The organism is Actinosynnema sp. NPDC049800, from assembly GCF_040656635.1.
Lineage (GTDB): Bacteria > Actinomycetota > Actinomycetes > Mycobacteriales > Pseudonocardiaceae > Actinosynnema.
Genome location: NZ_JBFAMT010000007.1, coordinates 170,164 through 227,155 on the forward strand (window position 1 = coordinate 170,164; position 56,992 = coordinate 227,155).

Below are 56,992 nucleotides of genomic sequence, written 5' to 3' on the forward strand. Positions count from 1 at the left end.
CGGGTGGTCGAAGAACTGGCGCAGCTTGACCAGCTCGGGCGCGTCCTCGACCGCCGCCCGCGCGCGCAGGATGTCCTCGTCGTACTGCCGGCACGCCGAGTAGCCGCCGTAGGCGCTGGTCGGGAAGACGAGGGCGCGGCGGACGCCGGCGGCCTTCATCTCGGCCAGCGCGTCCTCGACCATCGGGTGCCAGTTGCGGTTGCCGAAGTAGATCGGCAGGTCGACCAGGCCGCGCACGGCCTCGATCGCGGCGCGGTTGAGCGCGTTGATCGGCGACACGCCGCCGAAGTGCTGGTAGTGCTGCTCCACCTCGTCCAACCGCTCGGGCGGCACGCCCCGGCCCCGGGTCACGTTCTCGAGGAAGGGGCGGACGTCGTCGGGTCCTTCCGGTCCGCCGAAGGACAGCCAGAGCAGCGCGTCGTAACTCACCCCGACATCCTCGCGCCGCCGCCCGGCGGCCGCACAACCGGGTCGGCGTGATCGAACCCACGCCGACCCGGTGGTGCGCTAGAGCCCCAGGAAGTGCACGCCGCCGTCGACGAACACCATCGAGCCGGTGGTGGCCGGGAACCAGTCCGACAGCAGCCCGCACACCGACTTGGCGACCGGCTCCGGGTCGTCCACGTTCCAGCCCAGCGGGGCCTTCTCGCCCCACATGGCCTCCAGGGCCGGGAAGCCGGGGATCGACTTGGCGGCCATGGTGCGCACGGGGCCCGCCGAGACCAGGTTGATCCGGATGCCCTTCGGGCCGAGCTCGCGGGCCAGGTAGCGGTTGATCGACTCGAACGCCGCCTTCGTCGGGCCCATCCAGTTGTAGGCGGGCCACACCTGGCGGGCGTCGAAGTCGAGGCCGACCACCGACGCGCCGCTGCCCAGCAGCGGCAGGGTGGCGGTCACCAGCGACTTGTAGGAGTACGCCGAGACGTGCATGGCCGTGGCCACGTCCTCCCAGGGCGCGTCCATGAAGGGCGCGCCCAGGCACGACGGCGGGGCGTAGCCGATCGCGTGCACCACGCCGTCCAGGCCGTCCACGTGCTCGCGCAGCCGGTCCGCCAACGTGTCCAGGTGCTCCTGGTTCTGCACGTCGAGCTCGACCACCGGCGCGGCCTGCGGCAGGCGCTTGGCGATCCGCTCCACGAGGCTCATCCGGCCGAAGCCGGTGAGCACGACCTGGGCGCCCTGCTCCTGGGCGACCTTGGCCACGTGGAAGGCGATCGACGCGTCCGTGATCACACCGGTGATCAGCAGCCGCTTGCCTTCGAGCAGTCCCGTCACTGAAACCCGTCCTCCGAGGTGTTGTGCTTGGTAGTGGTGCCCGCCCAGTGGTTCGGCGGCACAGTGGGTCGGCGGTTCAGTGGCCCATGCCGAGGCCGCCGTCGACCGGCAGCACCGCGCCGGTGATGTAGGCGGCGGCGTCGGAGGCCAGGAAGGTGACGGCGGCGGCGATCTCGTCGGTCGTGCCGTAGCGGCCCGACGGCACCTGGGCGAGGATCTGCTTCTTGCGGTCCTCCGGCAGCGCGTCGGTCATGTCCGTGGTGATGAAGCCGGGCGCGACGACGTTCGCGGTGATGTTGCGCGTGCCGAGCTCGCGGGCGATCGACCGGGCCACGCCCACCAGGCCCGCCTTGCTGGCCGCGTAGTTGACCTGGCCCGCGCCGCCCGCGAGGCCGACCACGGACGAGATGAACACGATGCGGCCGTAGCGCTTGCGCAGCATGCCCTTGGACGCGCGCTGCGCGACCCGGAACGCGCCGGTCAGGTTGGCGTCGAGGACGCGGGTGAACTGCTCGTCGGTCATCCGCAGCAGGAGGGTGTCGTCGGTGATGCCCGCGTTGGCCACGACCACCTCGACCGGCCCGTGCGCGGCCTCGACCTCGGCGAACGCCGCGTCCACCTCGGTGGAGCTGGTCACGTCGCACTTGACGCCGAGCAGGCCCTCGGGCGCGCCGGAGCCGCGGTGGGTCACCGCGACCTTGTCGCCCTGCGCCGCGAACGCCCGCGCGATCGCCAGACCGATGCCCCGGTTGCCCCCGGTGACCAGAACCGACCTCGACACGCTTGCTCCCATCGCTGCTGGTTGATGCGGGGCGAGGCTATCCCCTACCCCTAAGTACGCCACCATTGGCCGGGGGTGGATCACAATCGGGCGGTGACCGGTTTCGTCGAACACCTCCGGGTCGCGGTGGACGGCGACGTGCTCGCCGACCCCGGCGACCGCGCGCTGTACTCCGTCGACGCGTCCAACTACCGCCACGTGCCGCTGGTCGTCGTGCGACCCCGGTCGGTGGACGGGGTGGTGGCGGCGGTCGGGGTGGCGGTCGAGCACGGCGTGCCGATCACGAACCGTGGCGCCGGCACGTCGATCGCGGGCAACTCGGCGGGCGCCGGCCTGGTGATCGACTTCTCCCGGTACCTCGACCGGGTGATCTCGGTGGACCCGGTCGAGCGGGTCGCGGTGGTGCAGCCCGGCGTGGTGCTGGACCGGCTCAACGACGCCGCCCGGCCGCACGGGCTGGTGTTCGGGCCCGACCCGTCCACCCACTCGCGCTGCACGCTCGGCGGCATGATCGGCAACGACGCGTGCGGCGCGCACTCCGTGGCGTGGGGCAAGACCAGCGACAACGTGCGCGCCCTCGACGTGCTGCTGGCCGACGGCCGCCGGTTCGACACCCGCACTCCCCCGCCGCTCGACCTGCCCGAGGTGGACCCGGCGTGGTTCCCCGCGCTGGACCGCCGGGTGTCCGGCTACCGGCTGGACGCGTTGCCGGACCTGACCAGGGCGCTGGTCGGCTCGGAGGGCACGTGCGCGACCGTGCTCGGCGCGACGGTCCGGCTGGTGCAGGCCCCGCCGCGCCGGGTGCTGGCCGTGCTCGGCTTCGACGGTCCCTACGACGCCGCCGATTTGGCCCCGCAGCTGCGCGAGCTGGACGTGCTCACCATCGAGGGCCTCAACGCCGAGCTGGCGCGGGTGGCCGGCGAGTCCCGGCGGCTGCTGCCGCGCGGCGAGAGCTGGCTGTTCGTCGAGACGGCGGAGGACGCGGTCGCGCACCGGGCCGCCGCGCTCGCGCCGCACTCGGTGGTGGTGACCGATCCGGCACGGCAGCGCGCGCTGTGGCGGGTAAGGGAGGACGGCGCGGGGCTGGCGACGCGGATGGCCGACGGCGGCGAGGCGTGGTCAGGGTGGGAGGACGCGGCCGTGCCGCCCGAGCGGCTGGGCGCCTACCTGCGGGAGTTCGACGCGTTGCTGGCCGGGCACGGCAGGCGCGGCGTCACCTACGGGCACTACGGCGAGGGCTGCCTGCACGTGCGGATCGACTTCGACTTCCGGCGCGGGCACCGGTCGTTCCTGGAGGACGCGGCGGACCTGGTGGTGGCGCACGGCGGGTCGTTGTCCGGCGAGCACGGCGACGGGCAGGCCCGTTCGGAGCTGCTGCCCCGGATGTACCCGCCGGCCGCGATCGAGGCGTTCGGGCGGTTCAAGGCGGCGTTCGACCCGGACAACCGGATGAACCCGGGCCGGATCGTGGCGCCCGCGAAGCTGGACGAGGACCTGCGGGTGCTGGTCGCGCCACCGGTGATCCCGACCAGGGCGAAGCTCGCGCTGCCCGCCGACGGCGGTGACCTGGCGGCGGCGACGCGGCGGTGCGTCGGCGTGGGCAAGTGCCTGAACACCTCCGGCGGGGTGATGTGCCCGAGCTACCGGGTGACGAAGGAGGAGAAGCACTCCACGCGCGGGCGGGCGCGGCTGTTGTTCGAGATGCTCGGCGGCCAGGTGGTGCGCGGCGGGTGGCGGTCCGAGGAGGTCCGCGACGCGCTGGACCTGTGCCTGGGCTGCAAGGGGTGCAAGCGGGACTGCCCGGTGGACGTGGACATGGCCACCTACAAGGCGGAGTTCCTGCACCACCACTACCGGGGACGGGTGCGGCCCGCGGCGCACTACTCGATGGGCTGGTTGCCGCTGTGGCTGCGGTTGCGGCTGGTGAACGGGCTCACCGCGCGGCTGGGGAGGTTCGGCGGCGTGGCGCCGGAACGGCCGCTGCCGACGCCGGTGCGGTCGTTCCAGTCGAGGTTCGCCGGTGGTGGCGGTGGTGATCGGGTGCTGCTGTTCCCGGACACGTTCACCAACCACTTCGAGCCGGGGATCGGGTTCGACGCGGCGGCGGTGCTCGGGCACGCGGGTCAGGCGGTCGAGGTGCCGCGGGGCGCGGTGTGCTGCGGGTTGACGTGGTTCTCCACCGGCCAGGTGGGCGTGGCTCGGCGGGTGGTGCGGCGGACGGCCCGCGTGCTGCGGCCGTGGACGCGCGACGGCGTGCCGGTGGTGGGGCTGGAGCCGAGCTGCACGGCGTTCCTGCGGTCCGACGCGCTGGAGGTGGCGGGCGACGACCCGGACGTGGTGCGGCTGGCGGAGTCGGTGCGCACGTTCGCCGAGCACGTGTCGCCGCTGCTGGAGCCGGTGGCGGGCGACGGCGTGCGGGCGGTCGTGCAGCCGCACTGCCACCAGTACGCGGAGCTGGGCCTGGACGCGGACCGGGAGTTGCTGGCCAGGACCGGGGTGAGCGCGTCGGTGCTGGAGGGGTGCTGCGGGCTGGCAGGCAACTTCGGCTTCGAGCGCGGGCACTACGACGTGTCGATGGCGGTGGGCGAGCAGACCCTGTTCCCGGCCGTGCGGGCCGCCGACGCGGGCACCGCGGTCGTGGCGGACGGCTTCAGCTGCCGCACGCAGGTCCGGCACGGGTCGGACGCCGAACCCGTGCACACGGCCACCCTGCTCCGGCGGCGGCTGGGGATCTGACCCGCTCGGTGGTCACGGTCGCGGCCCGGGGTGGATGCCGGTCAGCGCCAGGGTGAGCAGGCGGTCGGCTTCGCCGGGCTCGCCCTCCGCGGCCAGCGCGACGGCGTTGGCCAGCTTGAGCAGGTCCACGATCGGCACGTCGGCGCGCACGTCGCCCGCACGGCGGGCCGCCGCCAGCAGTCCGTCACCGGCCGTGGTGATCATCGCGTGGCACGTGCGGCCGAGGGACGGGTCCGCGCCGCGCAGCAGTGACGCGGCCAGGCCCCGGTTCGCCGCCGCGTGCCCGCCGACCGCGCGCAGCCAGGCCACCAGGGCGGGTCCGGGGGCCAGGTCGGCGGCGAGGGCGCGGGCCTGGTCGCACAACGCCTCGACCCGGTCGGTGAACACCGCTTCCAGCAGCGCCTGACGGGTCGGGAAGTGCCGGTGCAGGGTGGCCGACCCGACCTCCGCCCGACGGGCGATCTCCTCCAGCGACGCGTCCGCGCCCTGCTCGGCGATCGCGACCCCGGCGACCTCGACGATCCGCTCCCGGTTCCGGCGCGCGTCGGCCCGCATCGGACGGCTCCTCCCGAAAGGCACTGGACCAAGTGGGGTGGTCCTCCATATCGTACCGGGCAGCAAACGGGGGCCCACCCCGGTTACGGAGGAGAACTGTGGACAGGACGATCGCGGTGGTCGGCGCGACCGGCACGCAGGGCCGTGCGGTGACGGCACGGCTGCTGGCGGACGGGTGGCGCGTCCGCGCGCTGACCCGCGACCCGGCGAGGGCCGGGCGGTCGCCGGCGCCGCTGGTGCGCGCCGACATGGAGGACGTGGACTCGCTGGTCGCCGCGATGGACGGCGCGCACGGGGTGTTCAGCGTGCAGCCGACGGTCGGCTCGCCCGGCACCCCGCCGGGGTTCGGCGCCGACGACGAGGTCCGCTGGGGCGTCAACGTCGCCGAAGCCGCCCGGAAAGCCGGTGTCGGGCACTTCGTGTTCAGCTCGGTGGCCGGCGCGGGCCGCCACGCCACCGAGGTGCTGCCGGTCAACGTCGTCAGCAAGCACCGGATCGAACGGCACGTCGCCGCCCTCGGCCTGCCCGCCACGGTCCTGCGCCCGGTGTCGTTCATGGAGAACTTCACCGGCGGTTACGCCCTGCGGGGCGGCACGGTGTCCACCGGCCTCGCGCCGCACGTGCCGCAGCAGCTCATCGCGGTGGACGACGTGGCCGCGTTCGTCGCGGCGGCGTTCGCCGAGCCGCACGAGTGGATCGGCCGCGCGCAGGACCTGGCCGGGGACGAGGTCACGCCGGTCGGGATCGCCGCCGCGATCTCGGCGGCCACCGGGCGCGAGCTGCCCTACGAGCAGGTCCCGATCGAGGCCGTCAGGCGGATCGGCGAGGACTTCGCGCACGCCAACGAGTGGCTGAACGAGCGCGGCTACCGAGCCGACGTCGCGGCCACCCGCAGGCTGCGCCCCGGGCTGCTCGACCTGCGCGCCTGGCTGGCCGCCACCGGCGCCGCGCTGATCACGGCGTTCCTGGACGGTCGGCCGCCGCGGTGAGCCGCGCCGGGCGGTCGTCAGCTCCGCGCCCGGGTGGCGACCCAGTACTCGACGAACAGGCCGTCCCGGACCCGCAGGATGTCGTTGCCGAGGAAGCTCGCCCGCCCGTCCGCGGTCCGGCCCCGGCCGGTCCAGCGGGCCGCGACGAGGTCGCCTTCGACGATGGGGCCGACGTCGAGGGTGAAGGACAGGTCGGTGAACATCGCGTGGGTCTCGCCGACGACGGCGGCGAGCTCGGCGGGTCCGGTCACGTCGCGGTCGGGCCAGTGCCCGACGAAGTCCGCGCCGACCAGCCGCTCGGCGGCGTCGGGGCCGCCGTTCCACAGCTCGTCGAGCCACCGCCGGTACAGGTCGTGGGCTGGGGTCGAGGCCATGCCCGAGGGGTGACCCGGGACCGACCCGCCAAACCGCCCGGACGTCACGTGAGGGCGGAGGCCGGGCGGGGTGGGCAGGCGGTCGGCTTCGGCCGGGGTGAGCGACGGCCCGGTGAGCGACGGCCCGGTGAGCGACGGCCCGGTGAGCGGGCGGCCGAGGGCGGACCTGATCACCGCGTTCGGTGCACGCGGTCGGTCACGGAGGTGAACCGAACCTAAAGAAATGCTCAAGTCCACTTTCTCCGGACTCACCGCATCCGGTCAACTACCCGCTCATGACCACAAGTCCACCCTTGCCACCGCCGCCTACCGTCCTCGCCGCCGAGGGCGGCACGCTGTCCACGGTCGAGGAGGTGATCAACAACGCCTTCACGCCGGTCTCGGAGGCCGTCTCGGGCTTCATCTTCGCCGAGGTCACGGTCTTCGGCGTGACGTTCCCGTGGATCGTCGGCTGGCTGGTGCTGGCCGCCGCGATCTTCACCACGTACTTCGGCGTCATCCAGCTGCGCGGTTTCGGCACCGCGCTGCGGATCGTGCGCGGCAAGCACAGCAAGCCGGACGACCCCGGCGAGATCAGCCACTTCCAGGCGCTCAGCTCGGCCGTGTCGGGCACCGTCGGCCTGGGCAACATCGCCGGTGTCGGCGTCGCGGTGACCATCGGCGGCGCGGGCGCGACGTTCTGGATGATCGTGTGCGGCCTGCTCGGCATGTGCACGAAGTTCGTCGAGTGCACGCTGGGCGTGAAGTACCGGGACGTGCACGCGGACGGCTCGGTGTCCGGCGGTCCCATGCACTACCTGCGCAAGGGCCTGGCGGAGCGCTTCCCCAACGCGGCCGGGCGCGGTGTCGGCCGGGTGCTCGCCGCCGGCGCCGCGATCATGATCCTGTTCTTCGGGATCGCGGGCGGCAACATGTTCCAGGCCAACCAGACGTTCGCGCAGCTCCGCTCGGTGACCGGCGGCGCGGACGGCTTCCTCGGCGGCGACGGCGCGGCGCTCGTCTTCGGCATCGTCCTGGCGCTGGTCGTCGGCGCGGTCATCATCGGAGGCATCAAGTCCATCGGCCGCGTCACCGGCAAGCTGGTGCCCGCGATGGCGATCCTCTACGTCTCGGGCTGCCTCGTCGTCATCCTGCTGAACGTCACCACGATCCCGGACGCGATCGGCCAGATCGTCTCGGGCGCGTTCAGCGCCGACAGCGTCGCGGGAGGCGCTGTCGGCGCGTTGATCGTCGGGTTCCAGCGGGCCGCGTTCTCCAACGAGGCCGGCCTCGGCTCGGCGTCCATCGCGCACTCCGCGGTGAAGACCCGCCGCCCGGTGACCGAGGGCTACGTGGCGTTGCTCGAGCCGTTCATCGACACCGTGGTCATCTGCACGATGACCGCGTTGACCATCGTCGTGGCGCAGACCCAGTTCTGGAAGGACGCCCAGGCCACGGTCGCGGCGGGCGGACCGCGCCCGGACGGCGTCACGGTCACCTCGGAGTCCTTCGGCACCGTGCTGCCGTGGTTCCCGTACGTGCTGACGGTGGCCGTCGTCCTGTTCGCCGTGTCCACGATCATCACGTGGAGCTACTACGGCGAGAAGGCGTGGGTCTACCTGTTCGGCAAGAGCAAGGGCAGCGAGACCGCCTACCGGGTGATCTTCTGCGCGTTCATCGTGGTCGGCTCGGTGCTCACGCTGGGCAGCGTGCTGGACTTCGCCGACGCGGTGCTGTTCACGCTGGCGCTGTTCAACATCATCGGCCTGTACCTGCTCGCGCCGGTGGTCAAGCGGGAGCTGAAGGCGTTCCGCACGTCGCTGGCCGCGGAACGCGCCGAAGAACGCGCTCGGGCGACGACCGAGACCAGGTGAACACCGGGTGGCGGTCCGCGGGGCGCGGGCCGCCACCCGTCACGTGGGCGGTCGGGTCTCCTCGGTGAGCCACGCCAGGTAGTCGGGGTTGCCGCCGAGCACGGGCAGGGCCAGCACCTCGGGCACGTCGTAGGTGTGCCGCGCCGTCACGAACTCGGTCAGCTCGTCCACCCGGTCGTAGGCGGTCTTGATCCAGAGCTGCCACTCGCGGTCGTCGTTGACCGCGCCCTCCCACCGGTAGACGCTGCGGACCGGGCCGCTGATCTGCACGCACGCCGCGAGCCGCGCCCCCACGATCGCCTTCGCCAACGCGCCGGCCGCGTCCTCGCTGTCGGTGGTGGTGATGACCACGACGTGGTTGTCGCTCATCCACCGGAGGGTAGCGGCGGCGGCACGTCGGCGACGCCCGACTTCCCGGGCGTCGCCGAGCCGATCGCGGACGGGCGGCCGTCAGCGGGTCGTGCTGGCCCGTTCGGTCAGCCTCGGGGGCAGTAACGTCAGCGGCGGGGTCGGTGTCCGGTCCAGCTTGGCCATCAGCAGCGCCACCGCGTGGTGGCCCAACTGCTCGGCGGGCACGGCCACCGAGGTCAGCGCCGGTGTCAGCCGTTCGGCCTGGTCGTCCGGGCAGATCGCGATCACGGCGATGTCGTCGGGCACCTTGCGGCCCAGCGACCGCAGCACCTCGACCACCGACGGCAACGCGGCCTCGTTGTGCACCACCAGGCCCGTCACCGCGGGGTGGCGCTCCAGCAGGCCGGTGATGGCCGCCCGCACCGACTCGTGGTCGGTCTCCGTGGGCAGCGTGGTCGAGGAGACGCCGCGCCGCATCGCCGCCGCGCTGAACCCGGCCATGGTCCGGTGCGCGAAACCGGTGTCGCGCTGGTAGACCGCGCGCGGCGCGCCGACCAGCGCCACGTAGGTGTGCCCGAGGTCGGCCAGGTGGTCCACGCACCGCGAACCCGCCTCGGCGAAGTCCAGGTCCACGCACGTCAACCCGGCCGCGTCGGCGGGGAAGCCGATCAGCACCGACGGCCGGTCCAGGTCCCGCAGCACGGGCACGCGCTCGTCGTGCATCTCCACGTCCATCACGAGCAGCCCGTCGACCTGGGCGCTGCCCGCCACCCGGCGCAGGCCCGCCGCGCCCTGGTCCGCGGTCACCAGCAGCACGTCGTGGTCGTGCCGGCGGGCCGCGTTGGCGACCGCGACGACGAACTGCATCAGCACCGGCATGTGCATGCCCTCGCGCATCGGCAGCACGAGCGCGAGCACGTTGGCGCGGTTGCTGGCCAGCGACCTGGCGCCCGCGTGCGGGTGGTAGCCCAGCGCCCGCACGCTCGCCTCGACCCTCGCCTTGGTGGCCGTGGAGATCGAGCGGCGGCCGGTGAGCACGTAGGACACGGTGCTGGGCGCGACCCCGGCGTGCCGCGCGACGTCGGCGATGGTGACCACGTCAGCGCACCTCCCGCACGCGCACGCCGGCCGTGTCGGCGGTGAGCACCAGCGACGTGCCGTCGACCGAGATCCGGGTGCCCGGTGGCGCGGACCGCGACCCGGGTGTCACGTCCTCGAAGGAGATCCACGCGCCCTCGCGGGTGAACACGACCTCGTCGTCCACGAGTCGCACGCCGTCGCAGTCGTCGAAGTCCAAGGCGGGCAACGCACCCGTGCGCGGCACGAGCACCTCCCCCGGCACGTCGACCAGCAGCCGGGCCCGGACGTCCCGCGAGGACGCCCCGGCCAGCAGCTCGTACCGACCGGCCTCGACCACCCGGCGGCCGGTGACGACGTCCCAGTGCCACAGCTGGTCCGACCGCAGCTCGACCACCGCCGTCCCGCCCGGCTCGAGGTGGACCCGGTGGAACGACTGGAGCCTGCGCACCGGCAGCCGCACCCGCGAGTCGAGCGCCGCGGCGTACAGCTGCACGACTTCCGCGCCCGCGACGTCACCGGTGTTCGTGACCGAGACCGTGGCGACGCCGTCGGCCCACGTGAGGTCGGAGTACTCGAACTCGGTGTAGGACAGGCCGTGGCCGAACGGGAACAGCGGCTCGCCGGTGAAGTACAGGTACGTGGCGCCGGCCCGGATGATGTCGTAGTCGAAGATGTCCGGCAGGTCGTCGTCGGACCGGTACCAGGTCTGGGTGAGCCTGCCCGACGGGGAGAACGCGCCGAACAACGCCTCCGCGACCGCCCGGCCCTGCTCCTGCCCGCCGTGCGCGGTCCACACGATGCCCGGCAGGTGCTCCTCCTCGCCGTCCAGCGCGTACGGGTAGCTGCTCACGAGCACCAGCACCGTGTTCCGGTTCGCCTCCCGCACCGCGCGCACCAGGTCGAGCGACGGCAGGCGCAGCGTGGTGCGGTCCTCGGTCTCGCGGCCGTTGATGTGCGGGTCGTTGCCCAGCACCAGCACGACGGTGTCGGCCCGCGCGGCGACCTCCGCGGCGGCGGCGATCCCGTCCACCACGCGTTCGATCTCGAAGGGGGTGCTGTCCAGTCGAGCACCGCTGCCGTCCAGCGTTGCCGGGTCGTCGTCTCCGCCGACGGTGTTGCGCAGCACCACACCGCCGTCGGTGAGCCTGGGCTCGAACAGCTCGCGCACGTCCCAGCCGCCCGGCGTCGCGGCCGTGGCGACCAGCGAGCCGTCCTCCGCCACGCCCAGGTAGCGGCGGGAACCCACGTCCCGCAACGTCCACACGCCGTCGCCCCAGTCGAAGCGGTCGAACAGCGCCCGCTCCCCCAGGCCCACGACGCCGCCGCGCACGCCGAGGTAGCGGCCGTCCGCCGCGCGCAGCGCGATCCGGTCGACCCCCTCGACGTAGGCGACGGAGGAGGCGAACTCCTCCAGTCCCCTTCGGACGGTCACCTGGTACGGCGGGGTGCCGCTGTACCAGTCCTCGAACACCGCGTCCGCGTGCGTGCCGATGACGGCCAGCTTCGTGCCGCGCGCCAACGGCAGCGCGGACTCGTTGCGCAGCAGCACGACCGCCTGCCGCGCGGCTTCCAGCGCCAGCCCGCCGTGCGTGCCGATCACGTCGGAGGTGATGGCCCGGTAGGGGTTGACGTCCGCCGGGTCGTCCCGGTCCCCGGGCGCGGGGTCGAACTCGCCGAGCCGGAACCGCAGCGCGAGCACCCGGCCCACGGCCCGCTCCACCACCGCCCGGTCCAGCAGGCCGTCCTTGATCGCCGTGGTGACGCTCTCGACCGTCAACGTCGGGTCGGCGTCCTGGTCGGTGAAGCTGTCCAGGCCCGCGTTCAGCAACGCCGCGTGCCCCTCGGCCTGCGTCGGCAGGTACGCCTGCAACCCGGCCACGTTCGAGGGCGCGTAGGCGTCGCTGACGACCGCGAGACCGTCCGGCGCCCACGTCCGCAACTCCTGCTCGATCAACGGGCTCAGGTGCGCGGGACGGCCGTTGACCAGGTTGTACGACGGCATCACCGCCACCGCCGCGCCCGCCTCGACCGGGCCCCGGAAGCACGGCAGCTCGTACTCGTGCAGCACCCTCGGCCGGAGGTCGGACGAGGTGACGCAGCGGTCGTCCTCGTTGTTGTAGCCCAGGAAGTGCTTCAACGTCGGCGCTGTCCGCAGGTAGCGCGGGTGGTCGCCGCGCAGACCGCTCGCGTACGCCGTGCCCATCGCGGCGGTCAGCGTCGGGTCCTCGGAGTAGCCCTCCTCGTTGCGGCCCCAGCGCGGGTCGCGCAACGGGTTCACCACCGGCGCCCACACGTTCAGCCCGTGCGCGACCGGGTCCCGGTGGTGGAAGCCCCGCGCCTCCACGCCGACGGCCTCGCCGACCCGCCGCACGAGCTCGGTGTCCCACGAGGAACCCAGCCCGACCGCTTGCGGGAACACGGTCGCCACGCCGTTCCACGCGACGCCGTGCAGCACCTCCATGCCCGTGTGGAACGCCGCCAACCCCAGTCTCGGCACGGCAGGCTGGTGCTGGTGCAGCAGCGCCACCTTCTCCTCGTCGGTCAGCCGGCCGAGCAGGTCGGTCACCCTGTCCTCGACCGGCAGACCCGGGTCGCGGAACGGCAGCGGGTCCACGGCACACCTCTCGCGCTCGTCGAATTGTTCGAAGGTGCAGCTCACTGAATCGAATCGTTTCGATCGCTGCGACAACGCCGCCGACCGAGGTCAGCGGGGCGGGGTGCCAGAAATGTGGCACAGCTCTCTCGCCGGAGTCAACACCGAAGTTCGAAGGTCGTTCCGCCGGCGAGGCCCACGTCCGGACGCGGTCGACGATCGCGACGTCCCGGGACACGCCGAACACCCCCCTCACCACGTCGTGAGGGGGGTGTCGGCGACCTTCGCGGGTCTACCCGAACAGCTCCACGTGCAGCTGGAACGCCGTGGCGATCTCAGCTTGCGCCCAGAACCGGTGGTAGGTGAAGGTCGGCGCGGGGCCGCCGTCCAGGTACGCCTGGACCTTCGGCCAGTCCTTGTCCTGCTTGAACATCGAGCGGATGTCCACGAAGGACACACCGGGCTTGATCTGGTCGCCGTTGGGCATGTCGCCCGACCAGCCCGACGGAACGTAAGGACCCTCACGCGTCGACGTGTTGTAGACGTCGTCGAAGCGGTTGTAGTCCTTGCGCTGCTCCGGCACCGCGATGCCCTTGTCGTCCTTGTGCGACAACATCGCCGTCAAGAGGCCCTCACCGACGGTCTTCGCCTGGGCGTTGCCCGACTTGGCCGCGTAGTTGAGGAGCGTCTTGGCGTAGGACGCGGCGATGCCGACGTCCTGGCTGTGGTTGTCGACCGTGACGCGCAGGCCCGCGTTGGCGCCGGGGTTGGTGGCGTTCCAGTTGTCCGGAGCGCCCGTCCAGGTCAGGTCGTTCGGGATCTGGAACTGGCCGCCGGTGCCGACGGTGGTGTTCGCGATGGCCCAGGGGACCCACTTGTCGAGGATCTTCTTGGCCGTCGCGTTGCCGGTCTTCTCGTACAGGGCGGCGGTGCGCTCCATCTGCCACGCCTGGAAGCCGAACCAGCGGTTCGACGGCGGGTCGCGCCACACCGGGTGGGCGTCGTAGTACATGCCGTAGAAGGTCGGCGTGCCCGAAGGCGGCGCGCTGTAGGAACCCTCCCAGCTGTTGGTGACACCACCGGCGATGGCGCCGTCGGCCGACTGGAGCCACTGCAGCAGCTCCAGCTGGCGGGTCATCGACGTGGCCCAGTCCTGCTGGCCGGTCGCCGACTTCGGCTTCAGCGCGGGCACGTTCGCCAACGCGTAGGCCGCGAGCGGGTTCTGGTAGCCCTGGTGCGACGCGCCGTCACCGATGCGCCACGCCCAACCGGCGGACGTGTCGGTCGCGCCACCCCACGCGTAGTACCAGGACATCAGGTAGTGCGCGCTGTCCTTGCCGGTACCGGCCGCGCAGCTGGGGCTGGTGCAGTTGCCGATCTTCTTGAAGTACTTGTCGAACATGGCGTAGCGGAGGTAGTCGCCCATCTTGGCGGCCTTCTCCAGCTCGGGCGCGACCTCGCTGGCCTTGCCCTGCTCGGTCGCCCACTCCTGCGCCAGCATGGCCACCTGCACCGCACGCGCGTCGGCGTCCGGGGCGTTGGTGTACTTCCACTGCTTGGCGTAGCTGGCGTCCTTGGTGAACAGGTCGAGGAAGCCGTTGGGGCCACCGTGCGCGAAGGTGTCGCAGGACGGCTGCGGGATGGTCTCCCACACCGACTCCGACGAACCGCGCTGGTAGGTGTTGATGTACGCGGGCGCCGCGTCCGACTCGTCGCCGCACCGGCCGAAGCCGTAGGTGTTGTCGACGTCGAGCAGCCAGTGCATGCCGTAGATGTCGCTGTTGCCGTAGGCCGACTTCAGCTCGGCCGCGATCGGGTCGCGACCCACCGGCACGCCGGAGTCCAGCACCGACGGGTACTGGTCCATCCGCGGGTGCTCCGGCGCGTACGTCGCCGGCTTGGAGGCGTCGTACTTGTCGTTGGTGGGCTGGTCCGCCTTGGCCGGGATGATGTACTTCTCCATCGAGGCCCAGGCCTTCTTGAACGGCGCCCAGTCACCCACGATCTTGCCGTAGCTGGCCTCCAGCCACAGGTAGTAGCTGAACGCCTCGGACGTGGTCTGGTGACCGTGGTCCGGCGCCTCGACCATCAGCGTCTCGATCGAGTGGTACGGCACCTTCAGGCCATCGGAGAAGGTGCGGAAGTAGCCGCTCGCCGGGTCGTTGATCTTGGCGTAGAGGTCCAGGAACTCCTGCTCGAACGGCGAGGTGTCGGCGCTGGTCTCGCGGACCTCGACCGTCGCCGCGGCCGCGCCGGTGGCGCTCGCCGTGAACGTGGCCGTGCCCAGCTCGCCGCCGTTGGCCGCGGAGGTGACCGTGACGTTCTGCTTGGTCGCCCAGTTGGACGGCGTGAACGTCAGCGACACGGGACCGGCCGTGAGGTCGGTGCTGCCGCCCGAGCGCGCCACGGTGACCGTCACGTTCGCGGTCGGCGCGGTGGCCAGGGAGACGCCGAAGGTGCCGGTGCCGCCCTGCCGCACGGTCAGCGACGCCGGGCTGGCCTGGATCGCCTGACCCGCGATGACGCGGATGCTCGCGATGCTGGAGTTGCCGATGCCGCCCTTGTCGTCCGTCGCGCGGGCCACGATCGCGTGCTCGCCCACGGTCGCGCCGGTCCACGAACCCGTGTACGGGGAGCTCGTGTCGGTCGCGACGACCACGCCGTCGGCCAGGAACTCGACCTTGGACACGGTGCCGTCGGTGTCGGCCGCGGTGGCCGCCAGCGGGACCGCCTGGCCGGACTGGAACGTCTGCGCGGGCGTCGGCGAGGTCAGCGACACCGTCGGGTCGGCGTTGACGTTCGGCCCGGTGCAGCGGGTGCCGTTGAGGGCGAAGTCCGTGGGCGGCCGGTTCTGGCCGGTCCACGAGCCGTTGAAGCCCGGCGTGACGGTGGCGCCCGTGCCGAGGTTCGGCGCCCAACCCGGCGCCGCCACGGTGACCGCGGCGCCGCTCTGCGAGAAGGTGCCGTTCCAGCCCTGCTGGACGCGCTGCCCATCCGGGAAGGTCCACGTGAGGCGCCAGTTGTTCACCGGGTCGCCCTCGTTGCGGATGGACACGCTGGCGCCGAAGCCACCCTGCCACTGGTTCGTGACCTGGTAGTTGACCGTGCAAGCCACGGCCGCGTTCGCCACCGGCGCGACGAACGGCATAACACCCGCGGCAGTTGCCGCCGCGGCCATCAGCGCGAGCGGACCGGTGCGCAACCGTCCCGCTCTGGTGCGGTACCTCATGCGTCCTCCTCCTGCACGGATCAGCCATTGACCCGCGAGCTTGAAAGGGCGGGGCGGAGTGGAGTCGGCACGGGACGCCTGGGCGCGCAGAACGTCCCGTGCCGAGTCTGGGTGCTAGGGCTCCGTGCCCCAGGCGAGGGTTCCGCCGGTGTAGGCGGTCACCCGGTCGAAGTCGGTGAGGGTCGCGCTCACCCGGTAGCTGTGGTCGTCGGCCTGGTTGAAGGTCGACCAGTCGGACTTGGCCACCCGCAACTGGATGTCGCCGGTGCTCGCGCCCGCGGCGAGCGTGCCCGCGGTGAAGGACACCTGGAGGTAGGAGTCCGCGCCCGGCCGTGCGTTCGGCAGCTTCACGACGGTGGCGCGCACGTTGGCGCAGCCGACCACCGCCCAGTCGCAGAACACCTGGTAGTTGGCGTTGGCGGTGTCACCGGTGAACCAGTACCGGAGGGTGACGGTGGACCGGTCGACCGCCGTGGCGCCGCGGTTGACCACGGCGAGCGTCGCGCCGATCTGGTTGGCGCTCGCCGAGCCGTTGCCGCGCTGCTGCACGGCGACTGGGCCGCTCACGCCGCCCGGCGTGGTCCGGAACGTCACCGCGGTGCTCGCGGCGGAGACGTTGCCGGCGGCGTCCCGGGCTCGGACGGCGAAGGTGTAGGCGGTGTCGGCGGTGAGGCCGGTCAACTGGTGGCTCACGCCGGTCGTGGTGGCCGCGACCGAGCCGTCCGGGCGGACGATGTCGTAGCCCACCACGGCGTTGTTGTCGCTGGAGGCGGTCCACGTGATCGTCGCGCCGGTGCTCGTGATCGCGGAGGCGGTCAGTCCACCCGGGACGGTCGGCGCCTCGCGGTCGCCGTTGTCCGCCACGGTGATCACGATCGGCGTGCTCGCCGCCGACGCGTTGCCCGCCGCGTCCTTGGCCCGTACCGAGAAGGAGTGCGAGCCCGGCGCGAGGCCGGAGAGGGGGAACGTCGGGGTGGCCGTGGCACCTACGACCGTGCCGTCCGCCCGCAGCACGTCGTAGCCGGCCACCCCGACGTTGTCGGTGGAGGCGTTCCAGCCCAGGGTGAAGGTGTTGTTCGGACCGGCGACCGCCCGCAGCCCGGTGGGGACGGTGGGCGCCTCGCGGTCCACCACCGCCGGACCGGGCTCCTTGCCCCACTGCACCTGGCCGTCCTGCACGAGCACCACGCGGTCGGTCAGCGCGACCGTGTTGCCCGTGCCCAGGCCCTCGTACGACCAGTCGTTGGACGGGTCCCAGGTGCCGGCGCTGGTGATGCGGAACTGGACCTCGTGCTTGTGCGCGGACTGGCCGCCGGGGTACACGCCGGGACACGGCACGTCCACGTAGTACACCGAGCCGCTGTGCTGCTTGGGCGCGCCCGGCGTGCCGCACTGGTTGTAGTTCGTGGTGACGGTGACCTGGTCGGGCGTGGTGGCGCCGTCGAGGGTGAAGTAGTAGCGCAGCGAGCCGTTGAACATCCGGGCGGGCCACGCGGTCTTGTTGAGCACGAACGCCTTGATCTCGGTGAAGCCGGTCGCGCTCTGGTTGACCGAGGCCTGCACGGTCAGCTCGGGGCCGTCGGTGGCCTCCGCGACCGGGAAGTTCGCCAGCGGCGTGCCGCCGTACTCCTTGTAGAGCCGGGCGAGCGCGCCGGTGAACCCGGCGTTGTAGTCCAGCGCGACCTCGTTGGCGACGAAGTCGGTGCGGTCGTCCTTGTAGGAGTCGTTGTTCGTGCCGGGGCCGCCGACCAGGGCGCCGTACAGCACGTGCCTGCTGGTGACGGGGTCCTGCATGGTGTCGGCCCACGCGCCGTGCGCGGTGCGGTGGTGCGGGTTGCGCGGCGGGGTGGCGCCGAAGCCGACGACGTAGCTGGCGTTGCGCGGGTTGTCGCCCAGCGCGTAGTTGATCTGCCGCGCGCCGAAGTCGTGGTAGGTGGTCGCCCTCGCGGCGTCGCGCTCGCGCAGCCAGTCGCTGTAGACCAGCGCGACGAACGCGGTGTTGGCCGCGTACCGCAGCGAGCCCCAGGTGTCCAGGTGCGCCTGGCCGCCCGGCGAGTAGCGCACCCGGTTGCCGTTGTAGCCGGTGGTCCAGTAGTCCAGCCACCGGTTCGCGTCGGCGACGTACTCGGCCTCGCCGGTCAGCTTGGCCAGCAGCACGTAGGCGCCGTAGGACTTGTCGTCCCACGCGATGGTCCACCGGTAGGACCGCGTGGTGGTCTGCGGCTCCGTGGACAGCTTCGGGTACTCCGCCTTGGCCTTGGCCAGGTAGCTCGCGTCGCCCGTGGCGCGGTACAGCCAGATCGCGCCCCACACGAGCTCGTCCTGGTAGCCGCTCCAGGAGTTGTAGAAGTTCGCCGAGTCGGTGATGCAGGCGCTGTACTTGCCGCGGTAGGTGTCGGCGAAGCTGTAGAGCTGCTTGGCGTGGGTCAGCAGCGTGGCGGCGTAGGTGGGATCGGTCGCCTTGAACACCATCGAGGCCGACGCCATCGCCGCGGCGTACTCGCCCGCCAGGTCCGAGCCGGGGCAGGACGCGTCCACTTTGTACGACGGGCGCGCCATCTGCATGACCTCGGCCGCGCCCCACCACTTGTGGTCGTCGTCGCCCTTGCCGACCTGCCCGTACACCACGTTGGGCGACGGGTGGGCCTTGATGATCCAGTCCGTGCCCCACTTGAGGTTCGCCATCAGGTGCCGCAGCTGGCCCGAGCTCTCGTAGGCGTCGCGGTTCTCCACCGCGCCCCACGCCAGCATCGACATCGTGGCCGCGAACGGCAGGCCGAACTTGACGTGGTCGCCCGCGTCGTAGAAGCCGCCCGAGAGGTCGAGGCCGACGTCGCTGCCGTCGCGCAGCGCGGAGTCGCCGCGCCAGTTCACCCGGTTGTCCGCGGGCAGGTCGCCGGACCGCTGGGCGTCGTAGAACCAGATCGACTTCTGCAGGGCCTCGCCGTAGTTGAACGCGGGCGCGGCCGTCGCGGACGGCTGGAACGGGGTCAGCGTCAAGGCGCTGACCAGCACGGCTAGCGTGCCGGCCAGCGCACCGGACATGCGTCGTCGCATGCGGTGCCTCCGAGGGGCAGGGCGGTGGAGGTTTCTGGGAGCGCTCCCAGTCCGGGACTGTAACGGCAACGAAACACCGTGAAAAGAGGGTTCAGCCACAAAGCCTTGACAAATTCGGCTTGCAGGCGTCCCGCCTCTGCGCCGAACGGTGGCCGGCGCTGGACCGAATGACCCAGCGTGGGGGAGCGCTCCCAGAACGTGACCACGGCTCGGCGCTACCTCGCCCGGCAGGTCAGCTCGGGCGTGACCGCCGAGCCGCTCGCGGTGTACCCGAAGGACCCCGAAGCCCCGGGTGCGAGCGTGCCGTTCCAGCCGACGTCGTCCACGGACACCGAGGTGCCGGACTGGGTCAGCGTGCCGTTCCAGAGCGAGTTGATCGTCTGGTCGCCGGGCCTCGTCCAGGTGACCGTCCAGCCGTTCAGCCGAGCGGTTCCGGTGTTGGCGACGGTGACCTCGGCCTGGAACCCGCCTTGCCAGGAGCCGGCGAGGCGGGCCGTGGCCACGCAGCCGCCGGGCGGGGGCACGGAGGTCGTCGTGGTCGTCGTGGTCGTGGTGGTGGTCGTCGTCGAGGTGGTGGTGCTGGTCGGCGTGGTGCTGGTGGTGATGGGGCGGTAGCTCAGGCCGTGCCCGAGCGGGTAGAGGGCGGCCTTGCCGTCACCGGCGTTGATCGGCTGCTGCGAACCGCTGTTCATCCAGGTCATGGGCAGCTTGCCGGTCGGGTTGTAGTCGCCGAACAGCACGTCCGCCACGCCGCGGCCCTCGGTGCCGGGCAGCCAGGAGGCGAGCAGCGCGTCCCAGTCGCCGACCTGGTTCGCGATGTCCAGCGGGCGTCCGGACACCAGCACGACGACCACCGGGATGCCCGCCGAGCGGAGCCGGTTGATCGTCTCCAGGTCCTCGCGGTCCAGGCCGAGGCCGTACGGCCGGTCGCCCTGCCCCTCGGCGTACGGGGTCTCCCCCACCACCGCGATGGCCGCGTCGTACGAGCCGTCCACGCCCGCGCCGTACCGGTCGTGGGTGATCGACGCGCCGGAGCCGACCAGGTCGCGGATGCCCTGGAGGATCGTGGTGCCGGGCGTGGTGTTGCCGCTGCCGCCCTGCCAGGTGATCGTCCAGCCGCCGCTCTGGTTGCCGATGTCGTCGGCCGACTTGCCCGCGACGAAGTACCGGCCGGACTTGGCCAGCGGCAGCACGCCGTCGTTGCGCAGCAGCACCTGCGACTGCCGCACGGCCTGGCGGGCCAGGTCGCGGTGCGCGGCCGAGCCGACCGTCGAGGTCAGCGAGCGGTCGGTGAGCGGGCGCTCGAACAGGCCGAGCTCGAACTTCTTGGTCAGGATGCGGCGGTTGGCGTCGTCGATGCGGGCCGTGCTCACGCGACCGGCCTGCACCTCGGCCTTGAGCAGGCTGATGAACCGCCGGTAGTCGGTCGGCACCATGACCATGTCGATGCCCGCGTTGACCGCCGCGGCGACCTCGGCGCCGGTGAACCCGGTCGCGCCGTCGATCTGGTCGATGCCCGCCCAGTCCGAGACCACGAAGCCGGTGAAGCCGAGCTCGGTCTTGAGCAGGTCGGTGATCAGGTAGCGGTGACCGTGCGCCTTGACGCCGTTCCAGCTGCTGTAGGAGATCATCACGGAGCCGACGCCGCGCTCGACGGCGGCCTTGAACGGCGGCAGGTGCACCGTGCGCAGCTCCTGCTCGGTGATCCGGGCGTCGCCCTGGTCGTCGCCCGCGGCCGTGCCGCCGTCGGCGATGAAGTGCTTGGCGGTGGCGAGCACCGAGCCGGGCGTGCCGCCGAGGGTCGCGCCCTGCAACTCGTCGATGTAGCTGGTCATCGCGGTGGGAATCTCCGGCACCTCGCCAAACGACTCGTAGGTGCGGCCCCACCGGTCGTCGCGCGCGACGCACAGGCAGGGCGCGAAGTTCCAGTCGATGCCGGTGCCCGCGACCTCCTTCGCGGTGGCCTCGCCGATGCGCTGGACCAGCCCGGGGTCGCGCGTGGCGCCCAGGCCGATGTTGTGCGGGAAGATCGTCGCGCCGCGCACGTTGTTGTGCCCGTGCACCGCGTCCACGCCGTAGACGAGCGGGATGCCCAGCGGCGTGGACATGGCCGTGCGCTGGAAGTTGTCGTACATGTCGGCCCACGACTGGGGCGTGTTCGGCGTCGGCGCGGAGCCGCCGCCCGAGAGCAGCGAGCCGATCCGGTAGGTGGCCAGGTCCGCGGCGGAGCCGAGGGCGCCGCGGTCGACCTGGGTCATCTGGCCGACCTTGTCGTCCAGCGACATGCGGGCGAGCAGCTGCTCGACCCGCGGGTCGGCCTGGGCCGCCACCTGCGCGGTGGCGACCGGCCGCAGGTGCGGCACCAGCACGGTGGCGGCGAGGGCGACGGCCGCCAGGAGGGCCGTCGTCGCGGCCACCGCGACAGGTCGGGAGGGAGTGCGCGTCATTGCGTTGCCTCCGGGGCGAGAACAGGGTCCGGGAGAGTGCTGGGAGCGTTCCCAGACTAAGAATGTCCGGTTCTGTGCACCAGTGATGAGCTTTTCGGCGTATTGCCACGGCGACCGCACGGCGTAATTCGACAAATTTTCGACATCAACTTCGACTCCGCCGTGACCTGGGTCTCAGTAACCTGATCGGAGCAGTCGACCCAGGAAATGCTCACCCTCAGTGGCGAACCGCGCGTTCGTCGGCGGCTGACCCGTCTCAGGCACTGTTCATCCGGCGTTTTCTTCACGGACCGTGAGAAACGGCGGGGGTCACCGGTGGATCACGACCTCTTTTCTTCACCGTTTCCGACTGGCTACAGTCCTGCCACCTGGGAGCGCTCCCAGCCGAAGTCCGCCCCCGTTCAGCACCGACGCTGCGAGGACCTTCCGATGCGAGCACACAACGCCCACGAATCCGGCACCGACGTCCGACGGCCACGCCACAAGGCGAGGCTGGCCGCGGCGGGCGCGCTCTCCAGCGCTCTGGTGGCCAGCGCCGTTGCCCTGGTCCTCGGCGGCGGCGCGACGACCGCGCAGGCGGCCGACTCGGCGTTCTACGTCGACCCGAACACCTCGTCCGCGAGGTGGGTCGCGCAGAACCCCAACGACTCGCGGGCGGCGGTGATCCGGGACCGGATCGCCTCGGTTCCCGCGGCGCGGTGGTTCACCACCACCAACACCTCGACGGTGCGTTCGGAGGTCAACTCCTACGTCGGCGCGGCGGCGTCGGCCGGGAAGATCCCGATCATGGTGGTCTACAACATCCCGAACCGCGACTGCGGTGGCGCCAGTGGCGGCGGCGCGCCCTCCCACGAGGCCTACCGCGCCTGGGTGGACGAGGTCGCGGCGGGGCTGGCGGGTCGGCCGGCGTGGATCGTGCTCGAACCGGACGTACTGCCGATCATGAGCAACTGCCAGAGCGCCGACCAGCAGAACCAGACCAGGGCGTCGATGGCCTACGCGGGCAAGAAGCTCAAGTCGGGTTCCGGGCAGGCCAAGGTGTACTACGACATCGGCAACTCGGCGTGGCTGTCCCCGTCGGAGGCCGCCAACCGGCTGCGCGCCGCCGACATCTCCAACAGCGCCGACGGCATCGCGTCGAACGTGTCGAACTACCGCAGGACGTCCGACGAGGTGGCCTACACCAAGAACATCCTCAACGCCGTCGGCGACGGCAGGCTCACCGCCGTGATCGACACCAGCCGCAACGGCAACGGCCCGCTGGGCACCGAGTGGTGCGACCCCGCCGGGCGCGCCATCGGCACGCCCAGCACGACCAGCACCGGCGACTCCCGCATCGCCGGGTTCCTCTGGGTCAAGCTGCCCGGCGAGGCCGACGGCTGCATCGCACAGGCGGGCCAGTTCGTGCCACAGCGCGCCTACGACCTGGCCATCGCCGCCGGCCCGACGTCCACCACCACGACGACGTCCACCACTACCTCCACGACCACGAGCACCACCACTACTACTTCCACGACCACTTCCACCACGACCACCACTCCGCCTCCAGGGGACGGATGCAGGGTGACGCACCGCGTGGTGAGCCAGTGGTCGGGCGGTTACACCGGCGAGATCGTCATCGAGAACCGGGGCGCGGCCCTCACCGGCTGGACCCTGACGTTCTCCGCGCCCGGCGTGACCGTTTCCCAGGGCTGGAACGGGACGTGGACCGACGGCGGCGACATCGTCCGCGTCGGCAACGCGGCCTGGAACGGCGGACTCGCGACCGGTGGTACCGCGACCATCGGTTACAACGCGAGCTTCAGCGGCGGTACCCCACCGTTCACTTCTCCCACTTTGAACGGTGTGGCGTGCGGCTGACGCCGTAGCCCAGCCCTCAAGCGGCTCCCCTCCCCGACTGGCAGTCAACGGGAGGGGAGCCGCTCTCCTTATATCCTTGTGCACGTGACCGAACCGATGTCCGTCGCCGCGCGCGAGGCGTTGTCGACCGACCCGTCCGCGCCCGCCGAGGCGTTGGCGGCGCTCGCCGACGACCCGAGCCCGGTGGTCCGCGCGAACCTGCTCACCAACCCGGCCGTGCCCGCCGACCTGCGCTACCAGGTGCACGCGTCGCTGTCGGCGGAGGCGGCGTCCGGTGACCGCGAGGCGGAGAACGCGCTGGCGTGGGTGCGCTACGACCGTTCCGGCCGCACCGCCTGCGACCGGCCGGAATGACCGCCCCCGGGATGAGCGACCGCTGCCCGTGCGGCCGGGGTGAGCCCTACGAGGAGTGCTGCGGCCCGTTGCACCAGGGGCGGCGCAAGGCGCCGACCGCGGAAGCCCTCATGCGCTCCCGCTACAGCGCGTTCGCGGTGGGCGACGAGGACTACCTCCTGGCCACGTGGCACCCGACGACCCGGCCGGCGTCGCTGGACCTGGACCCGGACCAGCGCTGGACCCACCTGGAGATCCTCTCGCACACCGGCGGCACCCCGTTCCAGACGACGGGCACGGTCGAGTTCCGCGCCCATTACCGCTGGCAGGGCCACCGCGACGAGCTGCACGAGAACAGCCGCTTCGTCCGCGAGGACGGCGCCTGGTTCTACGTCTCCCCCGCCTGAAACACCGGCCGCCGCCAGGACGATCTACCGGACATGGTCGAGCAGGCTGATGGCAGCTTAGGGATCTACGACGCCTTCCCCGGTTATCGCCGCCCGTCCGAGGACGAGTTGGCCGACGCCCTCCGCTCCGCGCTGGTCGTGGTCGACGCGAACGTCCTGCTCAACCTGTACCGGTACAACGAGTCGACGCGCGACGACCTGCTCGGCCTGCTGCGCGGGGTGGGTGACCGGCTGTGGGTGCCGCACCAGGTGATGCGCGAGTTCTGGCGCAACCGGCTGACCGTGCTGGCAGGCCGTGCGGTGGCCACCGACCAGGTGCTCACCGCGCTGGGCAAGCAGCAGCGGGCCGCTGACGACGCGTTGCACCAGTGGGCGAAGACCACGGCGTTGGCCGACGCGGTGCGCGACGACCTCGTGCGCAAGGTCGCCAAGCTGCACCAGGACCTGGTGGACGTCATCGGATCACACACCCCGGCGTCGCCCGACTCGCCGGGGGTGCCGGGACGCGAGCCGGTGCTCGACCAGTTGGAAGCGCTCCTGCGCGGCAAGGTGGGCGCGAAGCCCGAGCCCACCCGGTGGACCGAACTGGTCAAGGAGGGCAAACGACGTGCCGCCGCGAAGGAGCCACCCGGCTACCTCGACGCGGGCAAGGACGAGTCGAACCTGCCCGAGGGCGCGGCCGGCGACTACCTCGTCTGGGCGCAGGCGGTCCAGGAGGCGGCGCGGCGTGACGCGGACCTGCTCTTCGTGACCGGTGACGAGAAGGAGGACTGGTGGTGGCGTTACCGGTCGGAATTCCTCGGTCCGCGCGTCGAGCTGGTGGAGCAGTTCGCCGCCGCGTCCGGCAAGCAGCTCTACATGATGCGGCCCGTCGACCTCCTCAAACGGGCGGCGGCGATCGAGGTCGAGGTGCGCAGCGAGTCCGTGAGCGACGTCGCGCGGGTGAGCGAGAGCCAGGAGAGCGCGACCTGGACGCCCGCCGGCGTGGCCGAGCTGCTCCGGCAGCTCGACTTCGAGGAACGACCACAAGCCGAGGTCATCCGTCAGGCGGCCAGACAGGAGGGGTGGATCGATCGCGAGACGATTTACCGGATCGGCGGGTTCAACGACGAACGGTCGCTGCGAGGCTTCACCAAACCGACCGCACGCATCACGCGCATGCTGCAGAGCCGCGGCATCGTGGCAGAGGGTGTCGAGCCCGCGCTGACCCCGGCCTACAACGGCGTCACGGCGTTCGCGTTCCACATCCCGGTCGAGATGGTGGCCATCCTCGAGAACGAGCCCGACGAGGTTGACCTGGACGGAGTTCCGGACTAGCGCGGTGCGTTCTGGGAGCCCCGGACGCCGGTGGCGGAGCCGCGCGGGAGGGTGCAGGCGGCGTCGGTGTTGAACGGGCCGACCGACGTGTCCAGGCCGCTCTTGCGCGGGGTGGCCTCGTAGCCCGCGGTGCACGGTGGGGGTTCGAAGAACGTCAGCGCCAGGCCGAACCGGGCCTGGCCGGACGCGACGGTCGACGCGCCCACCGACACCGCGTCCGGCACGGTCACCAGGACTTCCTCCAACGCCCCCTGCCGGGTGACGAGGACGTCCGCCGTGGTCAGGAGGTTGGCCAGCACGATGCCGAGGTTGGGCCCCGACTCCCGCAGCAGGGCGCTCACCTCCGCCGACGCGCCCGGCACGGCCCCGATCAGCCGCCGCAGGTCGCCGTCCGACTCACGCAGCCGTGACGCGACCAGCAGCGCGCTGTCGGCGAACGAGTTGATCGCGGCCGAGTGGTCCAGCTGGGTCCGCAGCACGGCGACGGAGTCGTCGAGCAACCGCGTGGTCTGCGGCAGGTGCGCGCCGGCCGTCCCGATGAACTCGGTCGTGGCGTCCAGCAGCACCTGGAGATCCGGCCCGGTGCCCCGCAACGCCTGGTCCAGCTCGTCCACGACGGTCCGCAGCGACTCGACCGGCACCGAGCGCGCCAGGTCGTCCAGGCTGGTCAGCACCTGCTCCACCGGCAGCGGCAGCCTGGTCCGCGACCGCTCGATCACCGAACCGTCGCCCAGGTACGGCCCGCTGTCCCGGCGCGGCCGCAGGTCGACGTACTGCTCGCCCACCGCCGAGCGGTTCGCGACCACCGCCTCCAGGTCCACCGGGATCGGCGGCGCGCCCGCCGCGATGCGCAACTCGACCTCGACCTGCCCGTCACCCAGCCGGATCGGCCCGACCCGGCCCACCGGCACACCCCGGTACGTCACCTCGCCGCCGGTGAACAGGCCACCGGTGCGGGCCAGCTCCAGCCTGACCGCGTAGCCGTCGTCCACCACCACGAGCCCGACGTACTTCGCGCTCACGTACGTGACGCCGAGCAGCGCGATGACCGCGAACAGCGCGACCTGCAACCGGATCCGCCGGGTGATCATCAACGCCCTCCGGGCTTCAGGGTCAGGTAGGTGTTGAGGTAGTCGCCCTTGATGCCGTCGAGCACGGCGTCGGTGAACGGGAACGTCAGCAGCATCTCCAGCGACTGCGGCAGGTTCTGCCCGGACTCGGCCAGCCGCCGCAACGTCGGCTCCAGCGCCCGCAGGTCGGCCACCAGGTCGTCACGGCTGCGGTTCACCGTGTCCACCGCGACGTCGGACAGCTCGCGCAACGCGTTCAACAGCCCGACCAGCTGCCCGCGCTGGTCGTTCAGCACCCGCAGACCCGGCTCCAGCCCGTCCAGCACCTCGCCGATGTCGCCCTTGCGCGCCTCCAGGGAGGACGCGAGCTTGTCCATCCCTTCGAGAGCGCGCGTGATCTCGCCCTTGTGCGAGTCCATCGCGCCGACGAAAGAGTCCACAGTGGACAGCAGGGACCGCACCGCGGCCTCGTTGCCGGACAGCGCGGCGCTCAGCTCCCGTGAGATGTCCCGGATCTGCGCGATGCCGCCGCCGTTGAGCAGCATCGACAACGCGCCGAACACCTCCTCCACCTCGGGGTTGCGGTTGGTCCGCGTCACCGGGATCACCGCCCCGTCCACCAGCGGCGACGCCGACCGCTCGTCGGGCACGGCCAGCTCCACGTACTTCTCCCCCAGCAGGCTCGACTGCCGCAGCCGGGCGAGGGCGTTCGACGGCAGCAGCACGTCACCGCGCACCGCGACCCGCACCAGCGCCGTGGAGCCGTCCTCGGACAACCCGATGTCCTCGACCTTGCCCACCGCCACGTCGTCCACCTTCACGCCGGCGTGCGGCACGAGGTCGAGCACGTCGTCGAACTCGACGGTCACCCGGTACGGCCGGTCGCCGAGGTCCGCGCCGCCGGGCAGCGGCAGGTCGTACGCGCTCGGCATCGCCGAGCACCCCGTCAGCACCAGGACGAGCCCCACCGCCGCCAGCCGCCTCACCGCGCACCTCCGGGAACGCTCAGCAGGTCGGTCACGAACTCGTTCAGGTTGGCGCGCGCGTTCAACGTCCCGGTCGCCGGGTCGTAGGCGTTCACCACGTTGTGCAACGCGACCGGCGCGACCTCCAGCATCTCGGTCAACGACTCCTGTTGCCGCACCAGGGTCCCGGTCAGCACGGCCAGGTCGTCCACACTGGACTTCACGCGCTCGCGGTTGTCGTGCACGAAACCCCGCACCTGCTCCAGCGCGGTGGCCAACTCGCCCAACGCCGCGCCCAGGTCGTCCCGCTCGGCGGCGAAGAACCCGGACACGTCGGCCAGCTGGTCGGCCAGCCGCCCCACCTGCTCGTCGTTCGCCGCGAGCATCGACGTGAACGACTGGAGGTTGTCCACGGTCCCGAACAGGTCGTCCCGCGACCCCGCCAACGTCTTCGCCGCGTCCGCGAGCTGCCGGATCGACTCGCCCAGCGCCGCGCCGGTCCCGTCCAGGTTGGCCGCGCCCGTGTTCAGCAGGTCGGACAACGCGCCCTCGCGGTTGGCCCCGTTCGGGCCGAGCGCGGTCAGCAGCGTGTCCAGGCTCGTGTACAGCTCGTCCAGCTCGACCGTGCCCGCGGTGCGCGCGCTGGTGATCACGGCCCCGGGCGCGATCTTGTCGCCCCCGGTGTAGACGGGCGTGAGCTGCACGTACCGGTCGGCCACGATGTTCGGCGACACGACCACGGCACGGGCGTCGGCGGGCACTTCCACGCCGTGGTCCAGTTCGAGGTCGACCCGCACCGACCCGCCCTCGGGCAGCACGCCGACCACCCGGCCGACCGGCACGCCGAGCACCCGCACGTCCGAGCCCTCGTACACGCCGACGGCGGCGGTGAAGTAGGCGGCGACCCGCGTCGGCGAAGGCCGCAGGAAGATCCACCACACGACCGCCGCCGCCACGAGGACCAGCACGGACCCCTGCGCCAGCGCCACGACCAGGCGGCGACCGCCCCGCGTCCGGGCGAACATCAGCGGCCTCCCGTCGGGCAGTCGCGCCGCGCGCCCGGGTCGACCACGAGCCCGCACAGGTAGGTGTCCACCCACTGGCCGTTGCCGAGGGAGTTGTTCAGCACCCGGTAGTACGGCCCGGCCAGCGCGAGGCCCCGCTCCAGCGCGTCCTGGTTGGCCCGCAGCACGTCGGTGACCCGTTCCAGCTGCTCCAACGCGGGCCGCAGCTGCTCGGAGTTGTCGGCGACCAGGCCGGACAGCTGCCGCGACAGCGCGCGGGTCCCGTCGAGCAGCGCCGCGATCGCGTCACGGCGGCGGCCGACCTCCTCCAGCAGCAGGTTGCCGTCCGTGATGAGCGCGGCGAAGTCGTTGTTGCGCTCCGCCAACACCCCGCTGACCCGGTTCGCGCCCGTGATCAGCGACGCCAGCTGCCCGTCGCGCGAGGAGATGGTCTTCGACAGCGCCGACAACCCTTCCAACGCCTGCTTCACGTGCTCCGGCGAGTCGCGGAAGGTGTCCGAGAGCACCTGGAAGCTCTCCGCGAGCCGGTCGGTGTCGATCTCGCCGAGCGTCGTCGACAGCCCGCTGAACGCCTCGATCACGTCGTAGGGCGAGGTGGTGCGCTCGACCGGGATGGTGTCGGTGAGCGGGTCGCGGCCCTCCGAGTCGAGCGCCAGGTACTTCTGCCCGAGCAGGGTCTTGATCCGGATCTCGGCCCGGCTGCGGTCGCCCAGCTCGACACCGGTGACCCGGAACGTCACCCGCACCCGGCCCCCGTGCAGCTCGACGTCGGTCACCTCGCCGACCTTCAGGCCCGCGACGCGGACCTCGTCGTCCACGCGCAGGCCGGCCGCCTCGGTGAACTCGGCGGTGTGCTCCACGCCGCCGCCGAAGAACGGCAGGTCCTCCAGGAAGAAGGTGAGCAGGGCGGTGATCGCGATGACCAGGAGGCCTACGGCTCCCAGCAGCACCGGTCTGCGTTCGATCCGCTGGGGCGTCATCGGTGGCACCTCGATTCGGTGACGGGGATGCCGACCGGCGGTCCGCCGGGCGCGGGCGGGGCCTCGGAGGAGGCGAAGCACAGGTAGAAGTTGAGCCAGGAGCCGTAGGACGCGGTGCGGCCGATGGCCTCGAACTTCACCGGCAGGTTGCGGATGAACGGCTCCAGCTCGGGCGCGTCGCCGAGGTTGCCCGCGAGCAGCCCGAGCGCGGCGATGTCGTCCTTGAGCGGTTGGCGTCCCTGCTCCAGCAGCGACGCCGTGCTGTCGCTCAACGCGGCCAGGCCGGTGATGGCGTTGCCGATCGGCTCGCGGTCGGCAGCGAAGCCGGACACCAGCTGCCGCATCGAGGTCAGCAGCTCGCCGAACCGGTCGTCCCGCGAGTTCACCGTCTCCAGCACCGCGTTCAGGTTCTCCACCACCTTGCCGATGACGTCGTCCTTGGCGGCCAGCGCGGAGGTGAGCGACGCGGTGTGCGCGAGCAGGCTCTCCACCGTGCCGCCCTCGCCCTGCAGCACCTGGACGATCTCGTGCGACAGCTTGTTGACGTCCTCCGGGTCCAGCGCCTGGAACAGCGGCTTGAACCCGTTGAACAACGTGGTCAGGTCCAGTGCCGGGGTCGTCCGCTCGACGGGGATCAGGCCCCCGTGCGGCAGCTTCTCCCCCATCCGCCCGGCGGGCTGCTCCAGCGCGACGTACCGCTGGCCGACCAGGTTGCGGTACTTGATGGTGGCGGTGACGTCGGCGGACAGCGACCGGCCGTCGGCGACCGAGAACGACACGTCGACCAGCTCGTCGTCCACCAGCTCCATCGACTCGACCTGGCCGACCTTCACCCCGGACATGCGCACGTCGTCGCCCTCGGCCAACGCCGTGACGTCGGTGAACCGGGCTGCGTAGACGACGGCGGAGCCGACCTGGCTGCCCGCGATGGTCGCCGCGAGGAAGCCGGTCGCGGCGACCGTGACCACGACGAACACCAGGAACTTGGTCAGCGGCGCGGCGATGTTCCTCATCGGCCACCCGCCGTGAGCAGACGCGCCCAGTCGGGCACCTGGTCGGGGGCGACCGCGTTGACCGGACCGGACGGGCAGTGCGGACCACCGCCCCGGCGGTGCACGGGGTCGTCGCGGCCGGGCACGTACTCCTCCCCCGGCGGCACGACCGTGATCTCCGCGTGCACGCCCGGCTGGTCGGTGCCCTTGCCGAGCACCTGGTCCATCCGCGGCCGGATGGCGTTGACCGCGCCGAGCACGCACCCGAACTCGGGCGAGTAGGTGGCGAACAGCTCGAACGTCGGCCGTGACCGGTCCGCCAGCGCCACCACGGTCTCCCCGTTGGCGCGGAGGAAGCCGGTCAGGTCGGCCGAAGCGGTGGTGAGGCTGGCGTACACGGCGTCGAGGTCGGCGCGTTGCTCGGCGATCGTGCGGCTGACCGCGGTGGCGTCCGCCAACGCCCGCACCAGGTCCGGCCCCGCGTCCGCGTACACGCCGGTGACGTCGGCGAACGCGGTGATGTCCTCCTTGAGCACGGGCAGGTGCGGGTTCAGCTCGCGCAGGTAGGCGTCGAGGTCCACGATCGCCTGCCCCAGGGTCGCGCCGCGCCCGTCCAGCGCCCGCGCCATCGACGTCAGCGCGGAGGACAGCTTGTCCGGCCGCACGGCCTGCAACGTCGGCAGCAGGTCCGCGAGCACCCGTTCCAGCTCGATCGCGCCGGACGTGCGGTCCTGCTCGATCACGGCGCCGTCGTCGAGCGCGCCGGCGGGGTCGTCCGGGAGCTCCAGGCTGACGAACCGCTCGCCGAACAGCGTCTTCGGCAGCAGCCGGGCGGACACGTTCGCCGGGATGCGGCCGACCTGGTCCGGGCGCAGCCCGAGCTCGACCTCGGCGCCGTCGCCGTGCGAGCGGATCGCCCGCACCTCGCCGACCAGCACGCCGAGCAGCTTCACGTCCGACTCGGCCTGGAGCTGGTTGCCGACGTGGTCGGTGCGCAGCAGCACGGTCACCCGGGACGTGAACACCTTCTGGTACGCCGCGACGGACAAACCGCACAGCGCGACCAGGAGGGCGGCGAACAGCAGCCCCAGCAGGCGACGGCGCAATGCCACGGGTATTCTCCGAATGGGTGATGGGAATAGTCCGAAATAACGTTACCGACGAGTACGGTACTAACGGACGTGCCACCGCACAAGCAACCGCAAATCCTTGTCAAGCGCATGACAAAATCGGTTCGCGAAACACTCACCTGGATGCACAAACCCGATCGGGGCCTGGCGCCCCGGCCCGCGGTGCGGCTAACAATGATCGGCGTTGTCGAGAATCGGGGGTGCCCGCGTGTCACAGCTGCCGCACTGCGTCCGGGTGCTCCACCGCGCCGGAATGGTCCAAGCGCACCGGCCCGATCGGGCGCTGCGGTCGCTGGTCGAGGTGCGCGCGTGGGGCCCGCTGCTCGGGTCGGTGCTCCGCGCCGCGCGCGAGCAGCCCGACGCCACGGCGGTGATCGACGAGACCGGCCCGTGCGGCTACGCCGACCTGCACGAGCGGTCCGCGGCGCTGGCCCGCGCCCTGCACGCGGCCGGCATCGGCGCGGGGCACGTGGTGGCCGTGCTGTGCCGCAACCACCGCGGGCCGGTGGAGGCGATGCTGGCGTGCGCCCGCATCGGCGCGCGGGTGCTGCTGCTCAACACCGGGTTCGCCGGGCCGCAACTGGCGGACGTGGTGCGCCGGGAACGGGTGGCCGCGCTGGTGCACGACCCCGACTTCGAGCCCGTGCTGGCGGAGGCGCCGCCCGCGGTGGCCAGGTTCTCCACCGGCGACCTCGACCAGCTGATCCGGTCGGCGCCCGACCGCGAGCCGCCACGACCGGCGCGGCCGGGCGACGTCGTGCTGCTCACCAGCGGCACCACCGGGACGCCCAAGGGCGCGCACCGGGAGGTGCGCTCGCCGTTCGCCGCGGTCGACTTCCTCGACCGCGTGCCGCTGCGGTCGCGCGAGGTGACGGTGATCGCCGCGCCGGTGTTCCACGGCATCGGCTTCGCGCACCTGGTGCTGGCGATGGGCCTGGGTTCGGCGGTGGTGCTGGCGCGCAGGTTCGACGCGAGCCGGACGGTGGAGTCGGTCGCGCGGCACCGGGCCACCGCGTTGATGCTCGTGCCGACGATGCTCCGGCGGATCCTCGACCTGGGCCCGTTGGAGCTGGAGTCGCACGACCTGTCGGCGTTGCGGGTGGTGCTGAGCTCCGGGGCGGACCTGCCGGCCCCGCTGGCCGCCGAGGCGACCAAGCGGTTCGGCGACGTCGTCCACGACCTGTACGGGTCGACCGAGGTGGCGGTGGCGACCGTGGCCACGCCCGAGGACCTGCGCGAGGCGCCCGGCACGGTCGGCCGCCCGCCCCGCACGTGCCAGGTGCGCGTCTACGACGACCAGGGTCGCCGGATCACCGAGCCGGGCGTGGTCGGCCGGGTGTTCGTGGGCAGCCGGCTGCGGTTCAGCGGCTACTCCGGCGGTGGCGGCAAGGACGTCGTCGACGGCCTGGTGAGCACCGGCGACCTGGGGCACTTCGACCGGAGCGGTCGGCTGTTCGTCGACGGCCGGGAGGACGACATGATCGTCTCCGGCGGCGAGAACGTGTACCCGGGCGAGGTGGAGAACCTGCTGGCCACGCACTACCAGGTGCGGGAGTCGGCGGTGGTCGGCGTGCCCGACGCGGAGTTCGGGCAGCGGCTGCGCGCGTTCGTGGTGCCGGTGCCCGGCGCGCGGGTCGACCCGGAGGAGCTGAAGCTGTTCGTGCGCGACCGGCTGGCCAGGCACAAGGTGCCCCGCGAGGTCGTGCTGACGGCGTCGCTGCCGCGCAACGCGACCGGCAAGGTGCTGCGCCGGCAGCTCCGCTAGCGCCGTTCTTGTCATGCGACGCACGACAACACTGGCGACTTTGTCACGGGAGTGCGCCCTGGTTGACAACTTTTCTTGATCAAAAATACAGTGTTCGGAATCACACCCGACCGTTTGGTGGTGGGCGAACAGCATGAACAGAACCGGAGAACTCCGAGCCTCCGAGTTACCGCTCATCGGGAACGCGGACCTGTGGGAGCAACTGCCCGCCGACCTCGCGCCGAAGTTCCGCGCCAGGGCCGGCGACGTGGCCGTGGACATGGTCCGGGAAATCCAGAACCAGATCGCCGAATATTCACAGAAGTTGGAGGGGATGTTCGGCCAAGTGGTGGTCGAGGGGGTGGAACAGGCGATACACCAGTTCATCGACCGGATGGTCGACCCGACCGCGCAACGGGAGGACCGGGCCAAGCTGTTCCGCCTGCTCGGCAAGCTCGAGGTCAGCGCCGGGCGCAGCCTCGACCTGCTGCAGACGGCGTACCGGATCGGCGCCCGGGTGGCGTGGCGGCGGATCTCCGAGTTCGGGCAGACTGAACGCGTGCCGCTGGCCACCATGTGCCTGATCGCCGAGGCGATCTTCGCCTACATCGACGAGCTGTCGCTGCGGTCGATGGAGGGCTACGCCGAGGCGCAGGCCCGGCACGCGGGCGCGTTGCAGCGGCGGCGCAAGCGATTGCTGGAACTGCTGCTGGGCGAACCGGGCTACCACCCGAACGCGCTGGCCGAGCTGGCCGAGGCGGCGCACTGGCCGTTGCCGGAGAAGGTGCTGGTGGTGGCGCTGGAACGGCGCACCGACCAGCACCAGCTGCCGATACCGGTGCTGCACGAGGACATCCTGATGGACCTGGAGGGCAGCGAGCCGTGCCTGCTGCTCACCGACCCCGAACGGCAGCTGGTCGCGTTGGAGCAGAAGCTCGGCGGGTGGCGCGCCGCCGTCGGGCCGATCGTGCCGCTGGCGTCGGCGCGGCAGTCGCTGCGCTGGGCGCGCCGCACCATCACGCTGATCCAGTCGGGCGTGATCGCGGACCGGCCGATGGTGGACACCACCGAGCACCTGTCGACGTTGCTCCTGCTCGGTGACGAGGAGCTGGTGCGGGAGCTGGTGAAGCGGACGCTGGCGCCGCTGGAGGGGCTGACGCCGAAGCAGCAGCAGCGGATGCGGGAGACGATGACCGCGTGGGTGGAGACGCGCGGCAGCGCGCCGGAGGTCGCGTCGAGCCTCGCCGTGCACCCGCAGACGGTCCGCTACCGGTTGCGGCAGCTGGAGGAGCTGTTCGGGGCGAAGCTGCACGACCCGGACGCGTTGTTCGACATGGGCATCGCGCTGCGGGCGCTGCGATTGCTGGGCGGGGCGGGGGGACAGCCGCGCAGGCTCGGTCCGGCGGGTCCGCCGGGGTTCACGGGGTCCCCGGGAGCAAGGTCAGCGTGAGGTCGATCGTGTTGCCCGGTCCCGAGATCAGACCGGTCAGCAGCGGGTCGAGCCGCTCGCGGCCCTGACAGCCACCGAAAGGCGGGATCGTGTAGACGCCCTTCATCCGCATCTTCGCCAGCTCGAACGGACCCTCCAGGTCGATCGACGCGGGTTCGACGGTCTGGCACGCCTGCCCGACGTCCAGCGGCTGCTCGTTGACGGCGACCTCGCCGAGCTTGACGACGACCCTGGCGTTCGCCTTGACGTAGCCGTCCTTGATCGTGCCGACGACCTTGGCGACCGGGATCAGGTCGGTGCGCGCGGTGTTGGGCACGAAGCCGAACACGATGAAGTAGCCGAAGCTCGGCGGCAGCGAGAGGTCGCCGGTGATGGTGCCGTCGACGAGGTCGATCTCGGCTTCGAGGGTGCCGGGGCCGAGGGCGAGGTCGGACTGGAGCTTGTGGATCCGGCTCGCCCCCTCGACCTCGTAGAAGACCTTGATGCCGGCCGTCGACACCGGCGCGCGCACCTCGGCGTGGCGAACCACCCACGTCGGGGTCAGTGCCGCGCCCAGCAGCGCGGCGACCGCGGCCAGCACCACCGCGACCCTCACCGCACGGCTCCGCTCATTCTCCGAAACTACTTTCCCGGACGCGGCCCGCACAAGCGCCGATCAATGATTTGTCATGTGCGTGACAAACCTTTCCAGCGCTTTTATCGCACCTCTGACACAGCCGGGCAAACGTGAAAGAAATACTTGCCGAGCCTGCGCGACAAAGCTACTTTACTGACGAGTAGCCTTCCGTCGCCCATCGCACACCCCTGTTTTCCGCACTGCTCTCGACGAGGAGACGCACATGCTGAAACTCACTGGCCGTAGGGTCGTCGGCGCGCTCGCGGCCGCCATCGCCGTCGTCGGATCGGTGGCGTTCGCCGGCGCGGGCACCGGCATGGCCGCCACCAAGAGCCTGACCCTGTCGTACAGCTGCCCGTTCCCGTTGATCGGCACGCAGGACGTGACCGTCCGCATCACCGTGGCCGACCTGGCCGACTCCGCGGTGGTCGGCCAGCCCGTCCCGCCGACGAGGGTGACCGCCATCGCCACGGTGCCGTCGAGCGCCACCCTCGGGCTCAGGCTGGTCGGCGCGACGACCGTGGAGGGCACCGCCGTCGCGAGCACCGCGGTGGACAACGCGGGCGCGGTGCAAGACGTCGTGGCCAACCTCGTGGTGGCCAAGACGAACATCCCGGCGTCCGGCTCGTTCAACACCATCGCCACGGGCGGCACGGCGCCGGTCACCTTCACCAGGGCGGGCACGACCACGGTCCGGGTCGGCGCCTTCAGCACCACGTTGACGCCGCGCCGGGCCGACGGCAGCTTGACCGGCCTCGGCACGTTCACCTCCGCCTGCACGCTCAAGGCGAACCAGAACACGCTGCTCCACACCTTCACCGTGTCGGCGGCCTGACCGTCGTCGACGGCACCGGGCAGTGATCCGACCGCGGGCGGGCCGGCGACGTCGCCGGCCCGCCCCGACGTTTCGCAGGAGAGGACCTGAGATGAGATTGCGGCACCGGGTGGCCGCGCTGGGTGTCACCGCGGTGGTGCTCGGCGGATCGGCCCTGTGGGGCGCGGGCGTCGGCAGCGCGGCGACGGCGAGGCTGACCCTGGTCTACAACTGCCCGTTCCCGTTGATCGGCGCACAGGACATGAGCGTCGAGATCGTGGTCGAGGACCTCCCGGACACCGCGGTGGTCGGCGAACCCATCCCGGAGGCGCGCGTCACCGCCACCGCCACCGTGCCGGAGCTGGCGACGCAGGGCCTGGCGCTCGTCGGCGCGGCGACCGTGGAAGGCACCGCGTCCGCGCAGACCGTGATCGACAACGCCGGGTTGGTGCTCGACATCGTGCCCGACCTGACCGTGGCCAAGACCGCGGTCCCGCCGTCGGGCGAGTTCGACACGGTCGCCACGGGCACCACGCCGTCGGTGAGCTTCCCCTTCGCCGGCACCACGACCATCGACGTCGGCGACTTCGTGACCACCCTGACCCCGCGCACCGCCGACGGTTCGGAGACGGGGCTGGGCACGTTCACCTCGCCGTGCACGCTCAAGCCGGGCCAGTCGACCCGCCTGTACGAGTTCACGGTGCAGTCCGAGGGGACGACAACAACCACCACGACGACGACGACGACGACCGACCCCACGACAACGACCACCACCACGGAGCCGACGACCACCACCGACTCCACAACCACAACAACGGAACCCACCACCACCACGACGTCGCCGACGACCACCACAACCGATCCGACCACAACGGATCCCACCACTACCGATCCCACCACGACGACCACGACGAGTCGGACGACGACCACCACCACAACCACCACGACGACCACTCGTCCGACCACCACGACGACGACCACAACCACCACTCAGCCGACCAGCACCACCACCACGAAACCCACCACCACAACGGTTCCGACGACCACCAGCACGACGACGAGCGCCGGCACCACGACGTCGAGCCCGAGCGCCACGACCACCACGACGACGACGACGCAGGCCGTGGTCCCGATCGTCAACCACCCGAGCGGCAACGGCAAGCTGGCCGACACCGGGTCCTCGATCACCGGCCCGCTCGTCCTTGGCGGCGCGCTCCTGACCGTGGGCGCGGGCGTGCTCTTCGCCTTGCGCCGCGCCCGCCGCCGGACCTGACGCACCCCTTGCCCACCAACGAGACCGGCCCCCTCCGACGAACCGCCGGAGGGGGCCGGTCGCCCGGGGTCAGCCGGGCAGCGCGGGCAACTCGCCGAGCTGGTCCGGCGCGGGCGGGGTGATGTCGATCGGCTTGCCCCAGTCGCGGTAGTGCGCGACCACCTGCACCGGCTCACCGCCCTCGACCGGCGTGCGCACCTCCGTCTTCACCGGCAGGTCCTGGTCGTCCACCCACAGCTTCAGCACCGACGCCCGCCCGTCCACCGCCACGTGCGCGGTGTAGCGGACGGTCTGCCTGCCGGACACCGACTCCTCGGCCGTCTCCACGATCCGCGCTCCCTCGGGCAGCGCCTTGCGGATGTCGGCGGTGTCGCGGATGTGCACGGCGACGTCCGCCATCGCGCGGGCCAGCGCGTTGGTCGGGTCGTCCGGGTCGATCTTGAGCCACGGCTTGTCCGGCCGCGGCGCCTGGCCCTGCGGGATCCGCACGAAGATGCCGTCCGGCACCATCACGTACGCGACCTCCTCGGCGTCCGCGATGGAGATCCGGCACGACGCGGCGAAGTCGTCGGTGCGCAACCCGCAACTGCCCTTGCCGTTGGTCGCGAGGTCCAGGTCGACGGTGACCGAACCCCTGCCCTCGGCGGCCACCCGGTTCGCCTCGGCCAGCGCCTGCGGCGTGTCGAACGTCCTCATCGTCGACGACGGGTCGTCGGCGCACGCGGTGAGCGCGGCGGAGACCAAGGCGGCGAATCCCGCCGCGGCGACACGGTTCTTGCGCATGCTCCTCCTCGGACCAGAATGGGGAAATCGACTTTCCGGACCACTCTAACCGCACTCGGAAGCACTCGAACCGATCAATTCACGGCTGTTGCGGAAAGCAAAATTCGAAATTCGACTTTTGTCAGGGAGGTGACAATCACGGCCGTCTTCGCACCGACGCGAGCAGGTTCCGGGCGACCTCGCGCAGCTTGGTGTTGTGCTGCTGCGACTCGGCCACCAGCCGGCCGAACGCCTCCTCGGCGTCCACCCCGTGCGCGGCCATCAGCACGCCCTTGGCCTGGTCGATCTCGGCACGCGACTCCAGCGCGCGCTGGAGGTGCTCGACCAGCCGGCGGGACCGCTCGTAGCGGCGGAACCCGGTGATCGTGGTGGACGCGGCGGTGACGAACAACCGCAACAACGCCTCGTCGAACGGGTCGAACGCCCGCTCCTCGGAGCTGTAGAGGTTCAGCGAGCCGAGCACGTCGTCCTCGACCATGATCGGCGCGGACAGGTAGGCCCGCACGCCCGCGCCCTCGGCGGCGACGGCGAACTCGGGCCACTTGGCCCGGCCGTCCGCCACGGTGGCCCGCACCGGCCGCTGGGTCCTGGACGCCTCCAGGCACGGTCCGTCACCGGCCGCGTACTGGTCGGCGTCGATGGCGAGGACCTTGTCGTCGGTCGCCGCCAGCGTGGACGCGCCGTCGGCGTCGATCACCGTCACGCTGGCGTTCTCCGCGTCCGGGATGACCCGCGAGGCGGATTCGGCCAGCTGCTGGAGGGCTTCCTGCAGGGTCTGGCCGTCGGCCAGCACGCCCGCAAGCTCTTCCAACGCCTCGCTGGCCTCGTCCAGCAGGACCGCGGGCACGTGCTCGTCAATGCTCACAGCCACTTGTTTACACCTCAACGGCCATAATCGCCCCAACCAAAGGGGGTGGACGGGTGCGCGTGCTGCTCGTCGAGGACGACGACGGGGTCGCGGACGCCTTGGTGGAGGCGCTGGAGGCCAACGACCACCGGCCGAGCCGGGTGGCGCGCGGCGCGGACGCGCTCCTGGTCCACCGCGACTTCGACCTGCTGCTGCTCGACCTCGGGCTGCCCGACACCGACGGGCTGGAGGTGCTGCGCAAGATCCGCAAGGTGTCGCCGGTGCCCGTGCTGGTGCTCACCGCGCGGGGCGACGAGCGGTCGATAGTGCGCGGTCTCCGGCTCGGCGCTGACGACTACCTGGTGAAACCGGTCCGCCTCGGTGAGCTGCTGGCCCGGATGGACGCGGTCGCGCGGCGCAGCGCGGCGCTCACCGGGCCGAAGGACCGCACGGTGCGGGTCGGTGACGTGGAGATCGACCTGGAGGGCAGGCGGGTGGTGGTGGGCGACGCGGAGGTGTCGTTGACCACCAAGGAGTTCGACGTGCTGGCCGCGTTGGCCAGCCGCGCGGGCACGGCGGTCAGCCGCCAGCAGCTCATGGACGAGGTGTGGGGTGACGCGTACCTGGCCGTGTCGCGGGCGTTGGACGTGCACCTGGCCGGGCTGCGGGCCAAGCTGGGTCGTCCCGGCCTGCTGACCACCATCCGCGGCTTCGGCTACCGGCTGGCCGTCGGCGGGGCCGAAGAGCAGACGGGGACGTGAATGCGCCGCCGACTGCTGCTGGTGCTGCTGTTGTTCTCCGCCGCCGCGGTGGCCGCGTTCGCCGTGCCGCTGCTGTCGTCCACGGCCGCCGAGCGCACGCAGCGGTTCGTGCTGACGCGCACCGGTGACCTGGACCGGTTCGCCGCGCTCGCCCAGCAGGCCGAGACCACCCGCGACAAGGCCGCGTTGGAGGACGAGGTCGCCGCGTACGTCGAGCTGTACGGCGATCCGGTGGTGGTCGTCGACGCACGCAGGCAGCCGGTCGCCCAGGCCGGCCTGACGTCCGACGACCCCGCGCTTGCCCGGGTGCTGGACGCCGCGCTGCGCAACCAGCCCGCGTCGTCCGTGCCGACGCTGAAGCCCTGGTCGTCGGGGCACGTGGTGTTCGCCCGCCCCGTCGGCACGGGCACCAGGGTGGCCGGGGCGGTGGTGCTGCGGGCGTCGGTGGACCGCGCGGCGGCGGACGTGACCACGCGGTGGCTGCTGGTCCTCGGCGGGGCGCTGGCGGCGGCCGTCGTCTCGGTCCTGCTGGTGCTGGCCGTCACGCGGTGGCTGCTCAAGCCGCTGGCCGAGCTGGCGACCGGCGTCCGGGCGGTGGCCGCGGGCGAGCGGCGGGCGCACGTGGCGAGCAGCAGCGGACCGCCGGAGGTGCGGGAGCTGTCGGAGTCGTTCAACCGGATGTCCGACGCCGTGACCGAGGCCGCCGATCAGCAGCGACGGCTGATCGCGGACGCCTCGCACCAGTTGCGCAACCCGATGGCGGCGTTGCGGCTGCGCATGGACACGTTGAGCGGCCAGGTCAAGCCGGAGGGCGTGCGCGCGTACACGGCTGGCGTGGCCGAGATCGAACGGCTGGAGTCGCTGCTGGACGGCCTGCTGGCGTTGGCGTCGGCGGAGAGCGCGGCGACCGAGGTCGCGGCCGGCGGGCGTGAGCCGGAGCTGGCCGACGTGGGCGCGGTGGCCGTGGACCGGGCCGGGTTCTGGCAGGTGCCGCTGCCGCGGACGCCCGCGTTGCCGGTGCTGGTGCGGTGCCCGGAGTCGGACCTGGCGCAGGTGCTGGACGTGCTGCTGGACAACGCAATCAAGTACGGCGGCGCGGTGCGGGTGTCGCTCGGCGCGGACCGCGCGGCGGGCGTCGGCTGGGTCGAGGTGCACGACGACGGACCCGGGTTGAGCGAGGAGGAGCTGGCGTTGGCCACCTCGAGGTTCTGGCGCGGGCGGTCCGGGCGGCCGGGCACGGGGCTCGGCCTGGCGATCGCGGACCAGCTGGTCAAGGCGCGGCAGGGCGTGCTGCGGCTGTCGTCGGCGGACGGGTTCACCGCCCGGGTCGCGCTGCCGTTGGAGCCGGCGCTGTGAACCGGCGGGTGTTCCTGCTCGGGCTGCTGGCCGCCGGGTGCACGGGCGGGGCGCCGTCGGGTGAGCTGGCCATCGCCGCCGGTGAGCGCGGCGGGATGTACTTCGACTTCGCGACGCTGCTCGCGGAGCAGTTGCCGGACCTGCGGGGCCGGGCGTTGGAGACCGAGGGCAGCCTGGCGAACCTCGTGCTGCTGGCGTCGGGCGAGGCGCAGGTCGCGCTGGCCCTGGCCGACTCCGCGCTCGTGGCCGACCCAGGGCTGGAGCTGCGCGCGTTGGGCCGGGTCTACGAGAACTACCTGCAGCTGGTCGTGCGCGTGGACGATCCCGCGCGGGCGCCCGCCGACCTGGCCGGGCGGACGATCTCCCTGGGCGCGGAGGGTTCCGGCGCGTCGCTGTCCGGTGAGCGGATGCTCGTCGCGCTCGGCCTGCGCGACTCCGTGCGGGTGGAGCACCACAGGCTGGGTGACGCGGCGCAGGCGTTGGCGGACCGGCGGATCGACGCGCTGCTGTGGTCGGGCGGCGTGCCGACGCCGACGTTGGACGGCCTGCCCGGCATCCGCCTGCTGCCGTTGGCCGAGCTGGTGCCCGAGCTGCGCGCGGCGCACGGTTCGGTGTACGAGCAGGTGCCGGTGCCGGTCGGCGTGTACGGCGCGACCCGCGAGGTGCCGACGATCGGGGTGGCGAACCTGCTGGTGTGCCGGGCGTCGTTGCCGGACGACGTGGCCGCCGCCGTCACCCGCACCCTGGTCTCCCGCGCCGCCGCCCTGGTGCCGCGCCAGACGCTGGGCACCCAGTTCCTGGACGTCCGCAGCCTGATCGGCACCGCCGGCCTCCCCCTGCACCCCGGCGCCGCCGCCACCTACCGCAGCCTCCACGGCTGACCGCGCCCGCGCGCGAACGTGGGACCCGCGCTGGGTCAGGAGTTGGCGGTGTAGGCGTGGCGCAGGTGGGTCAGGGTGTCGTCGTCGATGTCGTCGGCGCTGCAGATGCCGAGCCGCAGGGTGATGGTGTCGTTGCCGACCGGGCCCGCGGGCTCCAGGCGGCCGGTCGGCTCGTGGCCCGCGAGGCGCAGGCCGAGGTCGACCCGCGTCCGGGTGGTCGCCTGCACGATCGCGAACGTCCGGCGCGGCGACACCAGCGCCACGTACGTCTTGCGCGCCTGCACCCGCATCGGACCCAGCAACGCCGCCTCGGCCAGCAGCCGGTCGAGGATCGGCCGCAGCTCGGGCCGGTCGGCGTACTGGGCGTCCACCAGCTCGTCCGACGACGCGCTCAACAGCTCCGGGTAGCCGAACCGCTCCATCACCAGCAGCATCTGCGGATACCCCGTCACGCCCTGCTCGCGCAGCCAAACCCGCAGGTCACACTCATTGTCGAGACCGGACGACAAGACCCGCCGGTTCCACTCCGGCACGCCCTCGCCGGTGCCGCGGCGCAGCAGCGCCACGGACCAGTCGACCATCTCCCGCCAGTTCTCCGCCACCACCACGGGCGACATACTGCCCGCTCACGGCAGACGTTGCCCGAAGAGCAGCGCACCCGCCACGGCGATCATCCCCAGCACGGTGCCCAGCGCCACCCACGGCCGCGACGCGTCGGCCTGCTTCTTCTCGTAACCGATCTGCTCGCCCAGCGTGTCGTACACCCGGCGCAGCTCCTCGGCGCTCGCGGCCTTGAAGAACTCGCCGCCGGACAGCTTCGCGATCTCCTTCATCGAGTCGTCGTCCACCGGCACCTCCTGCCGCCGGCCCTCGATCTCGACCACGCCCTCCTCGGTGCCGAACGAGATCGTGGAGATCGGGACGCCCGCCGTCTTCGCGTCCTCGGCCGCGTCGAACGCGTCACGCGTGCCGACCGTCTCCTTGCCGTCCGTCATCAGCACGACCCGGGCGGGCGGTGGCCCGTCCGCGCCGCCGACGACCTTGCCGAACGAGTCGATCGCCGCCAGCGCCGCCACGATCGCGTCACCGGTCGCGGTCGACTGGGCCAGCTTCAGCCCGTCGATGCTCTGCGTGACCGCCGCGCGGTCGGTGGTCGGCGCGACCAGCACGGTGGCCGAACCGGCGAACGAGATCAGCCCCAGGTTGATGCCCGGCGTGAGCCCGTCGGCGAACGACTTGGCGGCCACCTGCGCGGCCTCCAACCGGGACGGCTGCACGTCGGTGGCCTTCATCGACAGCGACGTGTCGATCACCAGCATCACGGTCGCGCGGTTGCGCGGCACCTTCTGCTCGGCGGTGGGCCCGGCCAGCGCCACGGTCAGCGCGATGAACGCGACCATCAGCAACGCCACCGGCACGTGCTTGTACCAGCCCTGGCGCTTGGGGGCGACCTTCTCCAGCATCGACAGGTTGGCGAACCGCAGCATCCGCTTGCGCAGCACGCGTTGCAGCACCACGTAGAACGCGGCGAGCGCCACCACGCCCACCAGCAGCACGAACCACCACGGCGCGGTGAAACCCGACAGGCTCATCAGGCCACCCCTCCCGACCAGCGGCGCTTGCGCGCGACGACGAACCGCACGGTGTCGGCGATCCAGTCCGAGTCGGTGCGCAGCACCAGGTGACCCGCTCCGGCGCGACGCAGGCCCGCGGCCACCTCGGCGCGGTGCTCGGCCGCCGCCGCGGCGAACTCCCGGCGCAGCAGCGGCGACGCGACGACCTCGCGCTGCCTGCCCGACTCCGGGTCGGCCAGCACGACCCGGCCCACCTCGGGCAGGTCGATGTCACGGGGGTCGATCACCTCGATGGCCACCAGGTCGTGCCGGGCGGACAACGCGCGCAGCGGGCGCTGCCACTCCGTGCCGCCGAGGAAGTCCGAGATCACCACGACCAGGCCGCGCCGCCGCGGCGGGCGGCGCAGCTGCTCCACCACGTCGGCCAGCGAGCCGCGGGTGCCCTCGGGCGCGCGGGGCGTCTCGGCGACCTTGCGGATCAGGCCGCGCGAGTGCGCCAGCCCGCCGCGTGCGGGCACCCGGACGAGGTTCTCGCCGGTGGCGACCAGGGCGCCGATCCGGTTGCCGCCGCCACGGGTCAGGTGCGCCACCGCGGCCGTCGCGGCGACCACCAGGTCGCGCTTCTCGCACGCCGCCGTGCCGAAGTCGAGGCTCGGCGACAGGTCGACCGCGAGCCACGTCTCCAGCTCGCGGTCGGCGACGGTCTCGCGGATGTGCGGCACGGTGGTGCGGGCGGTGACCGCCCAGTCCATCCGCCGCACGTCGTCACCGGGCTGGTAGGGCCGCGCCTCGCCGGGCTCGGAGCCCGGTCCCGGCACGAGGCCGAGGTGGTTGCCCTGGAGCAGCCCGTCGAGCCGGCGGCGGACCTCCAGTTCGAGCGTGCGCAGCGCCGCTTCCATCCGACCGCCGTGCAGCACCGGCGGCGCCCAGCCGGGCCGGTCGGCGCCCTGCGGGTTCGGCTCGGTCACGGCCTGCCCGCGGGCTGCGGCGTCTGCGGACGTGCGGAGACCTGCGGCAGCGGCACGGTCTGGAGCACGCGGGTGATGATGTGGTCCAGCGGGACGCCGTCGGCCAGCGCGTCGTAGGACAGCACCAGGCGGTGCCGCAGCACGTCCGGCACCACGTCCACGACGTCCTGCGGCAGCACGTAGTCGCGCCCGCGCACCAGCGCCAGGGCGCGGGCGGCGGCGATGATGCCGAGGCTGGCACGTGGCGAGGCGCCGTAGGCGACCCACCCGGCCACGTCGGTGAGCTGGTGCTCCTTGGGCGCGCGGGTCGCGATGACCAGCCGCACCACGTAGTCGACCAGCGCGTGGTGCACGAAGACCCGGGAGGCCACGCCCTGCAGGCGGACCAGCTCGTCCGGGCCGAGCACCTGGCTGGGCACCGGCGGCTCGACGCCCATCCGGTAGACGATCTCCCGCTCCTCCTCGGCCGTCGGGTACTCGACCTGGATCTTGAACAGGAACCGGTCGCGCTGCGCCTCGGGCAGGGGGTAGACGCCCTCGTTCTCGATCGGGTTCTGGGTGGCCAGGACCAGGAACGGGGTGGGCATCGGGAACGTCTTGCCGCCGATGGACACGTGCCGCTCGGCCATCACCTCGAGCATCGCCGACTGCACCTTGGCGGGCGCGCGGTTGATCTCGTCGGCGAGGACGAAGTTGGCGACCACGGGGCCGAGCTCGACGTCGAAGCTCTCGCTGCCCTGGCGGTAGATGCGGGTGCCGAGGATGTCGGCGGGCACCAGGTCGGGGGTGAACTGGACGCGGGAGAACGAGCCGCCGACGACGTTCGCGAACGTCTCGACGGCCAGCGTCTTGGCCACGCCGGGCACGCCTTCCAGCAGCAGGTGGCCCTTGGCCAGCAGGCCGACGAGCATCCGCTCGACCAGCCGGTCCTGACCGACGATCACCCGCTTGACCTCGAACACGGTGCGTTCGAGCAACTGGGCGTCACGAGCCGGCGTGTGGGACGCCTCGGCGGCGGGCTCGGACAAAGGTCCTCCTCGACAGGGTTGTACGACTGTGCCCCAGTCTCCCCTGCCGACGGTGTGGCTCTTGTGAAGGGGTCCGGCCCGGGAAACGGGCAGCGATGCAGCTCACGCCCATTTCACCCGATCTTGGTCACCCGTCAGGGTTCGAGATCACCAGGGGTGTCGACGTCGCGCGCCTCACCCGGCTCGGCGGCAACGGGCACCGGGTCCAGCGGCCCGAGGACCGAGCGCATCGAGACGTCGCGCGGGTCGGCGGGCACGGCTCGGCGCAACGACCCGGTGCGCCACGCCCCGGCTAGCCACTGCGACCGCCCCTCCTCGTCCACGAGGACCGCACCGGTGTCGCCGACGGCCGCGAGCAGCCGGTCCACAGTGGACCGGGTGATGCCCGGCTGGTCCACCGCGAGCACCACCACCAGGTCCGTGGCGACGTGCGCGAGCCCGGCGGCCAGCCCCGCCACCGGTCCGCCACCGGGCGGGTCCTCCCGCGCCCACGTCACGCCGGGCACGTCGTCCTTGCGCGGGCCGACGACGACCCTCCGCCGGGCGAGCGCGACCGCGTCCAGCACGTGGGCGAGCAACGTGCGCCCGTCGACCACGACCGACGCCTTGTCCACGCCGCCCAGTCTGCTGCCCCGACCACCCGCGAGAACCACCGCCGTCCAGGACGCCACGGGCCAACGGTAGCCGCTAGACGGGCTCGCCCAGCGCGTCCTCGTCGGCGGTGAAGAGCATCCACAGCAGCGCCGCCACCACGAGGGCGCTCGTCACGAACACGGGGAACACCAGGTCGAACGCGGACGTGCCCTGCGGCGCGGCCATCCCGGGGTCGACGTCGACGTTCACCGCGGCCATGCCGGTGTAGTGCATGCCGGTGACCGCCACGCCCATGGTCAGCCCGGCCGCGACGCGCGCCGACGCCGTCCGCACGACCAGGGTGAACCAGAACGCGGCGGTCGCCGCCACCACCGCGATCAGGAACGACAGCGCGACCAGCGGCCGGTCGTAGGAGATCTCGCCGCGGAACCGGATGGCGGACATGCCCAGGTAGTGCATGCCCGCCACGCCGAGCCCGGCCAGGGCGCCCGCGACGAGCAGCCGCATCCGGGTGAACCGGACCAGCGTGACCAGCGACAGCCCGGCGCCGACCACCCCGATCGCCACCACGGCGGACAACGCGGTCAGCGGCACCGAGTACTTGATCGCGGCGCCGGGCACGTCGAAGCCGAGCATGGCGATGAAGTGCATGAGCCAGATGGCGACACCCCCGATGGCGAACGCCCCGAACACGGTCCAGCGCGCCTTGGCGGCACGGCCCGGCTCCGCTTGGGCGCGCGCCATGCAGGCGAGGCCGATGAGCGAGCCGATCACGGAGACGACGTAGGCGAGGACGAGGGTGGAGAGGCCGTCGGAGAAGTGCTGCATCGAGTCGTGGTCCACGCCCATTACTAACTCACCGTGATCACGTTCACCAGAACGGCCCAGGTGAATTCATTCATTCGCAATCCAAGTAGCCCATTTCTCTACTCAGCGTAGTCACGAGCTGGGCTGAACGGCCCACGTACAGCGCCGCGCGGGTGAGCCGGTGGTCGAGCGGGCCTCAGCCACCGGCACGACGGCCCACCACCCGGTTGCGGCCCGCGTCCTTGGCCTGCAGCACGGCCACGCTGGCCTCCTCCACCGCGTCGGTCACGGACGCGCCCGGCACGACCTCCACCGCGCCGATCGACACCGTCACCACGCCGCCGGTGTTGCCCCGGTGCTCCAGCCCCAGCCGCTGCACCGCCTGCCTGATCCGCTCGCCGGACGCCAGCGCGCCCTCCAGCCGCGTGCCCGGCAGCAGCACGGTGAACTCCTCGCCCCCGTACCGGTACGCGCGATCACCCGCGCGGGTGGTCCGGTCGATCGCCTCGGCGACCTTGCGCAGCGTCTCGTGCCCGGCCAGGTAGCGGTAGAGCGTGTTGTAGCTGTGGAAGCGGTCGATGTCGACCAGCAGCAGGCTGTACGGCTCGCCGGCGCGGTTGCGGCGGGCGTGGTCCACGTCGAACGTCGCCGGGTTCGGCAGGCCCGTGCGCTGGTCGATGGTCGCCGCCTCGGCCAGCGCCCGGTTCTCCGCGTGCAGCTCCTCCAGCCGTTCGGCGAGCCGGTCGACCTGGTGCTTGCGCGCCAGCGCCCAGTCCTCCAGGTCCTGGTCGTAGACGGCGACGCCGACCGGGCCGGTCGTCTTCGCCCGGTACATCGCCAGGTCCGCCTGGTGCAGCAGGTCCTCCGCGCCGTGACCCGGCCGCACGAACGTGATGCCCGCCGACACCGACACCCGGATCACGCCCTCGTCCAACGTCACCGGCGTGGCGATGACGGCCAGGATCTCCTGCGCCGCGGCGATCGCCTGCTGCTCGTCCAGCTCGTCGAGCAGCACGACGAACTCGTCGCCGCCGAGCCTGGCCGCCGTGCCGCGACCGGCCACCACCGCGGCCAGCCGGGACGCGACCAGCCGCAGCACGTGGTCGCCGGCCGCGTGCCCGTGGCGGTCGTTGACGTCCTTGAACTGGTCGAGGTCGAGGAACACCAGCACCGGCCCCGGCGCGCCGCGCACGGCCTGCTCCAGCCGCGGCAGGAACCCGGTGCGGTTCACCAGGCCCGTCAGCGCGTCGGTGTTGAGCCTGCTGCCCAGCTCGTCGGCCGTCTCCGCCCAGCCCGTGACGTCGAGCGCGACGACCACCAGGCCGCGCACGTCCGGGTCCTCGCTCAGGTCGCGGGCGATCAGGTCGACCCGGCGGTGCACGGACCCCTCCACCGGCACCGCGCACGTCAGCCGCGACGCGCCCGCGCGGCCCGCCGCCTGGAGGAACGTGCCGACCGCCGCCGCGTCGCCGTCGGCCACCAGGTCGGGCAGCAGGCCGGACGCGGCGCCGAACAGCCGCCGGGCGGCCGGGGACGCCCACCGGACGCCCAGGTCGCCCGGGTCCACCACCAGCACCGCGGCGTCGGCCCGGTCGAGCACCGCCTGGTGGAAGCCGCCGTTCATCGCGACGCGCTGAGGAACCGCAGCAGGGCGCGGTCGAACTCGGCCGGCCGGTCGAGGTTCACCAGGTGGGCGGCGCCCTCGACGACGACCTCCTCCGCGCGCGGCGCGGAGGCGAGCACGAGATCGGCCACCGACCGGATGTCCGACGAGTCGAGGTCGCCGACGACGACGAGCGTCCGCGCGGTGAGCTCGTCCAGCCGGTCCACGGCGTGCACCTCGTCCGGCGCGGTCGTGAACACGCCGCTCGACACGGCTCGGACGGTCAGGGCGCGGCACAGCTCCCGCACCTCCGGGTCGACCTCGTCCGGCGACCGGTGCGGACCGTCGACCCACATCCGCAGCAGGCACTCCGCGACCTCGTCGACCGTCGTGGCCGCCCGGATCCGCGCGAGCTGGTCGAGGACGAACGGGTCCTCGAACTTCATCCCGCTCACGCCCGGCCCGACCAGCACCAGGTCGGCCACCCGGTCGGGGTGGGTGACCGCGAAGTCGATCGCGGTCCGGGCGCCGAGCGACAGGCCGACCAGCGTGGGCCGGTCGAGGCCCAGCACGTCCAGCAGGTCCTTCAGGTCCTCGTGGTGCGAGTAGGGGCCGGTCACCGGCGACGACTCGCCGTGGCCCCTCGCGTCGTACCGGACCACGGTGTGGTCCCGCGCCAGCAGGTCGAACTGGCGGTCCCACGTGGCGCACCCGAGCCCGCCGGCGTGCAGCAGCACGACCGGCGGTCCTTCGCCACGTCTGTGATAGGTCAATTCGCCGTCGTCGAGAATCAAGCGGCCGGCCGTCATGGTCCCCCCTGGACTTGACTTCCTCCCTAGACCACTGACGCTACCGAATCCGGGCCGCGCATTCGGGTGATCAGGAGCATTTCTCCGCATATCGGGGGTCCCCATTCCCGGATCACCCCGAATAGGGGATCATATCCACCCGTAGTCCACAGTGGACAGGCCAACTGAGACGGATCCGGTAATCCCGTGGACAGCCGCTCGCGATCATGCCTAGCCTCACCGCCGTCCATCCTCACGTGTGCGAAGAGGTGCATTGCATGCCCGTCCGGATCACGGCCGCCCAGCGGCCGATCACGCCGACCTTTCCCCTGGACGTGAGGAAGACCGGAAGTGGACATACCCCGTGGTTTCACCATCCGTGAAAGCACCCACCGCATCCACAACCCCCTGGACGACGCCAAGTTGGCCGTCCTCGGCCGGGCGCTGCGCCCGGAACCGGGGTCGCGGGTGCTCGACCTCGCCTGCGGTTCGGGCGAGATGCTGTGCACCTGGGCCCGTGACCACGGGCTGACCGGCACGGGCGTCGACCTCAGCCCGACGTTCCTCGCCTCGGCGAAAGCCCGGGCGGTCGAGCTGGGCGTGGCCGACCGGCTGGAGTTCGTGCACGGCGACGCGTCGGGCCACGTCGCGGACGAGCCGGTGGACATCGCCGCGTGCGTCGGCGCGACGTGGATCGGCGACGGCGTGCCCGGCACGGTGGAGCTGTTGCGGCGCAGCCTGCGCCCCGGCGGCCTGCTGCTGATCGGGCACCCGTTCTGGCGGCTCGACCCGCCCGACCAGGCCGCCGTGGAAGGCAGCCACGCGAGCAGCCGGGACGACTTCCTCCCGCTGCCCGAACTGCTGGCGCAGTTCGGCGCGTTGGGCTGCGACGTGGTCGAGATGGTGCTGGCCGACCAGGACAGCTGGGACCGCTACGTCGCCGCGCAGTGGCTCAACACCCGCCGCTGGCTGGACGAGAACCCGGACGACGAGCTGGCGCCCGTGATGCGCGCCGAGCTCGCCACCGGGCCGGCCCGGTACGTGCGCTACCAGCGCGAGTACCTGGGCTGGGGCGTGTTCGCCTTGATGGACCGCTGACGCGGAGCGCGGGCCCCGGCTCACCGGGGTCCGCGCCATCATGGGCGCATGGACGATCGACGACTGCTCGTCGCTGTGGTGTCCGCGCCGGCCGTCGCGGACCGGTTGCGCGCGCTGGACGTGACCGGGCTGGTGACCGTGGCCGACTCGTTCGCGCCCGCCGCGCTGGTGGTGAGCGCGGTCCGTGATGCGCGGGCGGACGTCGTGGTGGACGGTCCCGACGGGGTGGACGCGGTGTGGTCCGAGCGGATCGCGCCGTTCGCGCGGCGGTTCGCCGGCATCGACCCGCCGCCGCGCACACCGCCCGTGCTGGAGGAGCACGACCCGCTGCTGCCCGTCACCGCGCGCCGCCTGCTCGACCGGCTGCGCGCGCACCTCGCCGAGCCGTCGTGGAGCTACGAGCACATCGGCTCGACCGCCGTGCCGGGCTTGCGCGCCAAGCGGTTCGTCGACCTCCAGCTCGGCGTGACCGCGTTGCCCGACCCCGACGGGCTCGACCGCGCGATGGCCGCGGTGGGCTTCCGCGCGGCCCGAGGCACCCGCCCCGACTCCCCCGGCGTGACCCACGACTGGCACACCGACCCGGAAGTGCCGGCGGAGCTGTACCGGAAACGGCTCTACGTCCGACCCGACCCGGCGGAGACCGCGATCCTGCACGTGCGGCAGCTGGGCAACCCGTGGCACCGGCGGACGATCGACTTCCGCGACCGGCTGCGCGCCGACCCGGCCGTGCGAAAAGCGTACGAGGTTGCGAAACTCCGTGCGGCGCAAGCGCACGCCGGAGACGACGACTACGACGACTACACCCGCGCCAAATCGGATTTCTTCCGCTCGACCAGGTGAATTCCCTCAAGCCGTACGGCCGACTCGCCGATGGGGCGGTGCTCGATCGAGCAAGATCCCCCACGCGTGCAGGAGGAGTTCGGCATGGCTCTGCGCGACCGCGTCCGCGATGTCGTGGACGGCAGGCGCTTCCAGCGGACGGTCATCGCGGTGATCGTGGTCAACGCGGTCACCCTCGGCTGCGAGACGTCGACGGCACTGGTCGCCGCCTACGGCGACGTGTTCGCCGTGCTGGACCGCACCGCCCTGGCGATCTTCGTCCTGGAACTGGCCGCGCGGCTGTACGCGCACGGCCCCCGGTTCTTCCGCGACCCGTGGAACGTCTTCGACTTCGTGGTCGTCGGCGTCTCCCTGCTGCCCGCGGCCGGTCCGCTGTCGGTGATCCGGGCCCTGCGCATCCTGCGCGCGTTGCGCCTGGTCGCGATGGTGCCGAGCATGCGCCGCGTGGTGACCGCGCTGGTGAGGTCCGTCCCCGGCCTGCTGTCGCTGACCGGGCTGCTGGTGCTGCTGCTGTACGTCGGCAGCGTGGTCGCCGTCAACCTGTTCCGCGCCGGCGGCGATCCCCGGTTCGGCGACCTCGGCGCGACCGTCCTGACGCTGTTCCAGCTCACCACCGGCGACGGCTGGTCGGACGTGATGCGCGACCTGATGGTCACCCAGCCGCTGGCCTGGATCTTCTTCGTGGTCTACCTGCTGGTCGGCACCTTCACCATGCTGAACCTGTTCATCGCGGTCGTGTGCAGCGCGATGGAGTCCGAGGCCTCACCGCGACCGGGCGCGTCCGACGACGTGCTGCTGGCGGAGGTCAGGGCGCTGCGCGAGGAGGTCCGCGCGCTGCGACTGGAACCCGTCGGCGACCCGCGTTGACCGGGGTTCCCGGCCGACCGGCGTCGACCGGGAACCGCCGGTGACGGCTACAGCAGGCGCGTGGCGTACGGCATGATCCCGCCGTACCGGACCGGGGCGACGCGGACGTGCGAGCCGGAGTACGGCGCCTCGACCATCATGCCGTCGCCGAGGTAGAGCGCGACGTGGGTGCCGCCGCCCGGTCCCCAGAACAGCATGTCGCCGCGCCGCGCCTGGGCGAGCGGCACCTTGCGGCCGGCGTTGTACTGGTAACCGCTGTAGTGCGGCAGGTAGACGCCGACGCCCGCGAACGCGTACATCATCAGCCCGGAGCAGTCGAAGCCGACGGTGTAGTAGTCGCCGTGCGCGTCGCCGACGCCGCCGTCCCGGATGCCGACGGTCGGGCCGTCGTAGTTGCCGCCGCCCCACGAGTACCGCACGCCGAGCTGCTGCAGCGCGCGGGCGACGACGGTCTCCACACCGTGGCCGCTCGGCGCCGCCACCGTCGGCGGGCGTGGCGCCTGGGGCGCGGACGCGGCGAGGGCGGCCAGGCGTGCGGCTTCCTCGTCCTCGCGGCGCTTGTCCACCAACCACCGGTCGTACCGGTCGCGCTGGTCCTCCAGCCCTTCGACCGCGGCCAGCGCCTGGTCCAGCTCGCCCTCCACGCGGGCCTTGTCGTCCTGGATGCTCCGCGCGGCGGCGGCCTGGCCCTGCTGCGCCTGCACGGCGGTGGCCTGCGCCGCGTCGGCGTCCCGCTTGGCCTGGTCCGCGGCGGCCTGCTTCCGGTCCGCCAGGTCGAGCGCGGCACGCGCGGCGGAGTCCTTGTTCGCCTGCTCGGCGCGGGTGCGCTCGACGTCGTCCAGCGCGTCGAGGCTCGACTCGCTCACGGCCTGGAGCAGTTGCGCGCGCGACAGCAGGTCCTGCGGGCTGGTCGCGCCGAAGTAGGCCGAGACGGAGCCGACCAGGCTGCCCTGCTCGAAGCTGGCGGCGGCGAACTCGTCCAGCCGCACGCGGGCGTCCTCGACGGCCCGGGCGGCGGCGTCGGCCTCGACCCGCGCCGCGTCGGCGTCGCGGCGCGCCCGGTCCGCCTCGCCCTGGGCGGTGTCCAGGTCGACCCGCGCCTTGTTGGCCAGTTCCAACTTGAACGCGACCTCGTCGGTGAGGTCGCGCAGGCGGGCCTCGGCGTCGGTGAGCCGACCGGTCAGCTCACCGACGTGGGCCGCCTTGGCGTCGGCCTGCTGCCGGCCGGCGCTGATCTCGGCGTCGCTGGGGTTGGGGGGCGGCGCCGGCGCGCCGTGCGCCGTGCCGCCCAGCCCCAGCGCGGTGGTCAACGCGATCGCGATCGGGATCGCCCATCGAGTCACGACTGCCGCCTCCCCGCGCACTCGGCCGATCGGCATTACGCCGAACGGCGCCATGCAGGCCGACTCTGCCACTCGTGCCTCACTGCTTCCAATCGACCCGGCGTGAACTTCAGCCACACGGGTCACAGCAGACGCGGGGAACCACCCTCAGCAGGGTGACTCGATCACGGTCAGTTGACCTTGCGGTCGAGGTCGGCCCAGTACGGCTCGCGCAGCTTGAACTTCTGCACCTTGCCGGTGGCGGTGCGCGGGATGGCGTCGCGGAACTCGACCGACGTCGGCGCCTTGTAGCCGGCGAGCCGGGCCTTGCAGTGCGCGATCAGCTCCGCCTCCGTCACCTCGGCGCCCTCGGCCCGCACGACCAGCGCCTTGATCGTCTCGCCCCACTTGTCGTGCGGCACCCCGATGACCGCCGCCTCGGCCACCGCCGGGTGGGCGAACAGGGCGTCCTCCACCTCGATGGACGACACGTTCTCGCCGCCGGTGATGATCACGTCCTTCTTGCGGTCGGAGATCGTCAGGTGGCCCTCGTCGTCCAGCTCGCCGCCGTCGCCGGTGTGGAACCAGCCGTCCTCCAACGCCTGGGCGCTGGCCTCGGGGTTCTCCCAGTAGCCCGCCATGACGACGTTCCCGCGGGCCAGCACCTCGCCGGTCCCGGACACCTTCAGCCGCACGCCGAGCCCCGGCGCGCCGGCCCGGGACAGCTTGCGCGCCCGTTCCGCCGGCGGCAGCTCGTCGTCGGCCGGTCGGGTGCGGTTGAAGGTCAGCAGCGGTGACGTCTCGGTCAGGCCGTAGAGCTGCAGGAACTCCCAGCCGAGCTCCTCGCCGACGCGGGCGATGGTGCGGCTGGGCGGCGGCGCGCCGGCGCAGATGACGCGGACCCGGTCGCGGCCGGGGACCTCGCCGTCCCGGTCCTGCGCGGCGTCCAGCACGGCGTTCCACACGGCGGGCGCCCCGCACATCAGGGTGACGCCGTGGTCGCGGACCCGGTTGAGGATCTCCGTGCCGTCGACCTTGCGCAGCACGACCTGCGGCACGCCGAGCCCGGCCAGGCCGTAGGGCATGCCCCAGCCGTTGCAGTGGAACATCGGGAGGACGTGCATGTACACGTCCCGCTCCCAGACGCGGGCGTGCATGGCGAACGTGACGGCGTTGATCCAGATGTTGCGGTGGGTCATCTGGACGCCCTTGGGCCGGGCGGTCGTGCCGGAGGTGTAGTTGATCGTGGCGGTGGCGTCCTCGTCCGGCTCGCGCCAGGGTCGCGGCTCGGTGTCGAAGCGCATCAGCTCGGTCTCGGTCTGCTCGCCGAGCACGAAGCGGTGCCGCGCGGTGACGCCGTCCAGCTCCAGTTCGGGGTCGACGAGCAGCGCGGACGCGCCGCTGTGCTCGACGATGTAGGACACCTCGTCGGGCCGCAGCCGGAAGTTCACCGGCACCGCGATGCGGCCGGTGGCGGGCACCGCGTGCAGCAGTTCGAGCAGCCGGGCCGAGTTGTGGCTGACCACGGCGACCCGCTCGCCCTCGCCGAGGCCGAGCGCGTCGAACCCGGCCTGCCAGGCGCGGACGCGGGTGGCGAACTCGCCGTAGGTCGACCTCGGCACGGGTGCGGCGGGCTGGACGGGCTCGTCGACGGAGGCCGTGGTGTCGGCGAAGACCTGCTCCGCCCGGTGGAGGAAATCGGCGACAGTCAGGGGTACGCGCATACGAGGTGACCTTATTTACCCGCCACCGCCCCGGCTACCTCCACGTCACCCGGTCGTCAGCACGAACCTCCGGTTCACCGGCTGCACCGGGCGGGGGTGGTCGGCGTGCGTGCGGACGAAGGCGCGCAGGGCCGGGTCCTCCACCTGGACCGGCCGGTCCATCACGACCCAGCTGACGATCTCGTCGAACTCGCCCGTGGTCAGCGAGCCCTCGTAGCGGTGGAAGCCGCCGCCCGGGAAGAGCGCCGGCAGGTCGATGCCGCTGGGCGGCTTCCCCTCCGACGGGCCCGGCTCGCCGAGGTCGACGAACACCGCCACCACGCACGCCCGCAGCGCCTCGTCCGCCCTCAGGTGCACGGCGTGCATCTCCGCGCCGCGCGCCCGGCCGCGCACCCAGTGCTCGCTCGGCCGGTGGAAGTGGAGGTTGTCGAGCCGGAACTCCTGCCCGCCCAAGCACACCAGGTGCTCGCCCCTCGGCCGGAACCGCCAACCGTGGCCCTCTTCCCGGGCGCTGAACTGGTCGGCCCGCCAGCGCACGTCCACCTCGTCGACCAGCCCTGGCACCACCACCGCGTCACGGAGGTTGATCGGTGACTGTTGACTCCCCATGCGGTCACCCTTGCACCGCACTGCGCTCACGTACGGGTGGTTGACCGCCACGATCGGGTGCTTCACCAGGTGCTGGGGTCGCCCCACGTGCGGATCGGGCCGGTCGCCACCACGGGCACGGCGGCCAGTTCCGGCAGCGCCGACGCGGCCGGCTCGCGCACCACCGCCGCCGCCAGCGCGTCGTACGGCGTCGGGTCCAGCGCGCAGATCACCACCGACGCGCCCGCCTTCGCCGCCAGCGGCACCAACCCCGCGGCCGGCTCGACCACGAGCGACGTCCCGGCCACCAGCATCACGTCGCAGTCCAGCACGGCCATCCGCGCCGCGCGCAGCACGTCGTCGGGCACGGGCTCGCCGAACGCGACCGCCGCCGGCCGCAGGACCCCGCCGCACGCGGTGCAGCCCGGCGGGACCTCGCCGCCGCGAACCCGCGCCAGCGCGTCGCCCATCGCGCTGACCGCCCCGCATGAGACGCACACCACACGTGCCATCGAGCCGTGCAGCTCGATCACCGCGGACCCTGCCCGCTGGTGCAGGCCGTCGACGTTCTGCGTCAGCAGCGACCGCACCCGCCCGGCCCGCTGCAACCCGGCCAGCGCGCGGTGCGCGGCGTTCGGCTCGGCCGTCCACATCGGATCGTCCAGCCAGGATTCCCACGCCTCCCGCCGCACGCGCGCCGACGTCAGGAACGCCGACGCGTCGAACCGGAACCGCACGACCCCCGACTCCAGCGACACGCCCGCGCCGGTGAGCGCGGTGATGCGCCGCGCGAAGGCCATCACGTCCCGTGCACTCATGTCACCACCGTCCCACACGCCTGCGAGCATGTGGTCGTGCGCGGAACACGTCGGGGGAGCCGACCATGAGACGAGTGTCGGGGGAGCCGACGATCAGACGCTGGACGGGCGCGGTGCTCGGAGTTATCGGTTTGGTCACGGCCGTGACGGGCTTCTTCCTGCCCTGGCTGCGCTCCGGCACGGTCACGCGGACCAGTTACGAGGTGCTCGCTCTGCGTGGTTTCGCCGGGTTGAACGGTGTGCCGGGCGAGATCGTGCGCGGCGTGTGGGTGGCACTCACCCCGTTGGCGGTGTGCTGCGTGGTGCTTTGGGCGGTGCGTTTTCACCGGATCGCGGCATGGCTCGCACTAGTGTTTGGCACGATTGCGGGAACGGTGGCGGCACTTGCCGCCGTCCAAGGGGGCAACGAGGCGGCACTGGTCGGGATCAGCCTGACCGGACCGGTG

Annotated in this window: 50 protein-coding genes and 1 pseudogene (2 of these 51 running past the window's edge); 18 read left to right on the forward strand and 33 right to left on the reverse strand. The window is 72.2% G+C overall.

The annotated features are described in order from the left end of the window. The 3 genes from AB0I91_RS11850 to fabG all read right to left on the reverse strand — a co-directional run. On the reverse strand, positions 1 to 429 hold the beginning of the coding sequence (locus AB0I91_RS11850; protein WP_499636662.1) for a ferrochelatase. The gene continues 600 nt to the left of window position 1, outside the view; 429 of the gene's 1,029 nt are visible here — the first part of the coding sequence; its start codon is at positions 427 to 429; the stop codon falls past the left edge of the window. Positions 430 to 507: 78 nt separating this feature from the next. Beyond that, on the reverse strand, positions 508 to 1,275 hold the full coding sequence (gene fabI, locus AB0I91_RS11855; protein WP_498775754.1) for an enoyl-ACP reductase FabI: 768 nt from the start codon (positions 1,273 to 1,275) through the stop codon (positions 508 to 510). Positions 1,276 to 1,351: 76 nt separating this feature from the next. Continuing rightward, on the reverse strand, positions 1,352 to 2,056 hold the full coding sequence (fabG, locus tag AB0I91_RS11860) for a 3-oxoacyl-ACP reductase FabG (protein WP_498775752.1): 705 nt from the start codon (positions 2,054 to 2,056) through the stop codon (positions 1,352 to 1,354). 93 nt (positions 2,057 to 2,149) lie between these two features. Between fabG and AB0I91_RS11865 the strand changes: the two genes are divergently transcribed. Beyond that, on the forward strand, positions 2,150 to 4,792 hold the full coding sequence (locus AB0I91_RS11865) for an FAD-binding and (Fe-S)-binding domain-containing protein (RefSeq protein WP_499636664.1): 2,643 nt from the start codon (positions 2,150 to 2,152) through the stop codon (positions 4,790 to 4,792). A gap of 12 nt (positions 4,793 to 4,804) precedes the next feature. Here the strand turns inward: AB0I91_RS11865 and AB0I91_RS11870 are convergent, their stop codons facing one another. Then, positions 4,805 to 5,347 carry a TetR/AcrR family transcriptional regulator gene (locus AB0I91_RS11870; protein ID WP_499636666.1) on the reverse strand — a complete coding sequence of 181 codons (543 nt, stop codon included), beginning with the start codon at positions 5,345 to 5,347 and terminating at the stop codon, positions 4,805 to 4,807. A gap of 98 nt (positions 5,348 to 5,445) precedes the next feature. Here AB0I91_RS11870 and AB0I91_RS11875 point away from each other — a divergent pair, with 98 nt between their 5' ends. Next, the gene (locus tag AB0I91_RS11875; RefSeq protein WP_498775746.1) at positions 5,446 to 6,336 is read left to right on the forward strand and encodes an NmrA family NAD(P)-binding protein; all 891 of its coding nucleotides are present in this window, start codon (positions 5,446 to 5,448) and stop codon (positions 6,334 to 6,336) included. 17 nt (positions 6,337 to 6,353) lie between these two features. On the opposite strand, the gene AB0I91_RS11880 is transcribed toward AB0I91_RS11875, so the two are convergent. Continuing rightward, a complete protein-coding gene (locus AB0I91_RS11880) occupies positions 6,354 to 6,710 on the reverse strand; it encodes an ester cyclase (protein ID WP_499636668.1) in 357 nt (118 codons plus the stop codon). Positions 6,711 to 6,985: 275 nt separating this feature from the next. Here AB0I91_RS11880 and AB0I91_RS11885 point away from each other — a divergent pair, with 275 nt between their 5' ends. Beyond that, entirely contained in the window at positions 6,986 to 8,563 is a 1,578-nt protein-coding gene (locus AB0I91_RS11885) for an alanine/glycine:cation symporter family protein (protein WP_499636670.1), read from the forward strand. A 39-nt stretch (positions 8,564 to 8,602) separates the two neighbouring features. Here AB0I91_RS11885 and cutA read toward each other — a convergent pair whose 3' ends face one another. The 7 genes and pseudogenes from cutA to AB0I91_RS11920 form a co-directional block, all read right to left on the reverse strand. After that, positions 8,603 to 8,932 (reverse strand): divalent-cation tolerance protein CutA, encoded by a 330-nt coding sequence (gene cutA / locus AB0I91_RS11890; RefSeq protein ID WP_498775740.1) that lies wholly within the window; start codon positions 8,930 to 8,932, stop codon positions 8,603 to 8,605. Between the two features lie 81 nt (positions 8,933 to 9,013). Further along, the gene (locus tag AB0I91_RS11895) at positions 9,014 to 10,012 is read right to left on the reverse strand and encodes a LacI family DNA-binding transcriptional regulator (protein ID WP_498775738.1); all 999 of its coding nucleotides are present in this window, start codon (positions 10,010 to 10,012) and stop codon (positions 9,014 to 9,016) included. Position 10,013: 1 nt separating this feature from the next. Continuing rightward, the gene (locus AB0I91_RS11900; protein ID WP_499636672.1) at positions 10,014 to 12,608 is read right to left on the reverse strand and encodes a beta-glucosidase family protein; all 2,595 of its coding nucleotides are present in this window, start codon (positions 12,606 to 12,608) and stop codon (positions 10,014 to 10,016) included. Between the two features lie 271 nt (positions 12,609 to 12,879). Continuing rightward, entirely contained in the window at positions 12,880 to 15,816 is a 2,937-nt protein-coding gene (locus AB0I91_RS11905) for a glycoside hydrolase family 48 protein (RefSeq protein WP_498775734.1), read from the reverse strand. Positions 15,817 to 15,930: 114 nt separating this feature from the next. Next, complete coding sequence (locus AB0I91_RS11910) at positions 15,931 to 18,873, reverse strand: glycoside hydrolase family 9 protein (protein ID WP_498775732.1); 2,943 nt, start codon at positions 18,871 to 18,873, stop codon at positions 15,931 to 15,933. 215 nt (positions 18,874 to 19,088) lie between these two features. After that, complete coding sequence (locus AB0I91_RS11915; RefSeq protein ID WP_499613098.1) at positions 19,089 to 19,397, reverse strand: cellulose binding domain-containing protein; 309 nt, start codon at positions 19,395 to 19,397, stop codon at positions 19,089 to 19,091. 84 nt (positions 19,398 to 19,481) lie between these two features. Further along, a pseudogene (locus AB0I91_RS11920) lies at positions 19,482 to 21,320 on the reverse strand (glycoside hydrolase family 3 protein); the annotation flags it as partial. A gap of 429 nt (positions 21,321 to 21,749) precedes the next feature. On the opposite strand from AB0I91_RS11920, the gene AB0I91_RS11925 reads away from it, so the two are divergent. The 4 genes from AB0I91_RS11925 to AB0I91_RS11940 all read left to right on the forward strand — a co-directional run bounded on the left by AB0I91_RS11925 (position 21,750) and on the right by AB0I91_RS11940 (position 25,237). Beyond that, positions 21,750 to 23,180, forward strand: a complete 1,431-nt coding sequence (locus AB0I91_RS11925; protein ID WP_498775730.1) for a glycoside hydrolase family 6 protein — start codon at positions 21,750 to 21,752, stop codon at positions 23,178 to 23,180. Between the two features lie 84 nt (positions 23,181 to 23,264). Then, positions 23,265 to 23,534, forward strand: a complete 270-nt coding sequence (locus AB0I91_RS11930; RefSeq protein WP_498775728.1) for a hypothetical protein — start codon at positions 23,265 to 23,267, stop codon at positions 23,532 to 23,534. Between the two features lie 11 nt (positions 23,535 to 23,545). Continuing rightward, a complete protein-coding gene (locus tag AB0I91_RS11935) occupies positions 23,546 to 23,920 on the forward strand; it encodes a YchJ family protein (protein ID WP_498775726.1) in 375 nt (124 codons plus the stop codon). A gap of 33 nt (positions 23,921 to 23,953) precedes the next feature. Further along, positions 23,954 to 25,237, forward strand: coding sequence for a PIN-like domain-containing protein (locus AB0I91_RS11940; RefSeq protein WP_498775724.1), 1,284 nt, complete (start codon positions 23,954 to 23,956; stop codon positions 25,235 to 25,237). Here AB0I91_RS11940 and AB0I91_RS11945 read toward each other — a convergent pair. From AB0I91_RS11945 to AB0I91_RS11970, 6 genes are read right to left on the reverse strand one after another with little or no spacing between them, the layout of a single operon-like run. Next, a complete protein-coding gene (locus AB0I91_RS11945) occupies positions 25,234 to 26,328 on the reverse strand; it encodes an MCE family protein (RefSeq protein ID WP_498775722.1) in 1,095 nt (364 codons plus the stop codon). The genes AB0I91_RS11940 and AB0I91_RS11945 overlap by 4 nt on opposite strands. Next, positions 26,328 to 27,293 carry an MCE family protein gene (locus AB0I91_RS11950; protein ID WP_498775720.1) on the reverse strand — a complete coding sequence of 322 codons (966 nt, stop codon included), beginning with the start codon at positions 27,291 to 27,293 and terminating at the stop codon, positions 26,328 to 26,330. Before AB0I91_RS11950 ends, AB0I91_RS11945 begins: the two co-directional genes overlap by 1 nt. Continuing rightward, positions 27,290 to 28,297, reverse strand: coding sequence for an MCE family protein (locus AB0I91_RS11955; protein WP_498775718.1), 1,008 nt, complete (start codon positions 28,295 to 28,297; stop codon positions 27,290 to 27,292). Before AB0I91_RS11955 ends, AB0I91_RS11950 begins: the two co-directional genes overlap by 4 nt. Then, entirely contained in the window at positions 28,297 to 29,277 is a 981-nt protein-coding gene (locus AB0I91_RS11960; RefSeq protein ID WP_499636675.1) for an MCE family protein, read from the reverse strand. Before AB0I91_RS11960 ends, AB0I91_RS11955 begins: the two co-directional genes overlap by 1 nt. After that, entirely contained in the window at positions 29,274 to 30,290 is a 1,017-nt protein-coding gene (locus tag AB0I91_RS11965; protein WP_498775714.1) for an MCE family protein, read from the reverse strand. The genes AB0I91_RS11960 and AB0I91_RS11965 overlap by 4 nt, the downstream gene beginning before the upstream one ends. After that, the gene (locus AB0I91_RS11970; RefSeq protein WP_498775712.1) at positions 30,287 to 31,381 is read right to left on the reverse strand and encodes an MCE family protein; all 1,095 of its coding nucleotides are present in this window, start codon (positions 31,379 to 31,381) and stop codon (positions 30,287 to 30,289) included. The genes AB0I91_RS11965 and AB0I91_RS11970 overlap by 4 nt, the downstream gene beginning before the upstream one ends. 226 nt (positions 31,382 to 31,607) lie before the next feature. Here AB0I91_RS11970 and AB0I91_RS11975 point away from each other — a divergent pair, with 226 nt between their 5' ends. Next, a complete protein-coding gene (locus AB0I91_RS11975) occupies positions 31,608 to 33,164 on the forward strand; it encodes an AMP-binding protein (protein ID WP_499636677.1) in 1,557 nt (518 codons plus the stop codon). A 133-nt stretch (positions 33,165 to 33,297) separates the two neighbouring features. After that, on the forward strand, positions 33,298 to 34,593 hold the full coding sequence (locus tag AB0I91_RS11980; RefSeq protein WP_498775708.1) for a PucR-like N-terminal domain-containing protein: 1,296 nt from the start codon (positions 33,298 to 33,300) through the stop codon (positions 34,591 to 34,593). On the opposite strand, the gene AB0I91_RS11985 is transcribed toward AB0I91_RS11980, so the two are convergent. Beyond that, entirely contained in the window at positions 34,562 to 35,188 is a 627-nt protein-coding gene (locus tag AB0I91_RS11985) for a hypothetical protein (protein WP_499636678.1), read from the reverse strand. The two genes, AB0I91_RS11980 and AB0I91_RS11985, sit on opposite strands and share 32 nt — an antisense overlap. Positions 35,189 to 35,432: 244 nt before the next feature. On the opposite strand from AB0I91_RS11985, the gene AB0I91_RS11990 reads away from it, so the two are divergent. Then, complete coding sequence (locus AB0I91_RS11990; RefSeq protein WP_498775704.1) at positions 35,433 to 36,044, forward strand: DUF6801 domain-containing protein; 612 nt, start codon at positions 35,433 to 35,435, stop codon at positions 36,042 to 36,044. A 91-nt stretch (positions 36,045 to 36,135) separates the two neighbouring features. Further along, the gene (locus AB0I91_RS11995) at positions 36,136 to 37,296 is read left to right on the forward strand and encodes a DUF6801 domain-containing protein (protein ID WP_499636680.1); all 1,161 of its coding nucleotides are present in this window, start codon (positions 36,136 to 36,138) and stop codon (positions 37,294 to 37,296) included. 69 nt (positions 37,297 to 37,365) lie between these two features. On the opposite strand, the gene AB0I91_RS12000 is transcribed toward AB0I91_RS11995, so the two are convergent. Both AB0I91_RS12000 and AB0I91_RS12005 read right to left on the reverse strand, forming a co-directional pair. Next, positions 37,366 to 38,079 carry a hypothetical protein gene (locus tag AB0I91_RS12000; protein WP_499636682.1) on the reverse strand — a complete coding sequence of 238 codons (714 nt, stop codon included), beginning with the start codon at positions 38,077 to 38,079 and terminating at the stop codon, positions 37,366 to 37,368. A gap of 136 nt (positions 38,080 to 38,215) precedes the next feature. Continuing rightward, positions 38,216 to 38,950, reverse strand: a complete 735-nt coding sequence (locus tag AB0I91_RS12005; RefSeq protein WP_499613459.1) for an ANTAR domain-containing response regulator — start codon at positions 38,948 to 38,950, stop codon at positions 38,216 to 38,218. Between the two features lie 50 nt (positions 38,951 to 39,000). On the opposite strand from AB0I91_RS12005, the gene AB0I91_RS12010 reads away from it, so the two are divergent. The 3 genes from AB0I91_RS12010 to AB0I91_RS12020 are packed head-to-tail and all read left to right on the forward strand — an operon-like array spanning position 39,001 to position 41,924. Next, complete coding sequence (locus AB0I91_RS12010) at positions 39,001 to 39,687, forward strand: response regulator transcription factor (RefSeq protein WP_498785285.1); 687 nt, start codon at positions 39,001 to 39,003, stop codon at positions 39,685 to 39,687. After that, positions 39,688 to 41,043, forward strand: a complete 1,356-nt coding sequence (locus tag AB0I91_RS12015; RefSeq protein ID WP_499636684.1) for a sensor histidine kinase — start codon at positions 39,688 to 39,690, stop codon at positions 41,041 to 41,043. Continuing rightward, entirely contained in the window at positions 41,040 to 41,924 is an 885-nt protein-coding gene (locus AB0I91_RS12020) for a TAXI family TRAP transporter solute-binding subunit (protein ID WP_499613466.1), read from the forward strand. The genes AB0I91_RS12015 and AB0I91_RS12020 overlap by 4 nt, the downstream gene beginning before the upstream one ends. Before the next feature lie 35 nt (positions 41,925 to 41,959). Here the strand turns inward: AB0I91_RS12020 and AB0I91_RS12025 are convergent, their stop codons facing one another. From AB0I91_RS12025 to AB0I91_RS12060, 8 genes are all read right to left on the reverse strand, one after another. Then, positions 41,960 to 42,541 carry a DUF5655 domain-containing protein gene (locus tag AB0I91_RS12025; RefSeq protein ID WP_498785292.1) on the reverse strand — a complete coding sequence of 194 codons (582 nt, stop codon included), beginning with the start codon at positions 42,539 to 42,541 and terminating at the stop codon, positions 41,960 to 41,962. Between the two features lie 9 nt (positions 42,542 to 42,550). Then, positions 42,551 to 43,516 (reverse strand): VWA domain-containing protein, encoded by a 966-nt coding sequence (locus tag AB0I91_RS12030; protein WP_230565680.1) that lies wholly within the window; start codon positions 43,514 to 43,516, stop codon positions 42,551 to 42,553. Beyond that, positions 43,516 to 44,397, reverse strand: a complete 882-nt coding sequence (locus AB0I91_RS12035) for a DUF58 domain-containing protein (RefSeq protein WP_498785346.1) — start codon at positions 44,395 to 44,397, stop codon at positions 43,516 to 43,518. Before AB0I91_RS12035 ends, AB0I91_RS12030 begins: the two co-directional genes overlap by 1 nt. 65 nt (positions 44,398 to 44,462) lie before the next feature. Further along, positions 44,463 to 45,494 (reverse strand): AAA family ATPase, encoded by a 1,032-nt coding sequence (locus tag AB0I91_RS12040; RefSeq protein WP_230565679.1) that lies wholly within the window; start codon positions 45,492 to 45,494, stop codon positions 44,463 to 44,465. Positions 45,495 to 45,628: 134 nt separating this feature from the next. Then, positions 45,629 to 46,165, reverse strand: a complete 537-nt coding sequence (gene mobA / locus AB0I91_RS12045; protein WP_498785295.1) for a molybdenum cofactor guanylyltransferase — start codon at positions 46,163 to 46,165, stop codon at positions 45,629 to 45,631. A gap of 16 nt (positions 46,166 to 46,181) precedes the next feature. Next, positions 46,182 to 46,937, reverse strand: a complete 756-nt coding sequence (locus AB0I91_RS12050) for an MHYT domain-containing protein (RefSeq protein ID WP_499613473.1) — start codon at positions 46,935 to 46,937, stop codon at positions 46,182 to 46,184. A 154-nt stretch (positions 46,938 to 47,091) separates the two neighbouring features. After that, the gene (locus AB0I91_RS12055) at positions 47,092 to 48,519 is read right to left on the reverse strand and encodes a sensor domain-containing diguanylate cyclase (RefSeq protein ID WP_498785299.1); all 1,428 of its coding nucleotides are present in this window, start codon (positions 48,517 to 48,519) and stop codon (positions 47,092 to 47,094) included. Next, positions 48,516 to 49,235, reverse strand: coding sequence for an alpha/beta fold hydrolase (locus AB0I91_RS12060; RefSeq protein ID WP_499613475.1), 720 nt, complete (start codon positions 49,233 to 49,235; stop codon positions 48,516 to 48,518). Before AB0I91_RS12060 ends, AB0I91_RS12055 begins: the two co-directional genes overlap by 4 nt. Positions 49,236 to 49,637: 402 nt before the next feature. Between AB0I91_RS12060 and AB0I91_RS12065 the strand changes: the two genes are divergently transcribed. The 3 genes from AB0I91_RS12065 to AB0I91_RS12075 all read left to right on the forward strand — a co-directional run bounded on the left by AB0I91_RS12065 (position 49,638) and on the right by AB0I91_RS12075 (position 52,094). Continuing rightward, positions 49,638 to 50,384: an SAM-dependent methyltransferase gene (locus AB0I91_RS12065; protein ID WP_499636686.1), complete on the forward strand. Its 747-nt coding sequence runs from the start codon at positions 49,638 to 49,640 to the stop codon at positions 50,382 to 50,384. A gap of 48 nt (positions 50,385 to 50,432) precedes the next feature. After that, the gene (locus AB0I91_RS12070) at positions 50,433 to 51,227 is read left to right on the forward strand and encodes a GrpB family protein (protein WP_498785305.1); all 795 of its coding nucleotides are present in this window, start codon (positions 50,433 to 50,435) and stop codon (positions 51,225 to 51,227) included. Positions 51,228 to 51,311: 84 nt separating this feature from the next. Continuing rightward, on the forward strand, positions 51,312 to 52,094 hold the full coding sequence (locus AB0I91_RS12075) for an ion transporter (RefSeq protein ID WP_499636688.1): 783 nt from the start codon (positions 51,312 to 51,314) through the stop codon (positions 52,092 to 52,094). Between the two features lie 47 nt (positions 52,095 to 52,141). Here AB0I91_RS12075 and AB0I91_RS12080 read toward each other — a convergent pair whose 3' ends face one another. The 4 genes from AB0I91_RS12080 to AB0I91_RS12095 form a co-directional block, all read right to left on the reverse strand. Continuing rightward, positions 52,142 to 53,437, reverse strand: coding sequence for an NlpC/P60 family protein (locus tag AB0I91_RS12080; protein WP_498785309.1), 1,296 nt, complete (start codon positions 53,435 to 53,437; stop codon positions 52,142 to 52,144). Positions 53,438 to 53,607: 170 nt separating this feature from the next. Then, positions 53,608 to 55,140 carry an AMP-binding protein gene (locus AB0I91_RS12085; protein WP_499636690.1) on the reverse strand — a complete coding sequence of 511 codons (1,533 nt, stop codon included), beginning with the start codon at positions 55,138 to 55,140 and terminating at the stop codon, positions 53,608 to 53,610. Positions 55,141 to 55,185: 45 nt separating this feature from the next. After that, positions 55,186 to 55,749: a carbonic anhydrase family protein gene (locus AB0I91_RS12090; protein WP_498785314.1), complete on the reverse strand. Its 564-nt coding sequence runs from the start codon at positions 55,747 to 55,749 to the stop codon at positions 55,186 to 55,188. 62 nt (positions 55,750 to 55,811) lie between these two features. Further along, complete coding sequence (locus tag AB0I91_RS12095) at positions 55,812 to 56,546, reverse strand: SIR2 family NAD-dependent protein deacylase (RefSeq protein ID WP_499636692.1); 735 nt, start codon at positions 56,544 to 56,546, stop codon at positions 55,812 to 55,814. Positions 56,547 to 56,620: 74 nt separating this feature from the next. Between AB0I91_RS12095 and AB0I91_RS12100 the strand changes: the two genes are divergently transcribed. Next, positions 56,621 to 56,992, forward strand: partial view of a hypothetical protein gene (locus tag AB0I91_RS12100; RefSeq protein WP_499636694.1) — the 5' portion only. The gene runs 99 nt beyond the window's last position; only the first 372 of its 471 coding nucleotides appear in the window; it begins with the start codon at positions 56,621 to 56,623; its stop codon lies off the right edge, out of view.

Excerpts from the sequence above, each read along its gene's own strand:
- AB0I91_RS11870 (WP_499636666.1), bottom strand. The coding sequence starts at position 5,347 with ATGCGGGCCGACGCGCGCCGGAACCGGGAGCGGATCGTCGAGGTCGCC.
- AB0I91_RS11880 (WP_499636668.1), bottom strand. The coding sequence starts at position 6,710 with ATGGCCTCGACCCCAGCCCACGACCTGTACCGGCGGTGGCTCGACGAG.
- AB0I91_RS11885 (WP_499636670.1), top strand. The coding sequence starts at position 6,986 with ATGACCACAAGTCCACCCTTGCCACCGCCGCCTACCGTCCTCGCCGCC.
- cutA (WP_498775740.1), bottom strand. The coding sequence starts at position 8,932 with ATGAGCGACAACCACGTCGTGGTCATCACCACCACCGACAGCGAGGAC.
- AB0I91_RS11905 (WP_498775734.1), bottom strand. The coding sequence starts at position 15,816 with ATGAGGTACCGCACCAGAGCGGGACGGTTGCGCACCGGTCCGCTCGCG.
- AB0I91_RS11910 (WP_498775732.1), bottom strand. The coding sequence starts at position 18,873 with ATGCGACGACGCATGTCCGGTGCGCTGGCCGGCACGCTAGCCGTGCTG.
- AB0I91_RS11925 (WP_498775730.1), top strand. The coding sequence starts at position 21,750 with ATGCGAGCACACAACGCCCACGAATCCGGCACCGACGTCCGACGGCCA.
- AB0I91_RS11935 (WP_498775726.1), top strand. The coding sequence starts at position 23,546 with ATGAGCGACCGCTGCCCGTGCGGCCGGGGTGAGCCCTACGAGGAGTGC.
- AB0I91_RS11940 (WP_498775724.1), top strand. The coding sequence starts at position 23,954 with ATGGTCGAGCAGGCTGATGGCAGCTTAGGGATCTACGACGCCTTCCCC.
- AB0I91_RS11945 (WP_498775722.1), bottom strand. The coding sequence starts at position 26,328 with ATGATCACCCGGCGGATCCGGTTGCAGGTCGCGCTGTTCGCGGTCATC.
- AB0I91_RS11955 (WP_498775718.1), bottom strand. The coding sequence starts at position 28,297 with ATGTTCGCCCGGACGCGGGGCGGTCGCCGCCTGGTCGTGGCGCTGGCG.
- AB0I91_RS11960 (WP_499636675.1), bottom strand. The coding sequence starts at position 29,277 with ATGACGCCCCAGCGGATCGAACGCAGACCGGTGCTGCTGGGAGCCGTA.
- AB0I91_RS11965 (WP_498775714.1), bottom strand. The coding sequence starts at position 30,290 with ATGAGGAACATCGCCGCGCCGCTGACCAAGTTCCTGGTGTTCGTCGTG.
- AB0I91_RS11980 (WP_498775708.1), top strand. The coding sequence starts at position 33,298 with ATGAACAGAACCGGAGAACTCCGAGCCTCCGAGTTACCGCTCATCGGG.
- AB0I91_RS11990 (WP_498775704.1), top strand. The coding sequence starts at position 35,433 with ATGCTGAAACTCACTGGCCGTAGGGTCGTCGGCGCGCTCGCGGCCGCC.
- AB0I91_RS11995 (WP_499636680.1), top strand. The coding sequence starts at position 36,136 with ATGAGATTGCGGCACCGGGTGGCCGCGCTGGGTGTCACCGCGGTGGTG.
- AB0I91_RS12000 (WP_499636682.1), bottom strand. The coding sequence starts at position 38,079 with ATGCGCAAGAACCGTGTCGCCGCGGCGGGATTCGCCGCCTTGGTCTCC.
- AB0I91_RS12015 (WP_499636684.1), top strand. The coding sequence starts at position 39,688 with ATGCGCCGCCGACTGCTGCTGGTGCTGCTGTTGTTCTCCGCCGCCGCG.
- AB0I91_RS12025 (WP_498785292.1), bottom strand. The coding sequence starts at position 42,541 with ATGTCGCCCGTGGTGGTGGCGGAGAACTGGCGGGAGATGGTCGACTGG.
- AB0I91_RS12030 (WP_230565680.1), bottom strand. The coding sequence starts at position 43,516 with ATGAGCCTGTCGGGTTTCACCGCGCCGTGGTGGTTCGTGCTGCTGGTG.
- AB0I91_RS12035 (WP_498785346.1), bottom strand. The coding sequence starts at position 44,397 with ATGGAAGCGGCGCTGCGCACGCTCGAACTGGAGGTCCGCCGCCGGCTC.
- AB0I91_RS12050 (WP_499613473.1), bottom strand. The coding sequence starts at position 46,937 with ATGGGCGTGGACCACGACTCGATGCAGCACTTCTCCGACGGCCTCTCC.
- AB0I91_RS12055 (WP_498785299.1), bottom strand. The coding sequence starts at position 48,519 with ATGAACGGCGGCTTCCACCAGGCGGTGCTCGACCGGGCCGACGCCGCG.
- AB0I91_RS12070 (WP_498785305.1), top strand. The coding sequence starts at position 50,433 with ATGGACGATCGACGACTGCTCGTCGCTGTGGTGTCCGCGCCGGCCGTC.
- AB0I91_RS12075 (WP_499636688.1), top strand. The coding sequence starts at position 51,312 with ATGGCTCTGCGCGACCGCGTCCGCGATGTCGTGGACGGCAGGCGCTTC.
- AB0I91_RS12085 (WP_499636690.1), bottom strand. The coding sequence starts at position 55,140 with ATGCGCGTACCCCTGACTGTCGCCGATTTCCTCCACCGGGCGGAGCAG.
- AB0I91_RS12090 (WP_498785314.1), bottom strand. The coding sequence starts at position 55,749 with ATGGGGAGTCAACAGTCACCGATCAACCTCCGTGACGCGGTGGTGGTG.
- AB0I91_RS12095 (WP_499636692.1), bottom strand. The coding sequence starts at position 56,546 with ATGAGTGCACGGGACGTGATGGCCTTCGCGCGGCGCATCACCGCGCTC.